Here is a 57,671-nt window from a genome sequence, read left to right as displayed (position 1 = left end):
GAAAGTCGGGTGATTTCATCTAACGCTATTTTTTCAGCCAATAAAGCTTGTTTGCTAGAAGTCGTTTTTACTTTCATTTCGAAAGAAGTTCCCAAAACGTTCTCAAATTGGGATGTGTAAACTGATGTATTTTTTTCTTTATTCTTTGTTGGAAGTTTCCAACTTGTTAATGTGATTATAATGATGGAAAAGAATAATATAAAAAATATCTTATTTTTTTGAAGAGCAGGAGTTTGCATAATGTTAATGATTATATTCTTTAGATACTAATTTAGTATAAAGGTTTAATGAAAGACTTGTTTATTATTGAATATAAATTTAGTTGATCTCGATGCTTAAAACCAAAAAAGACCTTACATTTCTGTAAAGTCTTTTTCTTGTTAAGCTCCCCCTCTTGGGCTCGAACCAAGGACCCTTTGATTAACAGTCAAATGCTCTAACCAACTGAGCTAAGGAGGAGTGTTACTTTTTCGCTTTTGCGAGCGCAAATATATATATTATTTTATACTTTGCAATATAAAATTTAAAAAATATTTAATTAAAAATAGCTTTAAAAATATCATTTCCGTTCGCAAAAAGCACTAAGGCTATAAGTATAAAGAAACCAACCATTTGCGCATATTCCATAAACTTGTCGCCAGGCTTTCTGCCCGAAACCATTTCATATAATAAAAACATCACATGGCCACCATCTAAAGCTGGAATAGGTAATAAATTTAAAACACCTAACATAATGGATAAAAAGGCTGTGATAGACCAAAAGGCTTGCCAGCTCCATGTGTCAGGAAAAATATCAAAAATAGCTTTAAAACCACCAACACCTTTATAAGCACCAGTACTTGGGCTAAAAATAAGTTTTAATTGTCCGAAATAAGAACTTATTTGTCCAGTAAGCTTGTCATAGCCTATACCAAAACTTTCACTAAACGAATATTCTTTTTTAATGACATCAAAATATCCCAGTTCGCTAAATCGTCTTGGACTGTTAGCAGGAAAAATTTCTAATTTACCATTACTATTTACTTGCAATTGTCTGGACAGAGTTTCATTGCCACGCAAAACAGTTGCAGTAATAGTTTGTCCTTTTAAAGTGCTTAAAACTGAGGAAAATTGATCGAAATATTTTATTTCATTACCATTAATAGCTGTTATAATATCTTTTTGTTTTAAATCAACATTTTTGTTTTTCGAACTATCTACAACTTCACCAACCATAAAAGGAATTCTTAGTTCAAACAAACTATGATTTTTACCGTCGGAAAATTGCCCTAAAAAGTCTTGAGGCAAATCAATTGTCTTTTGAACGCCATCTCTTTCAATGGTTACTGATTTGGCACCTATAAAATTGGATTTTATATCAGATTCATTAACAATTTTTTTATCGTCAATAGCAATAACGTTGTCTCCAGTTTTAAACCCTAAATTTATAAGTAAAGGGTTTTCAACCCAATAGCCATCTTTTATACTCGCAGCTGAAATATCTTCATCTCCATACCCAAAAGCCATAAAAACGTATATAAAATATGCCAAAATAAAATTAACCGTAACACCACCCAACATAATAATTAAACGTTGCCAAGCTGGTTTAGAACGAAATTCCCAAGGTTGTGGCGGTAATGCCATTTGCTCGGTATCCATACTTTCATCTATCATTCCCGATATTTTAACATAGCCGCCTAAAGGTAACCAGCCAATACCATAAACAGTATCGCCAATTTTCTTTTTAAACAATGAAAATTTCACATCAAAGAATAAGTAAAATTTTTCAACACGCGTTTTAAATGCCTTTGCAGGGATGAAATGACCTAATTCATGTAAAATGATCAGTAATGAAAGACTCAATAAAAATTGAGATATTTTAATAACAAACTCCATATATCTGTAATCCGATTTTTTATAATCCGCACAAAAGTAATCTTTTAAACCAACTTTAAAAAGCTAATTATTGATAGTGCTTTGTTTTAACAAGAATTTAAGCCTTTATATCATAGTTCATCTCTCAATTTCATTGTATTTTTGTATTAATTTAATGTTTATCTGTTTTAATGCTATCATTTTTTAAAGATTATAAAATTTTTGCTATTGTTTTTGGTGTTGTTTCTATGGTTATCGTTACAATCATCTATAGCAAACTGAACGTTGATAAACCCTTGCAGGTTTACCAACCATCCATGGTGAATGCTGAATTGGTTGATAGTACCATTCAAGATCAAAGAAAATATCATAAAATAGCAGATTTTTCGCTTATTAACCAAAATGGTAAAGTGGTTACTCAAGATGATTATAAAGATAAAATTTATGTGGCCGATTTCTTTTTTACTACCTGTCAAACTATTTGCCCAATAATGACGAGCAATATGGCAGATGTTCAAAAAGAAATTATGGATGATGATGAGGTGATGTTATTGTCTCACTCAGTTACTCCAGAAATAGATGATGTGGCTCAATTAAAACGTTATGCTTTAGAAAAAGGTGTTAACGATTCCAAATGGAATTTGGTGACAGGCGATAAAAAACAAATTTATGAATTGGCTAGAAAAAGCTATTTAGCTGTAAAAGGTTATGGAGATGGTGGACCCTTTGATATGATTCACACCGAAAATTTTATGCTAATCGATAAAAAAAAGCAAATAAGAGGCTTTTATGACGGCACCAAAACAGATGATATAGACCGCTTGTTAAATGATATTAAAATCTTAAAAAAAGAATATCAAAAATAGTTTTTGTCATACAATTTTTTTACCCTAAAAATTTACTTTACTTTTGCTTCTTTAAAATCAATCTAAATAAGCTTGCAAATTACATTAGCACATCTTAAAAGGGGAGAAAGAGCCATAATTACTGATGTTTCTTCAATTCATATACCTTTAAAACTTCTTGAAATGGGTTGTTTGCCGGGTAATTATGTCGAGCTTGTTCAGTTGGCACCATTCCAAGATCCTATGTATTTAAACATTAATGGAACCCATTTAGCTATTAGAAAAGAAACAGCTATTCATGTACTAATTGAAAAAATTGATATATGAGTAAGCAAATAAATGTTGCCTTAATAGGTAACCCAAATACAGGGAAAACATCTGCTTTTAATGCGTTAACAGGTTTAAACCAAAAGGTGGGTAATTACCCAGGGATTACAGTTGAGAAGAAGCAAGGCGTTTGTAAATTACCTCGTGGTGTTAAAGCCCATATTATTGATTTACCAGGAACGTATAGCTTGAATGCCTCTTCGCTTGATGAAAATGTGGTTATTGAGTTATTGCTTAACAAGAATGATAAAGATTTTCCTGATGTTGCTGTTGTAGTGAGCGATGTTGAAAATTTAAAGCGAAATCTGTTGCTCTTCACCCAAATTAAAGATTTAGAGATACCTACCATTCTTGTTATAAATATGGCGGATAGAATGCGTTATAAAGGCATTTCTTTGGACATTGATTATTTAGAGGAGCGCCTGCAAACCAAAATCGCTTTAGTTAGTACTAGAAAAAATGAAGGGATTGATCATTTAAAAGATTTAATAACCAACTATAAAGACATATCAATAACACCTTGTTTAGATACATCTGAAATAGATAAAGATTACTTTGATAATTTACGAAAAGCATTTCCTAATCAATTAATTTATAAGCTTTGGCTAGTTATTACGCAAGATGTTAATTTTGGAAAAACAGATAGAAAACAAATTGATGCTGTTGCTGATTTTAAAACTAAAAGTAAAGGCGATTTAAAACGCTTACAACAAAAAGAGATTATCAAAAGATATCAGTTTATAAATGACGTTCTTAAAAACGGACAAACGATAGATATATCTCAAGCAAAAGATTTAAGAGCAAGATTAGACAGGGTTTTAACACATAAAGTTTGGGGTTATGTGATTTTCTTTATCATTTTACTTGCTATTTTTCAAGCTATTTACGATTGGTCTAGTGTACCAATGGATTTTATTGATAATGTTTTTGCATCGTTAAGTGAATGGACAAAAGATGCTATGCCAAAAGGTGCTTTCACCAATTTATTGGCTGAAGGCATTATACCAGGTCTTGGGGGTATTGTTATTTTTATTCCACAAATAGCATTTTTGTTTTTATTCATTTCTGTGCTGGAAGAGAGTGGCTATATGAGTCGCGTAGTATTTTTAATGGATAGAATTATGCGACGATTTGGTTTAAGCGGTAAAAGTGTGGTGCCACTTATTTCTGGAACTGCCTGTGCGATCCCTGCTATTATGGCGACCAGAAATATTGAAAGTTGGAAAGAACGTTTAATTACCATTTTGGTAACACCCTTTACAACATGTTCGGCAAGGCTTCCCGTGTATTTAATTATTATTTCTTTGGTCATTCCAGAAGGGCGTATTTTCGGATTGGGTTATCAAGCATTAACACTTATGTTGTTGTATTTGTTGGGATTTGTAACCGCTATAAGTTCGGCCTATATTTTAAACAAAATATTAAAAATTAAAAACAAAACTTTTTTTGTTGTTGAGATGCCTAACTATAAGCTTCCTTTATTAAAAAATGTGGCATTAACGGTTGTTGAAAAAACAAAATCATTTGTTTTTGGAGCGGGAAAAATAATTTTGGCTATTTCTATTTTGCTTTGGGTTTTGGCCTCTTATGGTCCTGGTTCAGAATTTAAAAATGCAGAAACCATTGTTAAAAAAGAATATGCTTCACAAAATTTGAGTGAAGCAGAATTGCAAAGTAAGATTGCATCGCAAAAACTGGAATATTCATTTATTGGTTTAACGGGACGTGCTATAGAACCAGCAATAAGACCGCTAGGTTACGATTGGAAAATTGGCATAGCCATAGTTAGTAGTTTTGCAGCAAGAGAAGTCTTTGTGGGAACTTTAGCAACTATTTATAGTGTGGGTAGTGACGAAGAAGAAACCATAAAAAACAGAATGGCAGGGGAGGTTAATCCTATTCTTGGAGGACCATTGTTTACATTTGCATCAGGGGTCTCGTTATTACTTTTTTATGCATTTGCGATGCAATGTATGAGCACATTAGCCGTTGTAAAACGTGAAACAAACAGCTGGAAATGGCCTGCTTTGCAATTAATTATTATGAGTGGTTTGGCTTATGTAGTGGCCTTATTGGCATTTCAATTTTTAAAATAGTTTTAAGGAATTAAAATAATTACCCAACTATTAAACTCCTATGAATACTATCATACAAAACATATTAGTTGTTATAGCGATTGTTTTGGCACTTGCTTTCATCGTCAAAAAGTTTTTTTGGAAAACAACAAAATCTAAAAAAGCTTGTGGAGGTGATGATGGTTGTGGTTGCCATTAATTGCCAATGCTTTTTTTGGCAGCATCAACGACACTTTTAGAATTACCTATAAAAATAGCATCGTCACTTATTATAACGGGTCTGCTTAAAAATGTATAGTGTTCTAAGATATAATGTTTGTAATCGCGTTCGGTTAATTCTTGGTTTTTCAAACCCATTTCTTTGTAAAGTTTTGAACGTTTGCTAAAAAGTGCTTCATAGCTTCCGGCAAGTTCTTTCATCTCTTCAAGTTGTTTAACCGTAATATGTTCTGTTTTAATATCTTGTAAAATATAGTCTGAAGGAAGATTCAAATCCTTTAAAATTCTAACACACGTACTGCAAGTTTTTAAATAATATACCTTTTTCATTTTTTGGAAATTTAACCACAATATAAAAGAAATGATTTCATAAAAAAGTATATTTATCGAAAATTAATAAACACAAATTCATGGATTTTATATTTGAAGTTTTACCGAACACCAGAAAATATTTTAATAGCGTATTAGAAAACAACTCATTGGAAGATTTAAATAAAATACCAAAAGGGTATAATAATAATATTATTTGGAATGTTGCCCACATTATAGTAGCCCAACAAATACTAGTGTATAAATTATCTGGTTTGCCTATTATGTTAAGTGATGAGTTTGTTGAAAAATATAAAAAAGGTTCTAAACCAGAAGCTCCAGTATCACAAAAAGAGGTTGAAGAAATTAAGGCTTTGCTCTTTCCTACAGTGCAAAAAACACAAGAAGATTATGCGAATGGTGTGTTTCAAAATTATCATGAGTATACGGTTGTTACTACAGGAAATACACTTAAAAATGTGAATGATGCCCTTCAGTTTAATTTATTTCATGAGGGCTTGCACATGGGTTACATTATGTCTTTATTGCGCGCTATCAAAATTTAAATAGGCATTTACTTTTTCAAAGGGAATGGTAAATTCAATAATATCTGAAGCGTAAGGTGCAATTTCATAGGCGTTATATAGTAATATGACGCCTTCATCTATATATCCTATATTTTCAGGTAATTCAAAGCCATTGACATCAAAAGCATTGTCTTTATTTTCAAGGGTGTTTTCAAAATACTGTTTAGCAATTTCTTTAAAGCCTTCTATATTTTTAAATAAATCTATATTTTTAATGCGCTGTCCTGTTTTTGTATCATAATTTAAAAAGGAAATATTTAAGCTTCCTTGTACACCACCTGTATTGATGTAAGATGTGATAGACATGCTTATAATTTCAGGAGATTGATGCATAATTTCACCATCGATTTGGGCTTCCCAAGGCTGAGGGCTTTCAGGAAAATCTAACTTAAAAGCAGTAAATTCTTCGTTAAAAGTAATGATACTTTCTTCAATAGATTTGGATGTGATTGTTTCTGAACCTCCTGTATGCAATGCTTTTATAACTTCGTTGGTAATATCTGAATTTATAGAACTTACGATACTATTGTTATCTCCAGTCGCTGTAGGAATAATAACTTCAACAAGGGTGTTATGTTCGGTTGTAATATTAGAATCTACAAATACTAATTTTTGTTCTTCATTACAGCAAAACAAAAGAAGAAAACAAAAAGATATAAAACAAAATTTTTTGGAATTCATGATTAGAACTTAGAAAAACCAAAGGTATAACTATTGCTCTAAATATGACAGACTTACTTTGTTTTTATAAAATACCGTTTTACAATATTTTAATCGGTTTTTTTATCAGGTAGATTTACCCAATTACACACTAAAGTCAAAAAGAGTCAGGGAGAACAAATTTTATTTGTTCTCCCTGACTAGAAAAATATTTCCATTCCGATGCGTAACCAATTTTTCTGTCGTATAAACAGAACATTTTGGAAAACTACTTACACGTTAGATATACATGATAAAAGTCCCATCATCACAGGCTATTATTTTGCTCTATTTAAAAGATGATTTGTAAAATAATCTCGTTTTCGTCTTTCAAAGTAATCATCATAAACTCCAGTAAAATGATGCCCTTGACCTGGAATTACCAATAAATCAAAATCTTTATCTGCTTTAATCAATGCATTTATCAATTTATAAGTATGTGATGGGTTTACATTCTGATCGCTCTCACCTGTAACCAAGAACAGCTTTCCTTTAAAATTTGAAACCAACTCCATAGGTGTTTTAACATTAAATTTTAAATCTTCTCCAATACCTTGATAATGTTCTCCCCAATTTTTGTGATATATCGTATTATCATAATTACCGGATGAAGCCACGGCAACTTTATAAAAATCGGGATACGTACTAATTGCTGTAACTGCCATGAAAGCCCCTCCTGAATGTCCTAAAATTCCAACTCTGGAAAGGTCTATAAACGAATAGTTACGGGCTAACTGCTCCAATCCATACTTATCATCGGCCAGAGGATAATCTCTTAGATTTCCAAAACCATATGAAAAATAGTCTTTACTTCTTATCGGAGAACTTCCCCTATGCCCGAAACACACTACAATAAAACCTCTTTTAGCTAAAGCTGTATTTTGATATTTATCTAATACGGTAAAGTCTGTCCAAACAGTTTCTGTAAACGGCCCCGGGTACACCTGAGAAATAACAGGATATTTTTTATTGGGATCAAAATTGTCTGGCTTCCACATAATGCCATACAAATCTGTTTCATTATCAGCTGCTTTGATTTTGAATTGTTCTGGGAAATCCCATCCATAATCCAGTAAAGGCTGAATATTAGGTTTCATAACCGTATCAATTAATTTGCCATTGCACTCTCGGGCCACAATGAGTGGATGACTATCTATTCGAGAATAATTATCGATTATTAAATTGCCTTTCGTATTAACATACGCATGATGATTAGCATTTTCTGGAGTCAACAATTTTAGGTTGGAACCATCTAGCTTAACTTTATACAAAAAGGAATAATTGGGATTGACATTTTTATCCTTTCCATATCCTTGAAAATAAACTTCGTTTTTTTCTGAATCTACAGTTAAGATTTTGCCTGTTGTCCAAGCTCCTTTTGTTAAAGCATTGAGTAGCTTTCCTTTTTTATTATAATGGTAATAATGTCCCCAACCGGTTCTATCTGACCAAAAAAGGATGTCTTTCCCCTGATTTAAAATTTTACAATTAAATAAAACGTCATTAATATTTGGAGTGAATTTCTCTGCAATTATAACTTCAACAACGCCCTTATTATCCAAGGAACATAACTCCAATTCATCATGAGTTCTCTTTAAACGGGTAAAATAAAACAAATCGGGATTATCACTTTTAATTTCTAAAAAATCCTGATCTTTCCATTTTTCAACGTCTATTTTTCTTATGGACTTGTTTTTTACATCTCCTATAAACACTTCGTGTTTTGTTAGAATGGTATCACCTGGAATTGCTTCTTTATAGGTTCTTACAACAGGTACTTTGGTTATTGAATTGATAACTGTAAAATCTCGAACATCCTTATCGTTTTTACGAGATATTATAAACTGGTTGCCATCACCTAACCATTTAATACTAGGTAACATGTACAAACTATTTTTCTCTCCATCAAATGTTAATTGTACCTGGGTAGAATCTTTTAAGTCTTTAAGGTAGATATTGTTGTCTTTATAAATAACTTGATGTTTTTTATCTGGTGATATCCCAAATTTTACAGACTCATTAGTCTGCTCATCTTTAATAATCTGCTTCTTTTTAGGTAGGTAGGTATATTTAATTCGGTTATTACTAAAATTAACACCAATGCCTTCAGTAGTGAAAGTGGGAGTAAAAGCAACTCGAGTAGTATCTAATTTCATAGATAGCATAACAGAATCAAGTTGCGTCTTATTATACAAAGGACGCGTACCAGACCCACTATCAAATACATAATAGTTTGCCTTCTGGTTTACTTTTTTATAATTAAAATACAATATGGGCAGATCTGGATGAAAAACAGGAACTATTTCCGGCTGATCAAACTTATTAACAAGATTTTTGGCATCAAACTTCTCATAATGAGGATCATTTCCATCTAAAAAGTAACTAAAATGATTAGTTAGGTTTTTATTTTTATTGCTTAGAATTACTTTTCGCATCACTTCATAAACTGCAGATGCACGTATTTCTCTAGAATTGAAATTCATTGCAAACAAATCAAACAAAACATTCTGAGTCTCCTTAGAAAAATCGCTTACATTTTCTGATAAAAGCTTTATAACTAAGGGTTTATCTTGGTTACAAAGCGCCTTACAAACATCCATCAATATCAGCAATTCATGTTTTGAAGGAAGGTTAGGTATGGTGTTTATCTTTTTTTTGAAACCATCCAAAACCTGAATATCAACACTATCTTTTTTAAAAAATTTCTTTCTAAAAACAGCGGAGGCAATTCCCTGATAATTTTGGGCTATTCTTTTATAAACAGTGGAGTCTGGAATATGCTTTACAAATGCTGACCAATGATCTATAAGGTAATTACTATTAGGGCTATCATACAGAGAGAGATAAACACTATTTTTATTTTCACCAAATAAAAACCAATTTTCAGGTAATGTCTTTTCTTCTGGAGTTAATGAATTTAAATACGCATTTGCAATTTGAACGGCTTGAGAATTTTCCTGACGTGTAAATTTAAGTTTAATGTATTCTTCCATAAAAGCGGCAGATCTATCACCGCTCTGATACTTCGCATTCATGGAATAATAAATATTATCTGAATTAAGCCCTTTTTTAGCTTCTTCGATAAAATCAGAGGCCTTTTCTTTGGCTCCTACAAATTTATAAATCACATTCCCCGAACCATCAAGAAACAAATACGTTGGATAGGCACCCACTTCATACATAGAACCTAACTTAATCCCTTCTTCTGTCTCCATATCTATTTCAGCAGAGATAAAAGACTCGTTAACAAAATCTGCAACGGCATCCTGAGTAAAAATATTTTTACTCATAAACTTACATGGTCCGCACCATGTAGTGTAACAATCAATAAAGATATTTTTTTTAGTTTCCTGAGCTTTTTCTTTTAATTCTTCAAAAGATAAATGCTCAAATTCAATTTTTCTGTTTTGTGCAAATGCTACACAACTAAATAACAGGCAACCTAATAAAAGTGTACTAACTATTTTTGACATAAAAAAGTATTATGAAGTTTTATTGAAATATTCTTTATTGAAGCGCAATAAAATTAAGTTGCAATTGTTTTTAACTTTATCACTAACCATATCATTATTCATCAGTTTCTCTATGGAATCGCGTACTTGTAATAAATAGAGCTGTATTACTGCGGTAAAATCATTTACTTTAGTATTGATGTTATTAGCTTTGGCTAATTCAATAAGTATATTGGCCATGTTGATTTGAGTGCTCAATTGTATGTCTGTTGGCTCATTTGAAACATCAAAATTTAGAAAGACGACTCTATTTGTAAAAGAAAACAAATCATCACATGTAAATGCTTGTTTGCCATTTTTTTGCTCTGCATCAATTAGAGACAATAATACTTCTTTTTTAAACAGACGTTGTAAAATATTTCTGGACATTTCAATGTGAAACTTATCCATATTAATAGGATTATGCTTTAACAATTCTGGATTTTTAAGCCACTCCAGGCTTGCTGAAAAGACATGTTCTTCAAGACTTTTTAATGCGTCTAATTGCTTTTCTTTACTCACATAATCAACCATGATTTCATTTACACCTTTGATTACAGCACGTTCCATTTGCCCGCCAATTAATACTGCTTCTTGATTTACAAAAAATTGATATAAGGAAAAGTTTTCAGAGATGAATTCTAGAAAATCTTTAGTTAGATCTGCATCATGCTTAAAATCGTTAAGTATACCCGGGATTTTTGGATAACTATTTTTCAATTTTTGAATTCCAATTTTGCTAGCTCTTAATAAATCATTAGATATAAAAGTAGCTTGAGCCGTTGGATCTAGGATATTCTCCTCAGCATAAAAAGTAGTTTTCAATGAAGGAGGGCTTACGCGATTGCCATACAAATAAGATATGGCATCACGATCATATATAGACACTTTAGGCAACAGGTCTTTTGGTGTAATAGTCTTATTAACAAGAACATAATTAGGCATACTTGCACCCACAATTGTTGCTGATGGCCCCCATTTTTTTAACCATTCATTATCCTGCAATTGTTCGATAGAAAAGGCTGTTACTGCAGGGTAATTTTCTTTTACTCCCAATATTTGCCCCATGACACTTGCTAATTGCTGTGTCAATATATCTTTTCTTCTTTCTAAACTATAAGGATTTTTTATTATTTCATTATCATTCTCTCCACAAAGAAGTAAATATCTGGTCAAGTTTAGTTTGGCAGGTGTATCCATAAAATTAATCCGAGCAGCTATAATTTCTCCTGTAACTTGATTTTCTACGATACTATATTCCATTTCACGCTCTGAGGTTCCATTTCCCCAATAGAAATTAATTTTTTTATAGGCTTGAGTTTCATCATCCACAATTTTAAAAACATTTTTCCATCCGGCTTCTTCAAGTACTATTTCCCATTGTGCTAAAGCTTGTTTTACGCTTTCAACAAAAGGAGACGGAGTGAGTGGACTTATCCAGACTTTAATAGGAATTTCTGGAGCTACCTTTATTCCTTTTTTATACAGACGAACCTCTTTAGGTTTAGGTGTTAAATTCCATCTTTTAATATATTTTTCAACGGTTGTTTTATAGTTTTTTGTATCATACTCCATATAATCTACGGTATTAAAACCATATGCTAAATTATCTTTCTTAGGTTCATGTATATGACTAGGAACCTTTTGAATAACCATTTCAAATTCATATGCAGTAATGTAATTTGCATCTTTTCCTCCAATAGAGGGTCTGAATGAACTTTCTGTAGCATACCCTTTAAAAATAGCGGCATCATCTGTAGCTTTATATGACTCTATACCAGAACGTAATGGGTCTGGAGCATTAATAGGTCCAGGCTTGCTGAGACTAAAAAGACCTCGCGTTGCGGTTAATTCTTGGGTAAATTCAATGATAAACGATTTTTCGTTTTTGCCGGTAGCTATTATTGGATAGCTTTTATAGGCTGGAACAAGTCCGGATTTTTCAATGGACTGGATCATGCCATAATCTATACTGTCTTTAGAAAAAGTTCTGGATCTATTTTGATACAAATCAAGCTGATTCTTTCTTCCTTTTTGAAAATGATAAATACCACTTTCAGAAGAAACATAGGCTGAATTTCCATTTGTTGTTTGTGCTGAGATAAACAAATCTTCTTCTAATATTTGCTCGGGAATTTCAATGAAATAATGATTGTTGCTAGAGTATATATTGAAATAACCCTTTTCAACTTTCATTTCCTTAGGTTTGTAAAAATCATTAAAAGATTTTGGTTTATTAGCATCCTGGGCCTGTGCTAAAACGCCTTTGAAAAGAATTAGAAGTATCTGTAATAGAACTATTTTTTTACGCATGTGGTTTGTTTTTTCGTTAAAAGTGTTTAAAATTTTTGATTGCCTTGCTCCCAAATTTTTATAGAATTGAGTATTCCTAAATAATGAGCTTTAGTCAAAGAATCAGTGTTTAAAATTTTCTTTTCGGCAAAAGCTTTAACCTTGTACATTTGAGATTGCATAGTAAGCGTATTATTATAGGATGCGTTATTTGGATTGTTAATATTTATACTCAATTGAGATAAATAACTACTCTGCAATCTTTTTTCGAATTCTGAAAGTTGTTTATTTTTCTCTTTACTTAGAAATAATTTATCAAACATGAAATCTAGAAGCTCCCTACTAGTTAAAGGATTACCATTCTTGATTTCAGAATTATTAAATGATAATCCTTTAATTACTAACTGATAAACATAATTATCAAAATAGCTATATTTATCTTCTCCTAAATCAATTTTATTTAGAAAAGGATCTTTGGTCAACCATTTAGGTTCTTCTAAAGCATACTCTTTTAAAAACTCTAGCGCACGAATTTGGTCTTCATAAGAAACTGGTTTATATGCTTTTGCATAATTTTGATTCTCACTAAAAGCAGTATCTATATAATAAGCTCCTATAAAACTCAGCACATGTTTTACATACCTATGATATTGCCTTGCCAAGTATAGATACCTCCGTTTTAGTAGTGTATAATCATCCTGATTTTTTGTCCATTCCTCCAAATGAGCCATTATATATTTAACGTTTTTAATTCCAAGCCTGCCGGCATAAACGATATCATCTCCACTGTCTTCTGATTGAACTCTAGGGTCAGGTGATTTTTCTTCTAGAAAACCAATACCTCCTTTGTCCATTTCCTTTTTAACAAAGTTGTTTAGTTTTTCCACGAGCATTGAGGTTTTTACAGTGTCAGGATAATACCGATATCCCCATTCAATTGCAAACATATCATAGGTTCCAAGTTTTGGGATTAAATTTTTTTGTTCTATATGATCTTCTGGCTGTGCTATAAAATTAAATCGTTGATAATCCATAACAGAAGTGCCAAGCCCATTTTTATCTATAAAATCATTATTTCTTAAACTATCTACTGGATAAAATGAACTTCCCATGAAATTGTGGCGCAATCCTAAAGTATGTCCTACCTCATGAGTAATTACGGTGCCAAACAACTTACCCATTAAATCTTGATTTAAAGGATATTCCCTAGCCATAGGGTCAGAGGTACTGGCCATAACAAAATAACTCATTTGAATCAAATCGGTCACGGCATGAAAAATAGCAACCTGAGCACTAATGATTTCACCTGAACGGGGGTCTACAATTTCTGAACCATAGGCATTTGCAATCGGAGAAGCTTTATATGAAATAACTGAGTATCGTGCATCATCTGATGAATAATTTGGATTTTCTTCTTTTGTAGGTTCTGGCAATGCATATATGGCATTTTTAAAACCTGCTTTTTCAAAAGCCTTTTGCCAACGCGCAACCCCTTCAATCACATAGGGAACCAAATGGGCAGGCATATCTTTGTCTATATAAAAAACAATTGGTTTTTGAGGTACAACAAGCTCTCCTTTCAAATAGCGTTCTAGGTCTTCAGGTTTTGGTTCGATGCGCCAATGTTTTGCTACTTGAAATACCTCTTTTTCATTTCCTAATTGTCCAGGAATGTGGCTAGCAAAATAACCAACCCTTTCATCAAAAGGTCTTATTTTTAATGGCTTTTCTGGAAGTAAAATCCATAATGCACCTACTTCCCAAATACTATTTGAATAGGTGCTTTCATCTGGTTTAGAGGTTGTGTAAGTTCTTACTGAACGAAAACTAATATTAGTGGGATAGCTAACTACTTCTGTAGGATATGAACTTTCTTTGATATAATTTCCTAAGTCAAGTTCGGTTTTTGAACCTTGTAAAGCAAACAACTCGCTATCTCCTAAATAATAATCTGTTATATCTATCAAGTATTTATTGTCTGACATGGCAACTATTGGAAAATTCTTAATAGCTGGATTGAGCAAACTTTTATAAAACGGGGCATACATATAACTATCGTCTTCTATATGATAAACTAGAGGACTTAGTAAACTTATTACATCGTCTTTCTTCTCGAAACGAACCATATTTTCGGGCATGGAATCATCGCCATACCCAAATCTTTTATTGAATTTTCTGTCATTTTTTTGTACGCCTTTTAGAATAGTTATGGTTACAAGTATATCCCTACCTAGAGTCGTTTCTGGAATCTCGAGTAAAAAATGATTATTTCTTTCATAAACACTCATAAAACCTGAGCTTGTTTTTATTACATCACCCTCTAAATATTTAGAGATGGAAGGAATTGTATCCCTACTAGCTACGCTAAAATCTTTTGCAAACAATTGTAAGCTTAAAAACAAGCTACTAAGAAATAGTACGATTTTCATATTTATTTATTAATTATAATTTGGTATAAAACCTTTTAATCATTATTCTACTTTGAATCCAAGGTATAGGGCTAACGACTTAAAGTCTTCCCATGTTTTTTTCTCAATTATTAAATTTACAGCATCCCTTTTGTGGATCCCGATAACGAATGAGATAGTCATTGACTATCTCATTCGAAGGCAGGTATTTTTAGAAGTTAAAGCGAAATGCCCTAGCACAGTTTTAACTAATATAAGAGCAATAAAAATCCTGATGTATTTAAACTTATAGATAATTAAAATTTAATTATTATTTGTTTTTTCTTAGGGATATATGGTATTGCCGACTAGTTGCAAATCAACATTATAATTATCAATATAGAATTGGCGAACCATATTATAACGTTTTTTCAATAGTCCACTTTTATCTTTTACAGGCGAAAATATCCCTTCCCATGAAGTTTCTTTGGTATCATACTCATTAATAGTAGTTCCTTCTTTATTTAAATATGCTTCCGAATAAAGAATCATCATAGTAACAAATTGTTTCCAATCATTTTCAGGAGATGCCGAATAATAAGGCTGCAAAATGCCTATGGTCCATAATTTGGTATTCGTATTTTGGGTAGATGCTATAGAATAATTAGCTGATGCCTTAAATACCTCAGTAGGATTTAATTTGGACTGACCATACATACAATCTACAAAAACACGATTAATTCCTTTCTCAAATGCTGTTTCTTGCTCTGTTGTTAAGTTTAGAACCTCTTCTTTAGCATACGAAACACAAATATTATCGTAGTTATAATAACCTGGAACGTCTGCTCCTTTTATTTGTGCAGGCCAAGAGGAAAAATCATAATTACAGTATTGAACTTGTGAACATAATAAAATCTTTACTGGTAAAAATTTATCCAAAAACTCAGGGGAATAGTGATTAAACCAGGTTCTGTTTAGTAAATCCAATTGTGGCTTAATATAGTTTTCATCGGGTGCTATATATATAAATCCCATCTTCCCTTGACTTTCATCACTAGATGGTTCACCGTTTGTCCATTTAGAAGGCGTCCAATAGGCATCTTTGTCAGTAAAACGATACAGTAAATATGAGCCATAATCCTCGTAAAATTTTACAATATCGCTGTCAAAATCATTGTTGCCCTGAGGCACTATATAACCAGTTTCAATTCCGGAAGGCTCAATGGCACTATCATCTGTATCAGAACAAGAGGATAAAGCACAAAGACTTAAAAAAATATATAAATATGTAATTCTCATTGTATTAGTTTTTAATTATTAATAATATGATTTTACCAATCACAATACTGAAATTATCTTGGATTTTGTGATAATTCAGGATTTCTTTCCATTACATTATAAGGAATTGGCAAAGCATAAAGTAAATCACCTGGTGCAAGAGTATAATCTGTTGAATTACCATCTGCATCAATAAAAGTATGGTTAATACCTAGATTTAAACGTTTTATATCTCCCCATCTCAAACCCTCTTCTAAACATAATTCTCGTCTTCTCTCTTCCAAGCAAAAATCTAAAAGTGTTTGGCCATCTGCGATATCCACGGAGGTGTAAGTATTTGTTTCATAACGCGTTTCACGCAGCGTATTTAAGTCTTGTAGGGCGTTTGCTCTATAATCCTCCATTCCTGTTTCAAGAAACAACCTACAATATGCCTCAGCTCTATTAAGATAAACTTCTGCATTTCTAATACCTCTATCACCGTATTGATTGTTATTTAAACCTATTTTGTTACCCACAGAATTATATTTAGAACCACTATTTGTAGCTTTTGTAAAATAAGCTTCATTTCTTAAATCTTCGGTATCATATAAAGATGTTAACAAGGGGGATACGGAATATGGTGGTTTACTGTTTGTTATTGGATAGAGCGGCCAATAATTTGAAGCTCTTACCGATGAGGTACCATAAACCCATATAGGTTCATTGCTAATATCAATATCATAAATTCCTTTAGAATGGAATGTTGTTTTAAATGAAGTTAAATAAGTTAAGGATGGTTTATTTGAAATGACATCAGTACTATAGTCTATAATACTTTGTAAGTCCTCTTTACTATTTTTATAAATATAAAAGCGAGTTAACATAGCCTCAGCTGCTAAGTATCCTACTCTAAATGGACTAGGAGCCGTATAATTTTCTTTTAATAAAGTTACTGATGTTTTTAAATCTGCTTCAATTTGATCAAAGGTTGCTTTTAAGGAAGTACGCTTAGGAAAAATATCTTGAACATTCATTGATAACACTAAAGGTAAGCCTAAAGCTTCATCAGGATTTATTTGATTAACCGAATAAGGCTGACAATAAATTGAGGCAAGCTTAAAATAATAATATCCACGTAAAAACAACACCTGTCCTTTCAATGAATTAATATCTTTCTCTGAAGCCGTAATGTTTTCTAAATAGTCTAATACGACATTACAACCTTTAATTTTTTTATAATACAACTCCCATGAATTAGCATCAGTTGGGATTAGGTAGCTTCCATCAAACATTGTTTTTGTATACATATATATTTGCATACCATTTTCAAAATTGGTTTGGTAACTATCTGATGTTAATCCATTAGACACCATTTCGTCTGTTAATAGATTTAGATAAATATCACCACTAAACAAATAGGGGTATGCCTCACTATACATGACGGCAGATAGATCTTCAAGCGTTTCAGGAATAATTTCATCTTGGCTGGTCTCCTCTAGAAAATCAGAACAAGAGTTTAAAAACAAAGCAGAAACACCAAATAATACGACTATATTTAATTTTAAGAATCTCATTTTTTTTAAATTTAGAATGTAACATTTATATTAAAAGTATAGGAGCGTGTACGTGGCTGATTACCTCTTGCTACCTCTGGATCCCTTCCATGAAAATCTTTGCTTACAATTGAAAAAACATTTGAAGCACTTAATCCCATATTTAAAGATTTACATTTTAAATTTTCACAAAAACCACTAGAAAAATTATAACTCGCACTCAGCGTATTTAATCTTAAACTTGATGCGTCAACAACGCGATCAGTACTATAATTATACATTTGATACAATGGTACGTAAGTTTTAGTTTCACCAGGCAAAAGAATCGGATTAGTTGCAGCATCCTGATCTGGTAACCCTGGCAATTGAGCTGATGTATTTTCAGGTGTCCATCTGCCATTTAATTCTGATGATAAGTTTTCATATTCATTAGGCAAAATAGCCGTTGGATATGCAGATTTTAGGAATTTTTTACCTCCTAACTGAAGATAAAAGCTAGCTGACAAACTAAATTGTTTATATCTAAAGGTATTACCTAACCCACCTGTGAAATCAGGGTCACCTTTTCCAACATATTGTAAGTAAGCAGTTGGATCTTCATCTGGAAATGTTCCATCCTCTACTGATAAGTCAATTTTTGGCCGTCCAGTTTCAGGGTCTATACCATCGAATTTAAAAGCCCAAAAAGAAGATAGTGAATAGCCTTCTTTTAATAATGTTCCTTGGATAGCCGATTGCCAGCCATTATTTTGAGTTCCGACTTTGGTTACTTTATTAAAATTTTTGGCCGTATTCATTGTAACAGACCAGTTAAAATTATTAGTACGTATAGGGGTAAAACCTACTGTTAATTCATAACCTCTATTTCTTAAACTACCCCCATTTACCGGCATAACTTCTATACCATATTCAGCAGGTAAACTAAGAGGGGTGATTATATCTTTACCATTTTTTACATAGTAATCACCCGTAAAGAAGATTTTGTTTTGAAACAAGCTCATATCAAAACCTAAGTTATAGCTTGTTGTTTGTTCCCAACGCAAATCTTCATATGGTAAATTTTTAATTTTAAGAAGGTATTCTCCCGTATTTACATCATAAAGACTCGATGAAGCAGTTGTGTTTGGAATTTGAACAATCAAACTTGGGCTAAAGTTTACAGCCATATTACGCTGATATCCGAAAGTACTTCTTACGCTTAAATTATTTATCCAGTCAATATCTCTTATAAAACGCTCATTGCCAGCATTCCATCTTAGACCACCTGCCCATACAGGATTGAACTTCTCATTTGGAAATTGGCCAAAGCGATTTGAAGCATCACCCCTCACACTAAAATTTAATACATAACGATTGTCATACGCATAATTTAGGGTTAAGTAGTACCCTACAGTATTGGTTTTTCTATCCGTAATAGAATTCGAGAATTTATTACTATCGACAGTCCCTGAATATAAAGAGTTTGCAATAACAGTTGTCCCTGAAGTAATTGTAGGAGGCACCAATGCAAATGATCTTCCTCTATTGTGTATATAACCATATGCAGTTGAATTAGTCCCGTCAAATTCTAAACTATGAGATTCAACTCCAAGCAATGTAGAAAAGTAATGCACTTTATTGAAAATCTTACTGTAACTTAAATTAGCTCGTAAATTCCAGTTAACAGATTGGTTGTTATCGGTGTTAAAAACACCTCCTATAGGCAACCTAGAGCGTTTGTATAAAGGATCTCCAGAACTTACGCTAGCATATTCATACCCTCTGATTTTGGTTATTAAATTTGTTGTTTCAGTTGCATAAGAATGCCCCATGGTTGAAGAAATGTTATAACTACCTAAAATATTCAATTTCAACTCAGGTAAAAAACTATAAACAAGGTTTAAATTAGAATTGAGCACTTGAACCGTATTGGAGTTACCTGATTCATTTCTTTCATTTATATAATTATATAGATATCCATTCGATTCATCTTTATAATAAAACAAGCTTCCATCATCATTGTATGCAGGAATTACACGATTTATTTTTGTTGCATACTCATATGGTTTAACTAGATTAAAACCATTGGTTTTTGATTTACTCCCACTTAAACGAAAACTAACAGATAATTTTTTATTTAATTGGCTATTTATCCCTAAAGAGGCGTTTAATGAATTGCTATTATTGCCTATTGCGGTTCCTTGATTATCAGTATAACCTATTGATGAATAAAATCTTACTTTACTGCTACCTCCACTGAAACCAATATGGTGTGATTGACTAGAAGGATTACGGTATAAAATATTAAACCAATCAGTATTTACACTTTCCATCTTTGCAACCCTATCATTAAATTCATCATAGGATATATCTCCAAATAAATATTTATTTAATGCTCCCGCATAACCTATATCATTATTGGTGTGAGCTGCTATTAAGCCCCTCTCAAAAATTTCTCTAGAAACAGCTACTCTTTCCCTAGAGTTCATCAACTCTAACTTATCATAAGTCACCTTTTCTCCAAAATTAAAGTTTGTAGAATATGTAACCGATAAAGGCCCTTCCTTACCTTGCTTTGTATTGATAACAATAACTCCGTTTGCAGCTCTAACTCCATAAATAGCTGTTGCGGAAGCATCCTTTAATACAGTAATGTCTTGAATATCATTTGGATTCAACCAAGAGATAGAATTTCCTACGTAGTTTCTAATAAAATCAAAATTATCTTCAGTAACGCCTCCATTATTATCGAATGTTTGCGTACTAAAAGGAAGTGGGTCTTCCTGAATAATTCCGTCAACAACCCAAATAGGCTCCTGATTTCCTAAAAAAGTAGAAGTTCCACGAACTCTTGATTTTTGACGAACACCTACTTCACCAGTTTGGTTTGTAACATTTAAGCCTGCTACTTTTCCTTGCAGCATTTGCTCAACAGTACTAACCCCGTTTACATGTAAATCTTTGCGAGATATGGTCGTCACTGCACCTGCAACCCTCTGTTTTTCAATATTTTGATAACCAGTGGATACTAATTCAACTGCGTTCAGCTCTGTCACATCATCTTCAAGAACAACATCAACATTCAGCTTGTTGCTCACCAAAACCTCTTTATCTTTAAACCCAAGCGAGCTGAATACCAAAACGTTATTCGTAGATGTTATCGTGATCTTATAGTATCCGTCAACATCGGTCGACACGCCATCGTTAGTACCCTTAACCCTAACAGAAACGTAAGGAATGGGGTTTCCCTTCGTATCGGTAACAGTTCCCGACACACCTATTTGGTTTAACAACGTGTTTTCTTCGATAATTATCGTATTACCCTCTGATAACACTACATTGAATCGGGATTCGGGAATGCTCTGCGCGATGAGTTTATCTATTTTGATTGAGCCTTTAGTTAGTTTCACTTTAGGTAAATCTGCAAAAAAGCCATCAGGATACAGGAAATTATACTCGGTCTGTTCTGTAATTAACTGAAAGACCTCGTCTACGGTAATTTCACCGGATGATTCAATGCTTACTTTGGCCTGTGCATAACTAGAATCTGCATTAAACCCTAAAGCCGTGGAAAAGAATAGTAGTAAGAATGTCCTCATGACCATCAATAAGAATTGCTTCCTGGTCCTAAAAAAATGTTCAGGACTACAGACATTTAATAATTTAATTTTCATAAATTTGGATGTGTTGGTTAATATTTGCTTTAACTGATCGAATTAGAAGGGACGAAGTTTGAACCTGCGAAAATTTGAACTTCGGCTCCCTTTTTTTTATATGAATTGCTTGTTTTTTCTATCTTAAACGTACTTGTTTTTCATTGATTTCATAATTTTTTATAATACCGAAGGTCTTAATCCTATCTAGGATTTCGGTTATCTCCTGATCTTTTTGAATCCTACCTACAAATTTCACATCCTCTAACTCCGTATTCTCAAAAATCACATCCATATCGTACCAGCGGCTAAGGATCTTCATAATTTGTTTAAGATTTTTTTGCCTAAAAATAAACTCTCCGTTTACCCATCCTATTTCCTCTCTCAAATTCACCTTATGAATTGATAACGCATAGGTGTTGTCATTTAGAATAGCTTGCTGTTGTGGCTCAAGAATATACTTTTCTCTAGGTGTATTGATCTGAACTTTTCCTTCCACCAGCGTGGTAAACACATTTGTTTCCTCAGAATAAGCTTTAACATTAAACTCGGTACCCAGCACTTGTATCTCTTGCTCTTTATGAATAACTTTAAAATCCGCCCCTTGATGTTTGGCACTGGGGGAAACTTCAAAGAAGGCCTCTCCGTAAAGAAGTTCTACCACACGACTTTGAGCTTTGGGAAAATGTACCGGGTATTTCAGCTTAGACTCTGAGTTTAGCCAAACTTTAGTGCCATCGGCTAGTTTAACATGAAACTGACCACCTCGGGGCACGGTTAAATAATTATAGGCCATTTCAGTATCTGCCTCAGCAGCCTGACTATACTCTAGCCCTTCCTGGCTACTTACCGCATTTTGAGTGTGCAATGCACTCCCTTCTTGTAGGACTATCTCTTCACCTGTTTCTAAAAGTAAAATGGCATTGTTTTTTACAGGTTTGATTTCATTATTAACAACTACTGACAAACTATCGCGAGCCGGATACTTATCCAGTAAAATAGAAAGGGAAATAATTATCAAAATGGAGGCTGCTATCCCACAAATGCGAGTCCATAATTTTCGAACTTTCTTTTGCTGTTGCATTTTACGGATTTTAGAGAGAAAGTCGCTCTTTTCTTGCTCCGTATTAAAATCTTCCATAATATGGTCTATAGCATAATCAATTTGTACAAAAGATTTGAACTCTTGAGTATTAACAGGATTTTTAAGCCACTGTGACAGCTCATCTAATTCCTGCTCTGAGGCCGTCTGGTTTAAATAATTTACAATAAAATGTTTGGATTGGGACTTCATTAAAATTCTATATATGTTAAACATATTAAGATTGCCGAGTCAAATACCCCTAATGTTTTAATATTTTTTTTAATATTTGCATAATTAACATAATCTTTGAATAATTAACAGAATATTTGAATAATTAATATAATATTTTCTATAAAATGAAAGAAAAAGCTCAAATATCTTATAAAAATGAAGCTGTTTTTATAACAGCTTTACGAAAGGGTGAAGAATCTGCCTACGCATATCTCATGGATAGTTATCACCACAAGCTTTGTCTATATGCCTATAGTTTTTGTAAGGATAAAAATTTAGCCGCAGATATGGTTCAGAATGTAATGCTCCGTTTATGGAAAAAAAGAACTTCTCTTAAAATCGATTTGAGCCTACGAAGTTACCTCTACCGCTCTGTATATAATGAATTTTTAGATCAGTACAAACATCGTAAATTCATTCTCAATCTCGAGAAAGAATACATGACAGCAGTTAACACTTTGATAGAAGATGATGAGTCTAACTTACATCGATTGATTCAGCACGTCAAAAAGGAAATCGATAATTTACATCCAAGATGTAAGGAGATATTTTTATTGAGCAAATATGAGGGATTGACTAATCTGGAAATTGCTGATTATCTCAACCTTTCAGTTAAAACCGTCGAGAACCAAATGACCCGGGCTTATGCGCAACTGCGGGATAAAGTAGGTGAAAAACTTCAAAGTATTCTGTTTTTGTTGTTTGAAATGTACAAAAAGGCATAAAACAGCGTTAATGAATGAAACATCCTAAAATATCTGTTTAATTGGTTTTTAACTATACTTTTTAAAAACATAAGCATTCTTCGAATTATATTGATTTTTAAGGCATATTGAGCCAATTATATGCTTAAATATAGTTCTTTTAACAAGTGTTGGATTACTTTGAAAATTGAATTTAGATAATCCCTTCCGCATACATTTTGCTTACCTTATTAACACCCCAACCGTTCTCCGAAACGCTTCTTTTTTAAACTAATTTCGGAACACTTTCTCTCGAAAATAATACGTCCTAAATTAATGTTTACTTACTCAATTTGATGATTTTCTTGTGTGGAAAATAACTAAAATGTCCTGTTTTTATGTGTTTTATGAGTTTTAATTTAAACAATTTTAGTTGGAAAACAAAAGTCAAATATGAAAGCTCTTTGAGATTACGATAATTCTAATAAGAATTGATTCACCAAATAGTATCCATTTTACTTGATTTTATCAAATAGGGTTCATAGGGATGATTGATTGAAGGTTGAATAGGGTAAAATAAAATGAAAGACTATTCTAGAGATAAATAATTATAACTAATATTTACCATAGTAGCAAATCATTATAGTTTAAATTGTTATATGCTTGGCTAAAAATTGATGAGCCAAAAAAAGAAAACTAATCGTTTCAAGTTATATTTAATAAGGTTTTATTTTGACGCACTATCTAAAAAATAGATAAAAACTCACCTTACAAACAAATTTAAATGATTTAGTGAAGATCTCTTAAAATTAACAATTACGAATTTCATAAATAAAAAATGTAATTTTTTAAATTCAGCGTATATTTGTATATAAAAATTGTATAATCAATAAATTCAATACATTTTGTACAAATGAAAAAAATAATTAATGAGTTTTTAAATCTTGTAAAAGAGAGAAATGGTGATGAACCAGAATTTTTACAAGCTGTTGAAGAAGTTGCAGAAACTGTACTTCCCTACATTGTTGAACATGATATATATTACGGTAAAAACATTTTATTAAGAATGGTTGAGCCAGAACGTGCCATAACATTTAGAGTTTGTTGGGTTGATGATTCTGGTGAAATTCAAGTCAATAGAGGCTATCGAATTCAAATGAATTCTGCCATTGGTCCTTATAAAGGCGGATTGCGTTTTCATCCAACAGTTAATATGAGTATTTTAAAGTTCTTGGCATTTGAACAAGTGTTTAAAAACAGTTTAACCACACTGCCTATGGGGGGTGGAAAAGGAGGAAGTGATTTTGACCCGAAGGGAAAAAGTGATGGTGAAATCATGCGTTTTTGTCATGCATTTATGAGTGAGTTATTTAGACATATTGGTCCTAATACAGACGTGCCAGCCGGAGATATTGGGGTTGGAGCTAGAGAAATAGGTTTCCTTTTTGGAATGTATAAAAAATTAAAAAACGAATTTACAGGCGTATTAACCGGTAAAGGATTGTCTTGGGGAGGCTCTTTAATTAGGCCCGAAGCAACAGGTTACGGAACCGTTTATTTTGCTCAAAAAATGCTGGAAACTAAAGGGCAGGATTTTAAAGGAAAACAAGTAGTCGTTTCTGGTTCTGGAAATGTAGCTCAATTTGCAGTAGAAAAAAGTATTCAATTGGGAGCAAAAGTATTAACTATGTCTGATTCGTCAGGGTATATTTATGATTCAGAAGGCATAAACAATGAAAAGCTAGCTCACATAATGTACATTAAAAATGTAAAAAGAGGTAGAATAAGCGACTATTTAGAAACATATAAAAAGGCAAAGTTCGTAAAAGATAAAACACCATGGGAAGTAGCATGCGATATTGCATTGCCATGTGCCACACAAAACGAACTGAATGAAAGTGATGCTAAAACACTTTTAAATAATGGATGTTTATGTGTTGCCGAAGGTGCGAATATGCCCTCTACACTTGGTGCTGTTCGTGTTTTTCAAAAAGCCAAAATTTTATATGCTCCAGGGAAAGCATCTAATGCGGGTGGCGTAGCGACTTCTGGTTTAGAGATGACCCAAAATTCATTAAGATTTAATTGGACAAGAGAAGAGGTTGACCTAAAATTAAAAGAGATTATGTCCAATATCCACGATTCCTGTATTAAGTACGGTAAAAATGAAGATGATGATTATGTGGACTATGTAAAGGGCGCTAATATTGCAGGTTTTGTTAAAGTAGCTGACGCCATGCTAGCTCAAGGAATCGTATAATATTAAATTTAAAAATATTATTTGCAAAAAGCTTCCTATAAATTGGGGAGCTTTTTCGTTTATAGTATATTTTTTTGAAGCAAATTCGTTATATATAAATATATTTGATTGTATAAAAATAGCGTATGTTTATATGAAAATGGTTTGATGAAAAAAGTATTTGATAAGGATCAAAATGTGCTTACAATTAACGAGATTGCTATTTCTGAAGATGATATGGCTCAAGGGCTTCTTTTTAAGCAAATAATCTATGATGGTTCTAATAACAAATGGATTGGAACGGTAAGTTCAGGAATTCATTTAGCTTTGTTGTCAGATTTAAATACCTTCGAAACAAAAGTGGTAAAATTAAAGGTTGCTAAATGTTAATTTCTACAAATGCCATTGTGCTTTCTAAATTAAAATATAATGATAACGATCTTATTGTAAAATGCTATACACAACACCTTGGTACACTCAGCTTTTTATTAAGAGGTGTTTTAAAAAGTAAAAGAGGAGCAGTCCAAACAGCCTATTTTCAATTGCTTTCTCAATTGACCATAGTTATAGATTACAAAGCGAATCGTTCTCTACATACTATAAAAGAAGTTAAATTAAATCATTTGTATAGCAGTTTACATACCAATGTTTTAAAAAGCACGGTTGTCATGTTTTTAGCAGAAGTATTATCCAGTACATTGAAAGAAGAAGAACAAAACGACACGCTTTTCAGTTATTTGGAAACCACGCTATTATGGTTTGATTCCCATGTTGATCAAGCCAATTTTCACTTGTTTTTTTTATTAAAGTTCACAAAATATTTGGGATTCTATCCCGAAGTTCACAATTTAGAATTTGACTATTTTAATCTCCAAGACGGGAAATTTGAATTGAAACCTTCTAGCAAATATTCTATTTCGGAGGAAGATTTGTCACTTTTAAAAGCGTTGTTGGTTGCCAGTTTTGATGATTTATCTGAAATAAAGATAAGCTCAAAACAAAGACAGTCATTTTTAAATATGTTATTGCTTTATTTTGAGTTGCATTTAGGAAATTTTAAACCACCAAAGTCGTTACAAGTTTTCACCCAAGTTTTTAATTAGACACTAGTTTGATATAAAAATCAGTTTTTTTCAGACGAATACATTTTTAAACTCAAAAGATGTGTGTTTTTATAAGTTTTGTTACTCTTATTGTTATTTTTGATATTCTATGCAGCAACCAAAAAAAACATATACACTACAAGAAGCTACCAAAAAGCTCGAAGCTTATTGTGCATACCAAGAACGAAGCCATCAAGAGGTAAGGCAAAAATTGGAAACTATGAACATGATACCCGAAGCTGTCGATATGATTATTATTCATCTTTTAGAGCATAATTTTCTTAACGAAGAACGTTTTGCAAAAGCGTATGTGAGTGGTAAATTTAATATCAAGAAATGGGGAAAAAGCCGTTTAACCTATCAACTCAAGCAAAAAGGTGTCAGTAAAGCTAATATAAATCGAGCAATCGAAGCAATATCTGATAAGGAGTATATGAAAGTTTTTAATGACTTAACTGATAAAAAAGCTTTATCTATTAAAGAACCCGACAAACTAAAGAAAAAAAGAAAGTTTATAGATTATTTTTTACGCCTTGGTTGGGAATCGTATTTAGTCTATGATAGAGCCAACGAATTAATCAAGTAAATTTTAAATTAAGCAGCCTTCTTATTTTTTTTATGCGTTCTTATAATCGCTTGTTCGTTTTTCCAATCGATCCATTTTTGCCCTTTTAGGCGGCGCATGATATTATCAAAATTACGCATGATAATTAAATTGTAAACGGCTTTGCTAAAATTAATAGGATTTCTGGCTATGGCACGTAAGCTCATAGAAAATCCTGGTGTTAAATAACGCATGTAGTGCCAATAGCCTTCTGGCATATATAATACTTCACCATGATTAAGTTCCGTTTTATAACCTCGGGCATTTTTAAGCATAGGCCATTTTTCAAAATCGGGATTTGCAAAATCAATATCCTCACGAGTAATTAATGAGTGTGGAATTTTATAGAGAAATTTGTTTTGTTTTTGGTCAAACAAAATAATTTGTTTTTTCCCTTCAAAGTGAAAATGAAAAATGTTAGCCAAATCAATATCATAGTGCATAAAGGTGTATGAATCTTGTCCACCAAAAAACAACATAGGGATGCCTTTCATCAGTTTTAATCCAAAATCTGGAAACGAAAAATCTTGTTGCAATTTTGGAATTTCCTTAATAGCATTCCATAAAAAAATACGATACTTTGTAGGCTCTCGTTTTAATAAGTCTATATACTCACCCAATTTCATCTTAGCATGGGGCTCATTAAAACCATCTTTATAATCAACTGGTCTATCATCATAAAGTGGCACGGTTAGATTACCACCAACAGCTTTCATATAATCTAGATTCCATGTACTATAGGCGGGCCAATGGTCGATAAAATGCTCAATAACCACGGGTTTTTGTGGTTTAAAATAAAGCTTTAAAAAATCCTCTTTGGTAATGGTTTTTACTCGAGGAATGTCTTGTAAGTTTAATGACAAAGCTTGAAAATTTAATGAGTCAAAGTTAAGAAAACGTTATGAAATTAAAAACTGTAATTTAAGGTTTGGATTGGGAATATTTCAGTAGCTTTTTTTAATACAAGTATGGTTTAAAATAAAGAATCCGCTACTATGCGGATTCTTTATTTCTAGTTTTCTAGATTATCAGTTTTTTTTGGTTTAATGTCTTCAACATCTTTTCCCTTTAAATATTCTGGCAATTCCATTCCCGCCATATTAAACATTTCTTGTAAAGGTGGCACCGATTTATACATTCCTGAAAGAAAATTAGCTGTAGATGATTTGCCATCTGCATTGCTTCCATTTTCCCAAACAGTTACTTTGTCAATTTTTATATTCTTAATAGCCTCAGATTGCATTTTGACTAATTCTGGTAATTTATCAGCAATTAACAATAACACCGCATCTTTAGAATTATTTCCAGCAGCTTTTACAATTTGGTCTAAACCAGCGGCTTGTTTGGTTAATACTTCATATAATCCTTGTGCTTCGGCTTGAGCTTTTAATAAAATGGCATCAGCTTCCCCTTTTGCGCGTCTTCTTATACGTTCTGCTTCAGCTTCTGCATCAATCTCCACTTTTCTTTTATCAATTTCAGCAGGTACAATAATGTCTGCCATTTGAGATGAACGTTCTCTATTTGCTCTGGCTGTTTCAGCTTGTTGTTCTGCTGCATAAGATTCTTCAAGAGCTTTGGCAGATTGAACTTTTTCAGAAGCAATTGCTACACGCTCAGCTTCTGCTTCTCTCTGACGACGTAAAGAATCGGAATTTGCTACAGCAATTTTAGCTGTATTCTCGCCTTCAACAGCTTGTGCATTAGCGGCAGCAACTTGGGTTCTTTCGTCTTGTACCGCATTGGCTTCTCCAATAGAACCATCTCTGTTTTTTTCGGCAACCGATTTTCTAGCGGCATTTATAGCATGGGCAGCAGCTTCTTTTCCTAATGCTTGAATGTACCCAGATTCGTCAACGATATCCGTAATATTAACGTTGATGAGTTTTAAACCTACTTTTTTAAGTTCAGATTCTACACTTTCAGAAATATTAGTTAAAAATTTATCTCTATCAGAATTGATTTCTTCAATATCCATAGAGGCTACTACCAAACGTAATTGACCAAAAATAATTTCTTGAGCTAAATCTTGAATTTCGTTCTGACCTAAGCCTAGTAGCCTTTCAGCAGCATTTTGCATGATACCAGGTTCTGTAGAAACACCGATGGTGAAACGAGACGGTACATTAACACGGATGTTTTGCTTACTTAATGCATTCACTAAATTAACTTCTATTGAAATAGGCGTTAAATCTAAAAACTGATAATCTTGAATAACAGGAACAATAAAGGCAGCTCCACCATGAATGCATTTTGCAGATTGACCTCCGCCAACTTTACCGTAAACAACCAATATTCTGTCTGAAGGACATCGTTTATAGCGTCTTACGAGGACAATAAAAAATACGAATACAAATAGGACGGCAGCAATAATAGTTACTGGTAGTCCGAAATTAAAAGCGTCTTGTGTTATTAATAATAGCATGGTCATTTGTTAAGTTGTTCAACAATTAATATTCCGTTTTCAGTAACGTCTTTTACTTTTATAACAGAACTTGATTTTAGATTAATCTCAGAATCTGTAAGAGCTTCTAATTCTCGTAAAGCTCCTTGTATTTTTACGTGTACTTTTCCTATTGATGATCGATTTGCCCCAATGGTTAAATAAACTTCACCAACAGCTCCGATAGCATTTTTAAAAACTAATGTGCCACTATCGTTAAGTTTACGCATATAGAAAAACATAGCAGCCATAACTCCCATCATCACTAAACCACAAATAAAAGAAATAATAACTGTTGCTGGTTTTGAAAGATTAGAATCTATACAAGCAATACCGCTCCATCCAAATATAGTAAAGAATCCAACTAGGTTTTTGAAGGTTATAAACTGAAAGCCTATTCCGGTATCTGATTCTATTTCTGCATCTGTATCTAGTCCGTCATCACCACCACCAATAAAAGTGAGAATCATGATGATGACAAATATTAATGATGCAATTAAAGCTATACCCCAATAAATTCTTGGGAATATTTCTAAATTAAAAAACCATTCTGTCATAATTGAAATATTTATGAAATATAAAACCTTTTTATGATTTTACAACATTGTTTTGAAAGTAAAATCATAAAATTTACTCTTGTTTCGATGTGTTAAATATTGTTTTTTTTAATATTCAATCTATCTTAGTTTGTAACTTGATAAGTATCTAAAAATATCTATTTGTTACAAAAAGAAAAAAGATTAAATTTTAGTATAAGTAAAATTTAATCTTTTTAAAATAGTTGTATCTTAAAATAGTAATGAAAGATTGTTGTTTTAATTAAAGTTATACCTTAGTCCAAAAAGTATATTCCCTTTAGGCATGGGCACTAAATTGGTTTCGTAATATTCCGCATTAAAAATATTGCTAGCAGTGGCAGTTATTTCAAACTGTTTTATGTTTAACATTATAGAGGCATCCCATACATTATAGCTGTCGCCTGTCGTTCTTTCGGCATATTTATAAACGATATTTTGACTTATGTTTTTAAATAATTGCGTGCTTAAACGGCTGGTAAATTGGTGTTTTAATGAGTTTATGGCGTATCTGGAAAAGTTGACGTTAAGAGCTTTAACTTCATCTTCCAAAAAAGTATAACCTAAAGAAAGATTTTGGCGGAATGTGTTTATACTAAAGTAGTATGCCGTATTAATTTCTAAACCTTTAGTATTTAAATCTCTAATATTGGTAGCGTCCCATTTATCTGGGGCGTTGTCTTTTACATAATCTATTAATTTACGGGCATCTCTATTAAAAAGAGCTGCTGATACTGTAAATGTTGGCGTAAAATATTTAATCCCAATTTCTTCAGATAGAGCTTCTTCTGGTTTTAAATTTTCGTTTCCATTGGTGGTTGGATCTGTATAATATAAATCGGTATATGTAGGTATTCTATAGGTGTAACCCATGTTTCCGTAGGCTTTTAAATTATCATTCAAACGATAACCTATATCAATTCCTGGAAAGGCATGAAATTTAAAATCTGAAAAATAAGTAGCAGCTACTCCAGGAGTAATATCCAATTGATTATTGGCTAGTTTAAATTGATGTTCTACAAATAAGGTTGTCATAAAACGATTTCTATTCCCTAAATTATTACTACGTAAATATATTTTAGACATATCGATACCAAAACCCGTAACTCCAAGACTTGATGTGTAAGATGCATTCATCTCGGTGCCTATTTTATCGGTAATATGTAAGTTTCTATAAATAGATGGATCTTGACGAACAAAAACATAGTCGTCTTGATTGCGTTTCCAGTAGGCACGAGGTTTAATCTGCCATTTTTCAGAAAAAAACTGCGTTGAAAAACCTATTAAACTATTTTGGGTTTCTTCATATTGATTAATGGCCGTTGGACTGGAATAAAATCCATTGGCACCAAATTTACGTTCAGAAAAATTAGTAATCATTTCAATGGCTTGTGCTTTTTTATTGAAGATGCTTTTAATAAAATAATTACTATTATCATAATCGGTGTTATAACGATATCCATCTGATGTTAATCGACTTAAATGTACAATATGTGAAGAATTTTCAAGATTTGATGTTGCGGTTAAAGAACCATTTAGCTGATTATAAGAGCCTGTTTCTAAATTTATAGACAATCCATTTTCTGTTGTTTTTTTTGTAACAATATTAATAGCACCCGTAAAGGCATTTTGACCAAAAACCCTAGCTGCGGGGCCTTTTATAATTTCTATACGTTCTATAACCTCCATGGGTAGGGCGGCATTCATGGTATGGTGTCCTGTTTGTGCATCATCCATTTTTATTCCATCAATAAGCAATAAGGTTTGGTCGAAACTACCACCACGAATATATAAATCGGCTTGCATACCGGCGGTTCCTCTTCGTCTTATATCAATGCCAGCTTCTTGTTGTAATAAGTCGGCAAGATTGGTGGCTGCACTTTGTTTTATATTTTCAGAAGAAATGATAGTGATCGTTCTAGAGTTTTCTTTAAAGGGTAAGTTTATTCGTGAGGAAGTGACTGTAACTTCTCCTAGTGCCATCGTATCCTGTTGTATGACTTGCTCGTTTTGAGCGTTTACAATTATAGAAACTAATAGAGATATGGCTAAAACATAGTTATTTTTCATAATTAAGTATTAAGTCTATTTAGACGATACAAAATTCGTAACTTTCTGGACTAGTTAAATAGTCCAGTTTTAAAATAATGAATAGTCCGGTTGATAAGCTTTTAAAGCAAGTAATTTATTTAGAAAAATCGAATGCCACAGCTATATATATTCAAGCTGCGCAACAAATTATTAACGCTATTCAACGTGGTTATTTAACGGAAGGGACTTGGTTACCTGGTACCCGCGTTTTTAGTCAATTATTTAATATTAATAGGAATACGGTTGTCGCAATTTACGATGAACTAGCGTCGCAAGGGTGGGTAGAGATAATACCAAATAAGGGAACTTGTATTTTAGTTCCAGAGCAAAAAACGGCAGCAATTAAAGCGACTTCGCAGCGTATTGACCAAGTACATACATATTCCACAACCACAGGTTTCCCCTTTCAGCCTTCTTTTAATTTAGCATCTACTAGCGAACAGAATCAAAATAAATACAGTATAAGTGATGGACAACCAGATTTGAGATTGCATCCTACCCACCAATTTTCGAAATGGTACAGTGCTTCTATGAAGCGAAAATCATTAATTCCAAAATGGAATCAAGCAGTATTATCTTCTTATTCTGCTTTCGAAATTCAATTATGTAATTATTTAAATGCCACGCGTGGATTTCATATCAAGTCTCATAACTTAATGAGTACAAGAAGTACAGAAATGAGTTTGTATATTGTGTCTCAAGTATTATTACAGCCTAACGATATAGTGTTGGTTGGACATTTAAGTAACTATGCTGCCAATATGATTTTTCAACAAGCAGGAGCTATTATTAAAACCATCCCAATAGACGACGATGGTATAGATGTAGACTATATTAGAAAGCATTTTATAAAATATTCCATTCGCTGTATGTATGTGTGTGCACATAGGCATTACCCAACCACCAGAACGCTTAGTGCCGAACGACGCTTACAATTAATGCAACTCGCTAAAGACTATCAATTTGCCATTATTGAAGACGACTACGATTACGATTTTCAGTTTGATGGCTCTGCCATGCTACCTATGGCGAGTTCCGATGCCCATGGCATTATTATCTATTTAGGGAAATTAGGGCAATCCTTGTTTCCAAGTTTTCAAACAGGGTTTGTGATTGCCCCCGAGAATTTAATCTCAGAAGCAAAAAACTATTTAAAAATATTAGATAGGCAAGGGGACTTAATTCAAGAACAAATGTTGTCTGAGCTTATTTATGAAGGGGAAATACATCGATTAATCAAGAAAAACATCATAATTTATAAGCAGCGACGGGACTTTTTATGCGAATGTCTTTCGAAAAATTTTAAGGCACACCTGATTTGGGAAAAACCTTCGGGAGGTTTGGCATTATGGATACGCTTTGATCCAAAAATATCGTTGATTAAGTTAGCGGAGCACGCTTATAAAAATGATTTATTTCTCCCAAAAACAATTCTTTACCAAGACAAAAACACCTGTTCTATCCGTTTCGGTTTTGGAGATTTAAATGAAGAAGAAATTGAGGTTATTGTAAAGAAATTAAGAATGGCTTATGATTTGGTTCTAAATGGTTAATTCTATTTTTATTTTAAGTAGTTAAAGATTAGTGTCATCTTTTCTCATTAAAAAATGTATTTTTGGAAGAATCAAAAGTCTAATTTCTATTGCTTATGAAAACTTCTTTTTTAATCTTGTTGTTTTTTATCTCCTTTATTGGTTTTTCACAAAATAATTATATTGTAAAAACAGATGATGGCAGACGTGTTTTATTAAAGGCCGATTATACTTGGGAATATATAGATGCTGAGACTTCTGTGGGAAGTAAGAATGTTATGAGCGAGACATTAAAGCCTTCTGAAAGTAATGCGTGTAATTTAAGTCAAGATTTTGTAGAGCCAGCGTTGGATAATAATATTCAAGCCCAGTTAAAAAGAGGACGTGCAACAATAGATGACATAAAAAAGAAAGTGGCTAAAGACAATAAATGTGAAGTTGGAGATATCATATTATTATCGGTTTCGGAAGAAAAATCTAAAGGATTATACAATTTTTGTGCTAATGGTAAAAAGGTTTCTTATAAGCGCACAGGTCATTCCATTGTGAAGAGCGGACAGCTACTTCCTTTTTAAAAAACTTCTTTAGCTATCTTATTCCATTTTAAAGGTTGTTTCTCGTATATTTACTTGTATGTATGCCTTAGTAGATTGTAACAATTTTTATGCGTCTTGCGAACGCGTTTTTAATCCTAATTTACGCCATAAACCCATTGCTATTTTAAGTAATAATGATGGATGTGTTATTTCGCGAAGTGATGAAGCCAAAAAGCTAGAACTGCCTATGGGCGCCCCTATTTTTAAATGGGAAGCCTTCTGCAAAGAAAAAAACATACATATACTCTCCTCAAATTATCCATTATATGGAGATATGAGTAGTCGTGTGATGAAAATTTTAGAACAATTTACACCAGATGTTGAAATCTATAGCATAGACGAAGCTTTTTTGGGATTTAAAGGTTTTAAAAATTATGATTTTGATGAATATGGACATCAAATAAGGCAACGTATTTTAAAATGGACAGGCATACCAACTTGTGTGGGCATTGCGCCAACAAAGGCGTTAAGTAAAGTTGCCAATAAAATTGCTAGAAAATTTCCAGAACAAACAAAAGGCGTTTATGTAATTGATACGGAGGAAAAGCGAATTAAAGCCTTAAAATGGACTAAAATCGAAAACGTTTGGGGTATTGGTTGGGGGTTGCAAAAACGGTTGAAAGCAAAAAATTGTAAAACGGCCTTCGATTTTATTCAACTTTCCGATGATTGGGTTCGTAAAACATTTTCAATTACAGAATGGAAACTTAAAAAAGATTTAGAAGGCATTTCTGAAATAAAACTCGATGAGGTTAAAAATAAGCATGCCATTGCCACTACCAGAAGTTTTGAATATACCTTTTCAGATATGGACAATATTAAAGAACGCATATCTACATTTGCAACCAGTTGTGCAGAAAAACTTAGAAAACAAAAGTCTAGCTGCCATGTTATTTATGTGACCTTGAGTAGTGATAGGCATAAAAAAGATGTACAACAACATAGAGCAAGTAAAATAATAAGCTTACCTTATCCAACAGATTCCAGTTTAATAATTAGTCAACAAGCAGTTCAGGCAGTGACAACAATTTTTAAAGAAGGTATTAAATATAAGCGGACAGGGGTGATTGTTATGGGCTTGGTGCCTACTAATAATTATCAAATAGATTTATTTGAAAGCGAAAACCCAAAACATAAACCATTAATGCATGCCATTGATGGTTTAAATGAAAAGTATGCAGATTATAAGGTTAAGCTAGGAAATCAAGATTTAAATCGAACTTGGAAAATGCGTCAAGAACGCTTATCGCCAAGATATACAACCAATATTAATGATATTATTAAAGTGAAATGATATTACGAAACTCCCAACCATTAACATTTTTTACTCCAGATGAAACCAATAATTTAGGAGCTTTTTTCTTTGATACGGGTATTTCTGCAGGATTTCCTTCACCAGCCGAAGATTTTAAAGAACAACGGTTGTCTTTAGATAAAGAGCTTATTAGAAACAAGGAGGCAACATTTTTTGCACGAGTAAGTGGGCAGTCAATGATTGGGGCAGGATTGGATGATAACGATTTGTTGGTTATAGATAGAAGTTTAGAACCAGCAAACAATAAAATTGCCGTATGCTTTTTAGATGGAGAATTTACCGTAAAACGATTAAAAGTCGATAAAGATGAGGTTTGGTTACAACCAGAAAATCCCAACTATCCTATTATAAAAATAACAAAAGACAATGATTTTATTATTTGGGGCATTGTTACCAATGTGATTAAAAAAGTGTATTGAATTTTTAAAAAATCAACGTTTAAGGTATGTCAGAAATAAATCGAACACCTACACAAAAAAACAACGCATTTGTTCCCATTAGTGTCATTGCTGGATTATTTTTTATTTTCGGATTTGTAACCTGGATTAATGGAGCATTAATTCCATTTATGAAAACAATAAATGAGTTAACAGATGCTCAATCTTATTTAGTAGCATCGGCATCTTATATTTCATTTGTAGTTATGGCGCTTCCAGCGTCTTATATCATTAATAAAATAGGTTTCAGAAAAAGTATGTCTTTAGGTCTAATAATTATGGCGTTAGGAGCTTTAATTTTTATCCCAGCAGCTGAAGCTAGAACCTATTGGGTATTTTTAACAGGTATTTTTGTTCAAGGTGCTGGTATGACATTGTTACAAACCGCCTCAAACCCATATATTACTATTTTAGGACCTATTGAAAGCGCAGCAAAGCGTATTGCTATTATGGGGATAGCAAACAAAGTGGCAGGCGCATTAGGGTCGGTTATTTTTGGAGCGTTATTATTATCTGGCATCGATAAAATTAAAGAACAGCTTGATGTTGTAGATAATGCTGAAAAAGGACGTTTATTGGACACCATGGCAGACAGCGTGGTAACTCCTTATTTAGTTATGGCTACGGTGCTATTTGTTCTGGGGGTTTTAATAAGAAAAGCTCCTTTACCACATGTTGAAGAATCACCCATAGAAGAACCAAAAGCAGGAGAAATTGGAAAAACCAGTATTTTTCAGTTTCCGCATTTATGGTTAGGCGTTTTGGCTTTGTTTTTATATGTGGGTGTTGAAGTGATTGCTGGCGACACCATAATATCTTATGGTATTGCTTTAGATATTCCTGTTGAACAAGCTAAGTTTTTTACTTTATTTACGTTAATGGCTATGGTGTTAACTTATGCTTTGGGTGTATTTTTAATTCCTAAATATATAAGTCAAGCATTTGCATTAAAGGTTAGTGCTATTTTAGGAATTATTTTTTCGTTTTGTATTGTTTTTGCAGAGGGTATTACATCCGTTCTATTTGTTGCGGCTTTAGGGATTGCAAATGCTTTAGTGTGGCCAGCAATTTGGCCTTTAGCTTTAAATGGCTTAGGAAAGTTTACTAAAACGGCATCAGCATTACTTATTATGGCAATATCTGGCGGTGCTGTCATACCTCCATTATATGGAGTTTTAGTAGATAATAAGAAAGATAACTTACTTATTGAAGGGATTAATGAAGTTTCAGCGGCGGCAGAAGCGGCGTCCTTTGGGTATTGGATTCTTTTACCATGTTATCTTATTATTTTATATTATGCATTTTATGGGCATAAGGTTGGTTTAAAAAATTAATTCAAAGTATATAAGTATAAAAAAAGGGAAGCATTTGCTTCCCTTTTTTTATTATAATGACATAAAGATTAATCTACTAGAATAATAACTTTATTATCTTTCATTTCAACGGTACCTGACTTAATCTTAAGGGTTAACACTTTTTTGTCATCAAAATGAGGAACAACTTCTGCATGAAGATGGTCAAACTCTAAATGACTTTGGGAATGTGTTTTAATTTTAATGATACCCTCTTTTAAAAGAGATACAATAGCAGCGTGATCTTTTAACATTTCAAACGCACCATTAACCCCAGGGACAACCACAGAATCGACTTCTGAACTAAATAAGGTTGCTTCTGGTGATACAATTTCTAAATACATATTTTATAGTTGTTTGTTCGTAGTGTATGGTTGTTGGAAAACGAATAATCAACAACGAATACCTATTAACCAATTACGCTTCTGCAAGCATTTTTTCTCCAGCTTCAATCGCTTCTTCAATAGTACCTTTCAGGTTAAACGCTGCTTCAGGTAAGTGATCTAATTCACCATCCATAATCATGTTAAAACCTTTAATAGTTTCTTTAATATCAACCAATACCCCAGGAATCCCTGTAAATTGCTCAGCAACATGGAAAGGTTGAGACAAGAAACGTTGTACACGTCTTGCTCTTGATACAGCTAATTTATCTTCTTCTGAAAGTTCCTCCATACCAAGGATAGCAATAATATCTTGCAATTCTTTGTAACGTTGTAACAACTCTTTTACGCGTTGCGCACAAGCATAATGATCTTTCCCTAAAATGTCAGCAGTTAAAATTCTAGAGGTAGAATCTAATGGATCTACAGCAGGATAAATACCTAACTCAGCAATTTTACGAGATAATACCGTAGTGGCATCTAAGTGAGCAAATGTTGTTGCAGGTGCAGGATCTGTTAAATCATCTGCAGGTACATAAACCGCTTGTACAGATGTAATAGAACCTCTTTTAGTGGAAGTAATACGCTCTTGCATCGCACCCATCTCAGTTGCTAATGTTGGTTGGTAACCTACCGCAGAAGGCATACGTCCTAATAATGCAGATACCTCTGAACCAGCTTGTGTAAAACGGAAGATGTTATCTACGAAGAAAAGTACGTCTTTTCCTTGAGCTTCTCCAGCACCATCACGGAAATATTCAGCAATAGTTAAACCAGATAATGCCACACGAGCACGAGCTCCAGGAGGTTCATTCATTTGTCCGAATACGAAAGTTGCTTTAGATTCTTTCATTTTAGATTTATCTACTTTAGATAAATCCCATCCGCCATCTTCCATAGAGTGCATAAAATCATCACCATAACGAATAATTCCAGATTCTAACATCTCTCTTAAAAGGTCATTTCCTTCACGGGTTCTTTCTCCAACGCCAGCAAATACTGAAAGTCCACCATGTCCTTTTGCTATATTGTTAATCAACTCTTGAATCAATACTGTTTTACCTACACCTGCACCACCAAACAAACCAATTTTACCACCTTTTGCATAAGGCTCAATCAAATCGATTACTTTAATACCTGTAAATAAAACTTCAGTAGAAGTTGATAAATCTTCAAATTTCGGTGCTTGACGGTGAATAGGCAACCCAGCTTTTCCAGCTTTAGGCAAATCTCCAAGACCATCAATAGCGTCTCCAATTACGTTAAATAAACGGCCATAAACGTCATCGCCAATTGGCATTTGTATGGGAGCTCCTGTTGCAACTACTTCAGTACCTCTACTTAAACCGTCTGATGAATCCATCGCGATGGTACGCACAGTATCTTCGCCAATATGAGATTGAACTTCTAATACTAATAAAGTACCATCAGGTCTTTTAATTTCTAATGAATCATAGATTTTTGGAAGGGTAGATCCTGCCTCGAATGCGACATCTATTACTGGACCAACGATTTGTGCAACTTTACCTGTAACTTTAGACATTACTTATATGTTTAATATTATGCGATTTAATTGTATGAAAACGCATTTTGTTTTCGCGTGCAAAGATATATTTTTTAATTTAAAAGTAAAGTCGTTTTTAAGTTTTTTGTAATAAAAAAACACCTCTAAAAAAGAGGCGTTTCTTCAGTATAAATTAAAATATAATTATTGTAATGTAGGTGAATAATTTGTTGGGTAATCACCAGCTTTTGCAACATTTCCTGAAGCTATGAAATTTGAACCAAATTTTGCATCAATGGCTTCTAAAAATTTATTTGCTAAATAAGCATAGCCTCTAGCAGTTAGATGTACGCCATCTAAACCGATTGCTCCACCAGTTACTAAATTTGTTTTAAGTATGTAGTTATCAAAAACAACGCCATTAGCCGTTGCTTGTTGAAGAATACTATTTAAGTCTACTAAAGCAATATTCGGATTTGAGTTTGCAACCGATGCAATTGTGGTGTTATAGGCATCGGTAGCATTTTTAATTTCTAATTGTTCTTCCGGAGTTAAAACCCATTTATCAGCTAAAGGTATCGCAACACCATTTACAGTTTGAGGATTATTAGGTACAGCTAATGTACCTATAAATGACGATGCGGGTAATACTAATAAATCCTCAGCAGTCGCTTGTCTCATATTCACTAATGCTGGATTTAAGCCTGTTAAATCGGTTAAATCTTCATCCATAATTACAACGGCATTGTTTGCGCCGGCAGTGAAAGTTATGGTTCTTTTTGCTATTTCTGCATTAGCATCAGCTTGACTTATTAAATTATTGCCTACCAAATAGGTAAATGCCTGAACAATTCCTACGTTATAGGCTCCATAAGCAGAAGCGCTATTTAAAAATCCTGCAGTTGTTGCATCTAATGGAATTGGGTTGTAAGGAACGGTTGTAAAATGAGGCAAGTCTTTTACGTAAGGAACATTGGTTACCACACCTTTTGCGCCTCCTGATGTTAAGGTAGTAACTAAATACCCAAAAGTAGCATCAAAGCCTACGCCAATAGCACCAGCGCTTGGTGTAATGGTGTTAGTGCCATCTCCACCAGATAACGCATACCCTAAAACATCGTTTCCTCCAATTTCTGATAATGTGAAAAATGTTGGATTCTGTGCCATAGCATCTCCTAACATTGTAGCTGAAGAGCTAGAGGCCATTCTAACAAAATAAGGATTGGCGGTTTTAGTGGCTAAATTTGCAATATTGCCATACCCATTAAATAGTAAATGGTAACTTTTAGCCCCAGGTACTCCCATATTGTTAAAAGGCCCCGTTGGCTTATTTAAAGCAATATCTGTGCTAACGGTTACAGGACCGATTACAGATTCCAAAGGAACTGGGCCTGCACCTCCAAAAACCAATCTTGGATCAAATCCAGGAATTCTAGTTCCTCCAGCTGCTAAGCCACCGTAATTATCACTTGTTAAGGGTTGAACAAAACTACCACCTCCAATTTTGGCAAATTCTTGGGACAATATGTTTGGAAATGAGTTTTCTTGAGAAGCTTTAAATAAGGCATTATCTGTAAAACCAGCTGTGAAAGAAGCTCCAATAGCTACATAATTTGAAAAATCAGCAGTACCCGATGTAAGTTCAGGTAATTCAGCAACAGGGTCTATTCTGTCTATATCATCAATGTCATTACAAGCTGAAAAACCAATCAAGATTATTAACAGCCATATATATTTTGTGTTCATTATTTTAGTTTTCATTTTATAAGTTGTTAATTGTCCAAGATATATAATACATCGAACCTATATAACCTGTGCCATAAGCAGTGGTATATTCTTTGCCAGTAAGATTGGTGGCACCTGCTTTAAATATAGATTTTAAGCTAGGCACTAATAGGTTGATTTGTGCATCTACAACATGATATTCTGGCACCACACCATCACCAAATGTTGCCTCCCAATAGTAATCATCACTGAATCTATAAGAGATATTAAATCCGAAATTTTTAAATAGTTCTGTATTTCCAAATGAGGCTTTAAATTTATGTTCAGGGGTATTAAAATTGGTAACAAAACTTGGGTATTTAGCCTGATCGAAATCAAGTTTAGCATAAGTATAACTTCCGCTTAAATCGAAATTTCCAAATATTTTAGTAGATAATCCTATAGAAGCGCCATAAGATTTTACATCAGCTTCAGCATTTGTATAGGTGCCATAAATTTGATAATCCCCATTGGATATGGCTGCAACCGATAAAGAATTATCTCCTACCGTACCATAATAAGGAGAAATGACTCTTCCTTGAGATATAAAATCTTTGTATTTATTATAGTAGGCACTAAAGTCGATAACTAGGTTGCTAAATTTGCCTCGATAACCTACTTCAGCTGAAGTAACTTGTTCTGGTTTTACAATATCTGGGTTTGCAACTTCTAAAACCGCAGGATTCCCTGTGGCTGCAGCTGCTAAAGCAGAACTTGCTGTATAGGAATTAATATATCCAGCACGTCCTGTTTGGGTTATAGTTGCAGGTTGTCCCAATAATTGTCCGGAAGCACTTACGTTATAAGTTCTAGAATAACGGTCTAAATTATCTGGTGCTGAACCTACTAAAACATAGGCTCCGGTATCTAACCCTATAAATAAATCTTGTGTTGTTGGATTTCTAAACCCTGTTTGGACTGAAGCCCTAATATTATGATTCTTATTTACAGTTAAACCAGCAGATATCCTAGGAGATAAGAATCCATCAAAAAATTCCGATTTATCATATCTTATAGAGCCTGTAAGTTTTAATTCTAAGGCATCATTTAATTCTAAATCTTTTTGAATTTGAGTATAGATTCCAAATTCTGAATAATCAATCGTTCCATTTTTGTCTGTATAAATTGTTCCAGAGGAGTTTAAGCTATATTTTCTATAAGAACCTCCAACTTGTATATCGGCAATATCGGTTAAATGACTAAAGTTATAATTACCATCTGCATGATAGTACTTTGAAGCATCTTGAAATTTTGAACCTGTTAATATATCAGGGTCGTTTATACTTTTATTGAATGCTGCTTTAAATTCTGGAGTGCCAGGTTCAAAACGTCCATTTTCTGCTGCCGCTCTTGCAGCTGCATGTGCTTGTGCATCTGTTGCACCACCTAAAGTAGCACCTACATAGGTGTTAATATAATCTCCAAACCATTGTTGATCACTTTTCCAAGCTCTATTGATTTGTATGGCTGTAGCCACCATATCATAAGAGTCTCCCGCTTTATCATTAACGACATAACCTCTTAAAAAGAAGTTATTGTTTTTTATTTCAATTTTATGTTGTTCTTGGAAAAATCCATCTATATAATATCTGTTAGTTCCTTGGTAAATAGTAGATCCTGTACCTACTTTACCAACATAGGATACCTCGAAATCATTTTCAAAAGGTCTGTAATATAAGCCCCAATCGGCTTTCACACTTTCTGCATTATAATCGGTTAAGTCACTTTCGTTATAACCTGTTCTACTTACAGATACGTTGGGTACAATACCCAGTCCGCCCGCTGCTGCTCTAATATTAGTAGAGACGATATCTCCGTAAACGTTGACACCGTCGTAATTGATATTATTTGCTCTAGTGCCGCCAACCATATTTTTATCTACTTCACTATTAGCAGCCCAATCAGTTCCTTGTAAATATCCAAAATTCACTTTTCCAGCAAATTTATTGCTGAATTTATGTGCAGCTCGAAAACTTATGTCTGTGTAGGGGTTATCTCCTGCTGCTTTTTGTGATGTCATGCCTCTCTTAACGGACATACTAATGCCATGATAATCGAAAGGATTTTTACTTTGCATAAATAAAATACCATTAAAAGCATTAGCTCCGTACAAAGCAGACGAAGCGCCAGGTAACAATTCTACACTTAAAACATCGGTTTCGGTCATACCAACTAAATTTCCTATAGGAAAATTTAAGGCAGGCGTAGAGTTATCCATGCCATCAACCAATTGCATAAAACGGTTGTTGGCAAATGTTGCAAAACCACGGGTATTCACAGATTTAAATGTTAAACTGTTGGTGTTTACATCGACACCTTTAAGATTTTCCAAACCATCATAAAAATCGACTGAGGCTGTGCTTTTAATCTCTTTTAGCCCTATACGCTCCACAGTAACCGGAGATTCAAAAATGCGTTCAGGGGTTCTTGAAGCAGATATGACGACCTCGTCAAGGGATGTACCTTCTTTAAGTATAAAATTAACAGTTTGGTTATTTGAGGTTATTCGTTCTATAACTGTTTCAAAACCTACGCTACTTGCCTGCAAATCAAAAGGTGGAATTTGGTTAACAGTTAATGTAAATTTACCATCAAAATCTGTGGTTATTCCAGTAGAGGTTCCAATCACAATGATATTTGCTCCAGGAATAGGTTGACTGCTGTCATCGATAACTGTTCCTGAAATTATTGTTTGTGAGTACGACAATCCAAAGAAAAGTAAAGACAAAATTGATAAAAATGTTTTCATTTATTTAGTTTGGTTTTATTTATATTAAAGTAAGAAATTATCTTACACTCTAGTGACAAAAATATAAAAAAAATTATGCACGCATAATATTTTTATAGAAAAAACAGGTTTTTAATTGTTTTATTGTCAAAATATAGTAAAATAAATGATAAAATCCCATAAAATTTGAGTTAAAATTACGGGATTTTTAAAATTAGTATTTAAAGGGTTTTATTCTACTGTAACAGATTTTGCCAGATTACGAGGTTGGTCTACATTTTTACCGAGCATAACTGCAATATAATAAGATAATAATTGAAGTGGAATGGTAGTTAATAATGGCGATAACGATTCTAAAGTATCAGGTACTTCAATAATATGGTCTGCTAGTTCTCTAACGGTAATATCGCCTTCTGTAACAACGCCTATAATTTTACCTTTGCGAGATTTTATTTCTTGAATATTGCTTACAACTTTATCATAATGTCCAGTTTTTGTAGCTATAACGACTATGGGCATATTTTCATCTATTAGCGCAATAGGACCATGCTTCATTTCGGCAGCAGGATAACCCTCTGCATGAATATATGAAATTTCTTTTAATTTTAGAGCACCTTCTAGAGCTACTGGAAAATTATAGCCTCTACCTAAATATAAGAAATTAGAAACATTTTTATATATATCGGCTATTTCTTTTATATGTGCATCAGCTTGTAAAGCTTTTTCGACTTTTTTAGGAATCATTTCCAATTCTAATAAGTAGTGACGAAAATCAGAGCTAGAAATAGTGCCTTTAGCTCTTGCCAAACGCAATGCTATAAGTGTTAATACAGTAATTTGAGTAGTAAAAGCTTTGGTTGAAGCCACGCCAATTTCAGGACCGGCATGGGTATAAGCCCCTGCATCTGTTTCTCTGGCTATTGAAGAACCTACGACATTGCATACTCCAAACACAAAAGCCCCTCTAGATTTTGCTAGCTTAATCGCGGCCAATGTGTCCGCGGTTTCCCCAGATTGTGAGATAGCTATAACAATATCTTTTTCAGTAATTACTGGGTTACGGTATCTAAACTCAGAAGCATATTCCACTTCAACAGGAATTCTAGCTAAATCTTCAAAAATATATTCTGCTACTAATCCAGCATGCCATGATGTCCCACAGGCTACTATAATAATACGATTGGCATTAAGGAATTTTTTCATATTGTCTTCAACACCAGCCATTTTTATTATAGCTTCTTCTCTTAATAGTCTACCTCTATAAGTATCGTTTATGGCTTTAGGCTGTTCGTATATTTCCTTTAGCATGAAGTGATCGAAACCACTTTTTTCTATTTGCTCTAAATTTATTTGAAGCTGTTGAACGTAGGGATCGACTAATGAATCATCTTTAATTTTTCTAATTTTTATGTCTTTACCTTTTTTAATAATAGCCATTTCTTCATCTTCTAGATAAATGGCATTTTTAGTATATTCTATAAAAGGAGAAGCATCGCTAGCAATGAAAAATTCATTATCTCCGATACCTATAGCTAATGGACTTCCTAAACGAGCGATGATGATTTCTTCAGGGCTATTTTTATCAACAACAGCTATAGCATAAGCTCCTACGACTTGATTGAGAGCAATTTGAACAGCTTTTCCAATTTTTAAACCTTCTTTCTTTTTAACGTCTTCTATTAAATTGATTAAAACCTCAGTATCTGTATCTGATTTAAAGGAGTAGCCACGAGAAATAAGCTCTTTTTTAAGAGAATCATAATTTTCAATAATTCCATTATGGATGATAGCTAAATTACCAGAATTTGAAGTGTGTGGGTGAGAATTAACATCATTAGGCACTCCATGAGTGGCCCATCTGGTATGACCTATACCTAAATTCCCATTTTTTGAAATTTGTTTTTCAACACAATTTTCAAGGTCTGCAACTTTGCCTTTTGTTTTTGAAATATTTAGATTAGTACCATCAAATAGAGCAATTCCAGCACTATCATAACCTCGATATTCTAATCGTTTAAGACCTTCAATAATAATTGGGTATGCCTCTCTATGTCCAAGATATCCAACAATTCCACACATAATTAGTTTGGATTATAAATTAAAAATAAATCACTAACTGAAATTAAAACAGAATCCCATTTTAATAACTTTATAATTACAAAAGAACTAAAAAATTTTTGACTCAGTTCAAAGCTAAATAGTTATTTAGGCTCAGTAAAAAATAGTTCTAATTTCATTTTTTTATTTTCAGGAACACTTGCATTAGTGCCATATAAAATGGTCCCTCTAGGAGTTATAATCGAAGCAGAAGGAACACTAGTTACTGTATCTCCACTATTTAAAATTTCAGAGTTATTTGTAAGATTTACATTTGATGATAAAACCAGCCCAATTTTTGTATTGGTTGAGTCTCTAATTAAAATGTTATTTAAATGTTGGGTCAGTCGGATTTTATATTTTAATGAATCAGGCTCTCTCTGTCCCAAACTTACTATTTTAGAGCCTAATGGGTTAGTTGTATTTAAAGTAGGATCATAATAATCTAAATAATCAACTGTTGGTATATTATTTTTAACATCATAAGCATAAATTCTATCATACTTATGATCCGTAGAGTTTATCATTGTTTGATCTTCATAAATAACCAATCGGGCTTCATTAATCAATTGTTTTAAAATATAATTGCCCGAACTGTCTTTTTTATATCCGCCATTTCCGTCTGAAACTCTATATGTTTCTTTAAAACAATCAAGGGCAGACATATCTAAGTTACCATCTCCATCGCAATCCACCATGCCGCCAAATAAATCCACCACAGCCATAGAACCTTCAATACCTTTTAAATAAAGCTTTTCATCCCCTATTGTTTTATTTCCATTAGTTAATGGACGTGTATAGGTGTTTATAAAGGTATTTAATCTATTAATATTTATGGTGCTAGTACTAGCTAAGTTTAAAATGTAAGTGTTTTGGGTTCTTTCTCCAGATGTAGAAGCATCAAAAGAGTAGTAAATAGTTATAGCAGAACTACTAGAAGCCATGTTTAGTAAAACTAAATTACCAGTCCCATTATTGGCTTCTGCTTTGAAATATAAACCTCTAAAATAGTTTTTGAAATTGTTTTCATTGCTTAATTCTGGCTGACCTTCTTTGTCTAATATTGCTGTGGTCCAAAAATCTTTATCCATTTTAAATCTTAAAGCAGGAGGAGATTTCACCCTAGTTTTTTTGCCCTCACTATCAAAAGTAACAGTAACTATCCTCTTATTGCTTGGTGTATAAATAGTGTCTTTTAATAATTCTCCTTTATAAGAATCAAAATTTATAATACCATTTTGGGTAATAGCAAAATTCTCAGTATTATTTATGGAGCCATCTGCTTTAGAATAATAGTTTTGTCTAGAATTTGTTGAAGAATTAGGGTTAAAATCTCTTAAAAAGTAATTATTTTTATAGAGTGATAAATGAACGGGCTCACTTCCATATAGCGAATCTTTAATGGTATAGGTGGAGTCTATAATAATAGCTTTGCTGTAATAAGGAATGGATAATACAACAGAATCTATCACAGGGTTTTTACCAAAATTGGGGCTAAACCCATTTGACGGTGGTGAGACTTGAGTAATAATGCTCGCTGTAGTTTGTCCGTAAACAGGGTCATTAAAAACGCCTAATAAATTTGAGGACAAATTATTAATCTGTAAAGAATCAAGTTTTTTATTATAAGCTATAATGGGTAAGTTTACTTTACCCGTATTAAAATTAACATTGCCTTCTCCTAAAACATCACTTTTAACCGTGCTAAAATCATTGTCGCAAGCAATAAAAAAGATTGCTAAAAATAGACTAACAACAATAAAATTAAGGGCTTTAAATATCTTTTCCATATAATTATATAAGTAATGTTTGGTTAGCTTAAAACTTCAGTGTTAAAAAATTTTGTATAAGCTTCACCAAAATCATCTCTATTTTTGTATTCTAAAACAGGTTTATTTGAGTCTTTCATGTAGGTTGTTAAATCTTTAGGGATTTCTTCAGAACCAACAATTAAAGCATCTGAATAATCAATGGCAATTTTCATTAAATTAACATAAGATGGTTCTTCTAAAACTTTAATCGAATCTTCATTAAGATTGTCAAATTTAACTTTATTAAACATATCATTACTTAACGTATTGTTAAAACTTTGATTGTATACAGAAGTAACAATTTTACTTTCGTTAAACAACGGTTCGTCTTTGTAATATTCCTTTAGGTAAATAGGAAGTAAGGCGGCTAACCAACCATGTACATGAATAACATCTGGAGACCAATTTAATTTTTTAACAGTCTCAATAACACCTTTTGCAAAGAAAATAGCACGCTCATCATTATCGGGAAACAACACTCCGTTTTCATCTGTTAGTGTGGCTTTTCTTTTAAAATACTCGTCATTATCAATAAAATAAACCTGGATACGTTCTTTTGGAATAGAAGCCACTTTTATAATAAGAGGCATATCCAAATCATTAATCACTAAATTTATCCCAGAAAGTCTAATAACTTCGTGTAGTTGATGTCTTCTTTCATTAATATTTCCGTATCTGGGCATGAAAATCCTGATTTGACCACCCTGTTGATTCACCAATCTTGGTGCTTCAAAAGACATTGAAGAAATTTCAGTCTCTGGTAAATAAGGCACTACTTCAGATGATACATATAATATCCTCTTATCTTTCATATATTTGCTTTTGCCGTTTTTTGATGATTTTATGAAACTATTGATAGGCTTTTCTTAACATAAAATCGTTTCACAAATGTTCTGATTTTGAAAATTCAAAATAAAAAACACGCAAAAGTACAAAAATTTATGCAGATTGATTGTAAAATCTTAAGTTTGCCAGCGTTAATTTTATAATAAAAGGTGAAAGTTTTTTCAGAAAAGAAGGAGATCAATACTCTTGTAGATGCTTATAAAGCAGAACGGCAAACTATTGGCTTTGTTCCAACTATGGGGGCATTGCATAAAGGACATTTGGCATTAATAGAAAAAGCAATTCAAGATAATGATGCTGTGATAGTAAGTATTTTTGTAAACCCAACACAGTTTAATAATGCCGAAGATCTTGAAAAATATCCAAGAACTTTAGATGAAGACATCATGCTTTTAGAAACACTTTCTAAAGACATTTTAGTTTATGCACCTACTGTTGACGATATCTATGAAGGTAAAACCACATCTGAGCATTTTGATTTTGATGGCTTAGAATTTGAAATGGAAGGGAAATTTCGTCATGGCCATTTTGATGGTGTGGCTACCGTTGTAAAGCGTTTTTTTGAAATTATAAAGCCTGATAATGCCTATTTTGGAGAAAAAGATTTTCAGCAATTACAAATTATTAAAAAGCTCGCTGAAAAATATGATATACCTGTGAATATAATTGGGTGTAAAATACATCGCGAAACTAGTGGACTTGCAATGAGTTCAAGAAATACACGACTAAAACCTGAGTATATAAAAGTAGCGCCAGTCATTTACAAAAGATTAAAAACTGCCAAAACATTTTTTGGCACAAAAAGTGCTAATTGGGTAACTAAATGGGTGGAGAATCAGTTTAAAAATAATGAATTGTTAAAATTAGAATATTTTACGATTGCTGAAGTTGATACTTTAAAACCATTAAAACGGAAATCTAAAAACAAAACATATAGAGCATTTATAGCGGTATATGCAGATGATATTAGGCTTATTGACAATATCGCATTAAATTAATTATCTTTGCCACATGCAAATTCAAGTAGTAAAATCTAAGATTCACAGGGTGAAATGTACAGGTGCAGAACTCAATTACATTGGTAGTGTTACCATTGATGAAGACTTGATGGATGCAGCCAATATCATTCAAGGTGAAAAAGTTCAAATTGTGAATAATGACAATGGGGAACGTCTAGAAACCTATGTCATTCCCGGACCAAGAAATACGGGCGAAATTACATTAAATGGTGCAGCTGCTAGGAAAGTATCAGTAGGAGACACCTTAATTTTAATTACTTATGCTTTTATGGATATTGAAGAAGCCAAAGTATTTAAGCCTTCGTTGGTGTTTCCAGATGAAGCCACGAACTTATTAAAATAGATTTTTTTTGAATCCAAAAATACTGAAAGCGCTAAAAATCATACTCCCATTATTATTGGGAGTTTTTTTGGTTTGGTATTCACTTCATAAAGTGTCTTTTAGCCAATTACTTGTTTTTTTTAAGAAAGCAGATTACAGCTGGATAATTTTGGGAATGTTTTTTGGATTTCTTAGCCATTTGTCAAGAGCTTATCGCTGGTTATTTATGCTAGAACCCATGGGTTATAAAATAAGATTTGGAAATAGTGTGATGGCTATTTTTTCAGCTTATTTAATTAATTATACCATACCAAGAGCGGGAGAAATAGCAAGAGCAACAATACTAACAAATTATGAAGAAGTTCCTTTTCAAAAAGGATTTGGAACCATAGTTGCAGAGCGTATGGCCGATTTAATAATGATGTTTTCGGTAGTATTTATAACCTTGTTTTTACAGTTCGATTTTATTTATGGATTTTTAATTGAAAAATTCAATCTACCCAAAATCGCAATAGGATTTGTCCTATTGGCCTTTTTAATTTTTATGTTTTTTAAATTCATTAAGAATAGTAATTCAAGAATAGCCTTAAAAATTAAAACGTTTGTTAGTGGTTTAATTGAAGGGATATTTAGCATTTTCAAAATGAAAAAAAAATGGGCGTTTATTTTTCATACACTATTTATTTGGGTTATGTACATACTTATGTTTTACGTGACATCTTTTGCTTTTGAGGATTTAGGGAATTTGCCAATAGGAGCTGTTTTTGTGGGCTTTATTGCGGGAAGCTTTAGCATTGCAGCTACTAATGGTGGTATTGGTTCATATCCGTTGGTTATTTATGCCGCATTATCAATTTTTAATATTCCAGAAGAACCTAGCATTGCTTTTGGATGGATTATGTGGTCTGCACAAACAATAATGATTATTATTTTTGGAGCAATATCTTTAATGTGTTTACCCATTTATAATAGAAAAAACAATCTTGAAACTCGTTAAAATCCTTGTTAGATTTCGTTTTTTTATCTTCTTGAAAAGTTAGGGCTTATTTCTTACCTTGCCATATCTTAAACCTCAAATTTTTTAAAATGAAAAAATCGATTGTTTGTCTGTTACTTATAATATGTTCCATTAGTTTTGCTAACGCACAGGTTATTTATAAAACTTTGGAGTCTTCAAAATTGGGGAAAACAAGGGAATTAAAAATACAATTGCCTAGAGGTTACAATAATGATAAAGATAAAAGTTACCCATTGTTTGTTGTTCTTGACGGCGATTATTTATTTGAGGCTGTAGCAGGAAATGTTGATTATTATACCTACTGGGAAGATATGCCAGATGCTATAGTTGTTGGGATTAATCAATTTGACTCTCGATATGATGACTGCATGTACTCTGCCCAAAACTCATTACCAATAGAAACGGGAGCAGCTTTTTTTGAATTTATTGGGGCAGAACTTATGCCATTTATTGAAACTACTTATAGAACAGGGAAGTTTAAAGTGGCTATTGGTCATGGAGAAACTGCTAATTTTATAAATTATTATTTACTTAAAGATCAACCACTTTTTCAAGCATACATAGCTATAAGTCCAGAATTGGCTCCAAAAATGATAAATTATCTTCCGGAACGTTTGTCTAAAATGCAAACTAAAGTTTTCTATTATTTAGCGACAACCAATAACGATTCAGATTCTATAAAATCAATGGCTGGAGCTTTGAATATGGATGTTAGTGCCTTAGACAATAAAAACTTATTATATAAATACGACACTTTTGAAAACCCGACTCACTATTCGGTTCCTACGCACGCATTACCAAACGCTTTAGAAAGTGTTTTCCATGTGTATCAACCTATTAGTAAAAAGGAATATCAAGAAGTCATACTGAAGTTAGATTCATCTCCTGTTGCATATCTTCAAGAAAAATATCAAATGATTAATGATTTGTTTGGTATAGAAAAACAAATTCTTGTAAATGATTTTAAAGCGATCTCTGCGGCTATTGAAAAAACAAGAAAGTTCGAATATTATGAAGAGTTAAGTAAAATGGCAAGAAAAGATTATCCAAAAACGCTTTTAGGGAGTTATTATATAGCCCGTTTTTATGAAGAAACCGGTGACCCCAAAAAAGCTATGAAAACCTATCAATCTGCCTATATACTTGATGAAATTGGGGATATCACTAAGGATTTAATGCTAGAAAAAGCCGATGCTATTAAAGCCGATTTTGGTTATTAATTCGGTTATTTAAAAATTAGACTATTAAAAATAAAATGGCTAAACTAAAAACCACTTTTTTTTGTCAGAGTTGCGGCAATCAATATTCAAAATGGCAAGGACAGTGTACAGCATGTAAAGAATGGAACACTATTGTTGAAGAAATTATACAAACACCGGAAAAAAGTGATTGGAAATCAACTACTTCAGCAGTAAAAAAAGCAGCAGTACCATTGAAAATTAAGGATATTGATGCGACAAATGAAACCAGATTAAATACTTTTGATGGTGAGTTTAACCGTGTGTTAGGTGGCGGCATTGTTCCCGGCTCATTAACATTGCTAGGTGGAGAGCCAGGAATAGGAAAAAGTACTTTATTACTTCAAATCTCATTGAAATTACCATACAAAACCTTATATGTGTCTGGTGAAGAAAGCCAGAAACAAATAAAAATGCGAGCCGAACGCATCAATCCAAATCATAATAATTGTTATATTTTAACGGAAACTAAAACTCAAAATATTTTCAAACAAATTGAAGTATTAGAGCCGGATATTGTGATTATTGATTCCATCCAAACATTACATAGTGATTATATTGAATCATCTTCTGGTAGTATTTCGCAAATTAAAGAATGCACAGCCGAGCTTATTAAGTTTGCGAAAGAAACATCTACTCCAGTCATTTTAATAGGTCACATTACAAAAGATGGCAATATTGCTGGACCAAAAATTTTAGAGCATATGGTAGATACGGTGTTGCAGTTTGAAGGTGATAGAAATTATGTGTTTAGAATTTTAAGAGCCCATAAAAATAGGTTTGGTTCCACAAATGAACTTGGTATTTACGAAATGCAAGGTTCTGGATTGCGTGAAGTGTCTAATCCATCAGAAATTTTGATTTCTAAAAAAGACGAAGAATTATCAGGGAATGCCATTGCGGCAACTTTAGAAGGTATGCGCCCGTTGATGATTGAAGTCCAGGCACTTGTTAGTACAGCTGTCTATGGTACACCACAGCGTAGTGCAACTGGTTTTAATGCGAAGCGTTTAAATATGCTTTTAGCAGTGCTAGAAAAGCGAGCGGGATTTCGTTTAGGGGCTAAAGATGTTTTTTTGAACATTACAGGAGGTATCACAGTTGATGATCCAGCTATCGATTTAGCTGTAGTTGCGGCCATTTTATCATCAAATGAAGATGTGGCTCTCCAAAAAGATATTTGTTTTGCTGCCGAGGTTGGATTGTCTGGTGAAATTCGTCCAATTCAAAGAGTTGAGCAACGTATTCTAGAAGCTGAAAAATTAGGATTTTCAACAATGTATGTTTCTAAATACAACAAAATATCACTTAAAAATACCTCTATTAAAATTCAACTTATCTCTAAAATTGAGGATTTGGTGGGGGTTTTGGTTTAAAAAATATTTAGGCTCTGATATGTTTGTATTTAGTTAATTGAAAATCATTTTTTTATTTATATCAATGGAAAGCCAAAATAATTGTTTTGGCTTTTTTAATTACATTTGTAATATGAGAAAACATCCTTTATATCTGATATTTATTATTGTTTTGGTTGCATGTGGGCCAAAAGTGGCTAAAAGCCCTGAAAGTGTTATAAAAGAAACTGAAATATATTCGCAAAAGGTAGATACGGATAAAGGTATTAAAACCGAAGTAACAGAAGGCGCCCTTACAGATAATGAAGGTTTTAAAGATATTGGAAAGTTTAAGTACACCGTGTCTTTTAATAATGACACAAATGAATTATTAAAAATTAATAATATAGAAACCACAGATAAAACCATTATTGAAAACTATTATTTTAAAAACAATAAACTTACCTATTTTGAATCTTCTTCTGAAAATTCAAAACCGAAAAAAATATATCTATCCAACGGTAAAATAGTTTCTACAGAAAGTTTAAGCCCAGATGAACAAAAGCTTTTTATGGCTAAAGCAAAACGCTTTCAAAAAGTATTTAAGGAAACCCATTAAATCTAGAGCGTTAATGGTTTTTTAACTTTATTAAAGTTACTATTTTAACAAAATTCCTTATTTTCGCGCATTGAAAAGAAAATGGATATAATGAACGCGAAATTTCCTGAATATAAAGGACTTGACTTACCAAAAGTTGCAGAGGATATTCTCAACTATTGGCAAGAAAATAACATCTTTGAAAAAAGTATATCAACCAGAGAAAACAACGAATCGTTTGTGTTTTTTGAAGGGCCACCTTCAGCAAACGGATTACCTGGTGTACACCACGTTTTAGCACGTGCCATTAAAGATATTTTTCCTCGTTACAAAACGATGAAAGGCTACCAAGTGAAGCGTAAAGCTGGTTGGGATACGCATGGTTTACCTATTGAGTTGGGTGTTGAAAAAGAACTTGGCATCACTAAAGAAGATATTGGAAAAACCATTTCTGTTGAAGATTATAATGCAGCTTGCCGCAAAGCAGTCATGCGCTACACCGATGTTTGGAACGACCTAACTCAAAAAATGGGCTATTGGGTAGATATGGACCATCCTTACATTACCTACGAGCCTAAATACATGGAAAGTGTTTGGTGGTTATTGAAAGAAATTTATAAAAAGAATTTATTATATAAAGGTTATACGATTCAGCCATACTCACCAAAGGCGGGAACAGGGTTGAGTTCGCATGAGTTAAATCAACCAGGAACGTATCAAGATGTTACCGATACGACGGTTGTTGCTCAATTTAAAGCAAATGCAGATTCATTACCCGATTTTTTACAAAATGAAGGGGATATTTATTTTTTAGCTTGGACGACAACACCTTGGACCTTGCCAAGTAATACGGCTTTAACCGTAGGGCCTAAAATTGAATATGTATTAGTAGAAACATATAACCAGTATACATTCAAACCTATGAATGTAATTTTGGCTAAAAAATTAGTCAACTATCAATTTTCAGGAAAGTTCAATTTAGTTGAAACAAAAGCGGAATTATTAGGTTATAAGGAAGATGATAAAAAGATTCCATTTTATGTTGTAAAAGAATTTATTGGTAAAGATTTAGTTGGAATTACCTATGAACAATTATTACCATACGTACTTCCAAACGACAATCCTGAAAATGCTTTTAGAGTGATTGCTGGAGATTTTGTAACGACAGAAGATGGTACAGGAATTGTTCACACTGCACCAACATTTGGAGCCGATGATGCCTTGGTTGCAAAACAAGCAACACCAGAAGTGCCGCCTATGTTGGTAAAAGACGAAAATGGCAACTTAGTGCCTTTAGTGGATTTACAAGGTAAGTTTAGACCAGAAGTGTTGGATTATGCGGGCAAATATGTAAAGAACGAATATTACAATGATGGCGAAGCACCAGAACGTTCGGTAGATGTGGAAATTGCCATTAAATTAAAAGAAGAAAATAAAGCCTTTAAGGTTGAAAAATATAAACATAGTTATCCAAACTGTTGGCGTACCGATAAACCGATTCTGTATTATCCTTTAGATTCTTGGTTTATTAAAGTGACTGATATTAAAGACCGTATGGTTGAATTGAACGAAACCATTAACTGGAAGCCTAAAGCTACAGGAACGGGTCGTTTTGGTAATTGGTTAGCAAATGCAAACGATTGGAATTTATCGCGTTCAAGGTATTGGGGTATTCCATTGCCAATTTGGAGAACTGAAGATGGTAAAGAAGAAATTTGTATTGGCTCGGTTGAAGAATTAAAAGCTGAAATGCAGAAAGCAGTTTCAGCCGGGGTACTTTCTAAAGATATATTTGCTGATTTTGAAGTTGGCAATAATTCCGAAGAAAATTATACAAAAATAGATTTGCATAAAAACATTGTTGATGACATTGTTTTAGTTTCAGCAAACGGAAAACCGATGAAACGCGAAAGCGATTTGATTGACGTATGGTTCGATTCGGGTTCTATGCCTTATGCTCAATGGCATTATCCGTTTGAAAATAAAGAATTGATTGATAAAGGCACATCATATCCTGCCGACTTTATCGCTGAAGGTGTCGATCAAACACGCGGTTGGTTTTATACCCTTCATGCCATAGCAACGATGGTTTTTGATTCTGTAGCCTATAAAAACGTGATGTCTAACGGCTTGGTGTTGGATAAAAATGGACAAAAGATGTCCAAACGTCTTGGTAATGCCGTAGACCCTTTTGAAATCCTATCGACTTACGGAGCAGATGCGACGCGTTGGTACATGATTTCCAATGCCAATCCTTGGGATAATTTAAAGTTTGATTTAGAAGGTATTGAAGAAGTGAAACGTAAGTTTTTCGGAACACTTTATAATACCTATTCGTTCTTTCAATTGTATGCCAATTTGGACAATTTCACTTATGCGGAAGCTGATATTCCCTTAAACGAACGCCCAGAAATAGACCGTTGGATACTTTCAGAATTACATACATTGATTAAGAAAGTTGACGAGTTTTATGCGGAATATGAGCCAACCAAGGCGGCAAGAGCCATTTCAGATTTCACTCAAGATTATTTGAGTAATTGGTATGTGCGTTTAAGTAGAAGACGTTTCTGGAAAGGTGATTACCAACCAGATAAAATTTCGGCTTACCAAACGCTTTACACGTGTATGGAAACCATTGCTAAGTTAGGAGCACCCATTGCGCCTTTCTTTATGGATAGATTGTATTTGGATTTGAATTCTGTAACCAAAAAAGAGGTTTTTGAAAGTATCCATTTAGCGGAATTTCCAAAATTTAATGAAGCTGTTATTGATAAGAGTTTAGAGCGTAAAATGGAAAACGCACAAACAATATCGTCTTTAGTATTATCATTACGAGCCAAAGAAAAAATAAAAGTGCGTCAGCCACTTCAAAAAATCATGATTCCTGTGACAAGTAAACAGCAAAAGGAGGAGATTTTGGCAGTTTCAAACTTAATAAAACACGAAGTAAATATTAAAGATATTGAACTCTTAGAAGAGGCTTCAGCTATACTTGTAAAACAAATAAAACCTAATTTTAAAACCCTTGGCCCTCGTTTTGGGAAGGACATGAAAGCCATCGCAAGTGAAGTAATTAACTTTACGTCAGAAGATATTAACAAAATGGAACAAAATGGGGTTTTGGATATTGTTATTAATGGAAAAAATATAACTTTAGCCATTGATGATGTGGAGATTACATCTCAAGATATTGA

Annotated in this window: 44 protein-coding genes and 1 tRNA gene (2 of these 45 running past the window's edge); 22 read left to right on the top strand and 23 right to left on the bottom strand. The window is 33.0% G+C overall.

The window, feature by feature from the left end; translation table 11 throughout:
• From DKT72_RS06020 to rseP, 3 genes are all read right to left on the bottom strand, one after another.
• Positions 1-239 carry the 5' portion of a DUF2271 domain-containing protein gene (locus DKT72_RS06020; RefSeq protein ID WP_111307823.1) on the bottom strand. The gene continues 1,294 nt to the left of window position 1, outside the view, so the window shows 239 of its 1,533 coding nt (coding positions 1-239); the start codon lies at positions 237-239; its stop codon lies beyond the left edge, outside the window.
• A 146-nt stretch (positions 240-385) separates the two neighbouring features.
• Positions 386-459, bottom strand: a tRNA-Asn gene (locus tag DKT72_RS06015).
• Between the two features lie 75 nt (positions 460-534).
• Complete coding sequence (gene rseP, locus DKT72_RS06010; RefSeq protein ID WP_111307822.1) at positions 535-1,875, bottom strand: RIP metalloprotease RseP; 1,341 nt, start codon at positions 1,873-1,875, stop codon at positions 535-537.
• A 170-nt stretch (positions 1,876-2,045) separates the two neighbouring features.
• Between rseP and DKT72_RS06005 the strand changes: the two genes are divergently transcribed.
• From DKT72_RS06005 to DKT72_RS05990, 4 genes are all read left to right on the top strand, one after another.
• Positions 2,046-2,720, top strand: a complete 675-nt coding sequence (locus DKT72_RS06005; protein WP_111307821.1) for an SCO family protein — start codon at positions 2,046-2,048, stop codon at positions 2,718-2,720.
• Between the two features lie 72 nt (positions 2,721-2,792).
• Positions 2,793-3,026, top strand: a complete 234-nt coding sequence (locus DKT72_RS06000) for a FeoA family protein (RefSeq protein WP_111307820.1) — start codon at positions 2,793-2,795, stop codon at positions 3,024-3,026.
• Positions 3,023-5,122 (top strand): ferrous iron transport protein B, encoded by a 2,100-nt coding sequence (gene feoB, locus DKT72_RS05995; RefSeq protein WP_111307819.1) that lies wholly within the window; start codon positions 3,023-3,025, stop codon positions 5,120-5,122. The genes DKT72_RS06000 and feoB overlap by 4 nt, the downstream gene beginning before the upstream one ends.
• Before the next feature lie 40 nt (positions 5,123-5,162).
• Complete coding sequence (locus tag DKT72_RS05990; RefSeq protein ID WP_111307818.1) at positions 5,163-5,300, top strand: FeoB-associated Cys-rich membrane protein; 138 nt, start codon at positions 5,163-5,165, stop codon at positions 5,298-5,300.
• On the opposite strand, the gene DKT72_RS05985 is transcribed toward DKT72_RS05990, so the two are convergent.
• The gene (locus DKT72_RS05985) at positions 5,297-5,650 is read right to left on the bottom strand and encodes an arsenate reductase family protein (RefSeq protein ID WP_111307817.1); all 354 of its coding nucleotides are present in this window, start codon (positions 5,648-5,650) and stop codon (positions 5,297-5,299) included. The two genes, DKT72_RS05990 and DKT72_RS05985, sit on opposite strands and share 4 nt — an antisense overlap.
• An 80-nt stretch (positions 5,651-5,730) precedes the next feature.
• Here DKT72_RS05985 and DKT72_RS05980 point away from each other — a divergent pair, with 80 nt between their 5' ends.
• Positions 5,731-6,195: a DinB family protein gene (locus tag DKT72_RS05980; protein WP_111307816.1), complete on the top strand. Its 465-nt coding sequence runs from the start codon at positions 5,731-5,733 to the stop codon at positions 6,193-6,195.
• Here DKT72_RS05980 and DKT72_RS05975 read toward each other — a convergent pair.
• The 8 genes from DKT72_RS05975 to DKT72_RS05940 all read right to left on the bottom strand — a co-directional run bounded on the left by DKT72_RS05975 (position 6,172) and on the right by DKT72_RS05940 (position 22,824).
• The gene (locus tag DKT72_RS05975; protein ID WP_111307815.1) at positions 6,172-6,897 is read right to left on the bottom strand and encodes a DUF3298 and DUF4163 domain-containing protein; all 726 of its coding nucleotides are present in this window, start codon (positions 6,895-6,897) and stop codon (positions 6,172-6,174) included. The two genes, DKT72_RS05980 and DKT72_RS05975, sit on opposite strands and share 24 nt — an antisense overlap.
• A 296-nt stretch (positions 6,898-7,193) precedes the next feature.
• Positions 7,194-10,388 carry a prolyl oligopeptidase family serine peptidase gene (locus DKT72_RS05970; RefSeq protein ID WP_111307814.1) on the bottom strand — a complete coding sequence of 1,065 codons (3,195 nt, stop codon included), beginning with the start codon at positions 10,386-10,388 and terminating at the stop codon, positions 7,194-7,196.
• A gap of 9 nt (positions 10,389-10,397) precedes the next feature.
• On the bottom strand, positions 10,398-12,719 hold the full coding sequence (locus tag DKT72_RS05965) for a DUF5117 and DUF5118 domain-containing protein (protein ID WP_162623249.1): 2,322 nt from the start codon (positions 12,717-12,719) through the stop codon (positions 10,398-10,400).
• 26 nt (positions 12,720-12,745) lie between these two features.
• The gene (locus tag DKT72_RS05960; RefSeq protein WP_111307812.1) at positions 12,746-15,127 is read right to left on the bottom strand and encodes a zinc-dependent metalloprotease; all 2,382 of its coding nucleotides are present in this window, start codon (positions 15,125-15,127) and stop codon (positions 12,746-12,748) included.
• A 303-nt stretch (positions 15,128-15,430) separates the two neighbouring features.
• Positions 15,431-16,384: a putative zinc-binding metallopeptidase gene (locus DKT72_RS05955; protein WP_111307811.1), complete on the bottom strand. Its 954-nt coding sequence runs from the start codon at positions 16,382-16,384 to the stop codon at positions 15,431-15,433.
• Between the two features lie 53 nt (positions 16,385-16,437).
• Positions 16,438-17,919, bottom strand: a complete 1,482-nt coding sequence (locus DKT72_RS05950; protein WP_111307810.1) for a RagB/SusD family nutrient uptake outer membrane protein — start codon at positions 17,917-17,919, stop codon at positions 16,438-16,440.
• A gap of 11 nt (positions 17,920-17,930) precedes the next feature.
• Entirely contained in the window at positions 17,931-21,476 is a 3,546-nt protein-coding gene (locus DKT72_RS05945; RefSeq protein ID WP_220628088.1) for a SusC/RagA family TonB-linked outer membrane protein, read from the bottom strand.
• Positions 21,477-21,669: 193 nt separating this feature from the next.
• The gene (locus tag DKT72_RS05940) at positions 21,670-22,824 is read right to left on the bottom strand and encodes a FecR family protein (RefSeq protein WP_162623248.1); all 1,155 of its coding nucleotides are present in this window, start codon (positions 22,822-22,824) and stop codon (positions 21,670-21,672) included.
• Between the two features lie 146 nt (positions 22,825-22,970).
• Between DKT72_RS05940 and DKT72_RS05935 the strand changes: the two genes are divergently transcribed.
• The 5 genes from DKT72_RS05935 to DKT72_RS05915 all read left to right on the top strand — a co-directional run bounded on the left by DKT72_RS05935 (position 22,971) and on the right by DKT72_RS05915 (position 27,456).
• On the top strand, positions 22,971-23,570 hold the full coding sequence (locus DKT72_RS05935) for an RNA polymerase sigma factor (RefSeq protein ID WP_111307807.1): 600 nt from the start codon (positions 22,971-22,973) through the stop codon (positions 23,568-23,570).
• An 871-nt stretch (positions 23,571-24,441) separates the two neighbouring features.
• A complete protein-coding gene (gene gdhA / locus DKT72_RS05930; protein ID WP_111307806.1) occupies positions 24,442-25,788 on the top strand; it encodes an NADP-specific glutamate dehydrogenase in 1,347 nt (448 codons plus the stop codon).
• Between the two features lie 147 nt (positions 25,789-25,935).
• Positions 25,936-26,157, top strand: a complete 222-nt coding sequence (locus tag DKT72_RS05925; protein ID WP_111307805.1) for a hypothetical protein — start codon at positions 25,936-25,938, stop codon at positions 26,155-26,157.
• Positions 26,151-26,870 carry a DNA repair protein RecO gene (gene recO, locus DKT72_RS05920; RefSeq protein WP_111307804.1) on the top strand — a complete coding sequence of 240 codons (720 nt, stop codon included), beginning with the start codon at positions 26,151-26,153 and terminating at the stop codon, positions 26,868-26,870. The genes DKT72_RS05925 and recO overlap by 7 nt, the downstream gene beginning before the upstream one ends.
• Positions 26,871-26,979: 109 nt before the next feature.
• On the top strand, positions 26,980-27,456 hold the full coding sequence (locus DKT72_RS05915) for a regulatory protein RecX (protein ID WP_111307803.1): 477 nt from the start codon (positions 26,980-26,982) through the stop codon (positions 27,454-27,456).
• Between the two features lie 8 nt (positions 27,457-27,464).
• Here DKT72_RS05915 and DKT72_RS05910 read toward each other — a convergent pair whose 3' ends face one another.
• The 4 genes from DKT72_RS05910 to DKT72_RS05895 form a co-directional block, all read right to left on the bottom strand.
• The gene (locus tag DKT72_RS05910) at positions 27,465-28,337 is read right to left on the bottom strand and encodes a cupin-like domain-containing protein (RefSeq protein ID WP_111307802.1); all 873 of its coding nucleotides are present in this window, start codon (positions 28,335-28,337) and stop codon (positions 27,465-27,467) included.
• Between the two features lie 149 nt (positions 28,338-28,486).
• Positions 28,487-29,899: a flotillin family protein gene (locus DKT72_RS05905; RefSeq protein WP_111307866.1), complete on the bottom strand. Its 1,413-nt coding sequence runs from the start codon at positions 29,897-29,899 to the stop codon at positions 28,487-28,489.
• 2 nt (positions 29,900-29,901) lie between these two features.
• Positions 29,902-30,474, bottom strand: coding sequence for a hypothetical protein (locus DKT72_RS05900; protein WP_111307801.1), 573 nt, complete (start codon positions 30,472-30,474; stop codon positions 29,902-29,904).
• A 258-nt stretch (positions 30,475-30,732) separates the two neighbouring features.
• Positions 30,733-32,562: a TonB-dependent receptor plug domain-containing protein gene (locus tag DKT72_RS05895; RefSeq protein WP_111307800.1), complete on the bottom strand. Its 1,830-nt coding sequence runs from the start codon at positions 32,560-32,562 to the stop codon at positions 30,733-30,735.
• 77 nt (positions 32,563-32,639) lie between these two features.
• Between DKT72_RS05895 and DKT72_RS05890 the strand changes: the two genes are divergently transcribed.
• The 5 genes from DKT72_RS05890 (at position 32,640) to DKT72_RS05870 (ending at position 37,797) form a co-directional block, all read left to right on the top strand.
• The gene (locus DKT72_RS05890; protein ID WP_220628087.1) at positions 32,640-34,136 is read left to right on the top strand and encodes an aminotransferase-like domain-containing protein; all 1,497 of its coding nucleotides are present in this window, start codon (positions 32,640-32,642) and stop codon (positions 34,134-34,136) included.
• 95 nt (positions 34,137-34,231) lie between these two features.
• A complete protein-coding gene (locus tag DKT72_RS05885; protein ID WP_111307798.1) occupies positions 34,232-34,690 on the top strand; it encodes a DUF3157 family protein in 459 nt (152 codons plus the stop codon).
• 58 nt (positions 34,691-34,748) lie between these two features.
• The gene (locus DKT72_RS05880; RefSeq protein WP_111307797.1) at positions 34,749-36,005 is read left to right on the top strand and encodes a Y-family DNA polymerase; all 1,257 of its coding nucleotides are present in this window, start codon (positions 34,749-34,751) and stop codon (positions 36,003-36,005) included.
• Positions 36,002-36,445 carry a LexA family protein gene (locus tag DKT72_RS05875; protein WP_111307796.1) on the top strand — a complete coding sequence of 148 codons (444 nt, stop codon included), beginning with the start codon at positions 36,002-36,004 and terminating at the stop codon, positions 36,443-36,445. Before DKT72_RS05880 ends, DKT72_RS05875 begins: the two co-directional genes overlap by 4 nt.
• A gap of 26 nt (positions 36,446-36,471) precedes the next feature.
• Positions 36,472-37,797 carry a sugar MFS transporter gene (locus DKT72_RS05870; RefSeq protein ID WP_111307795.1) on the top strand — a complete coding sequence of 442 codons (1,326 nt, stop codon included), beginning with the start codon at positions 36,472-36,474 and terminating at the stop codon, positions 37,795-37,797.
• 68 nt (positions 37,798-37,865) lie between these two features.
• Here DKT72_RS05870 and DKT72_RS05865 read toward each other — a convergent pair whose 3' ends face one another.
• From DKT72_RS05865 to DKT72_RS05835, 7 genes are all read right to left on the bottom strand, one after another.
• The gene (locus tag DKT72_RS05865) at positions 37,866-38,159 is read right to left on the bottom strand and encodes a F0F1 ATP synthase subunit delta/epsilon (RefSeq protein ID WP_111307794.1); all 294 of its coding nucleotides are present in this window, start codon (positions 38,157-38,159) and stop codon (positions 37,866-37,868) included.
• Positions 38,160-38,232: 73 nt separating this feature from the next.
• Positions 38,233-39,741: a F0F1 ATP synthase subunit beta gene (gene atpD / locus DKT72_RS05860; RefSeq protein WP_111307793.1), complete on the bottom strand. Its 1,509-nt coding sequence runs from the start codon at positions 39,739-39,741 to the stop codon at positions 38,233-38,235.
• Between the two features lie 165 nt (positions 39,742-39,906).
• A complete protein-coding gene (locus DKT72_RS05855; protein WP_235841624.1) occupies positions 39,907-41,463 on the bottom strand; it encodes an SGNH/GDSL hydrolase family protein in 1,557 nt (518 codons plus the stop codon).
• A gap of 1 nt (position 41,464) precedes the next feature.
• Positions 41,465-44,215 (bottom strand): TonB-dependent receptor, encoded by a 2,751-nt coding sequence (locus DKT72_RS05850; protein ID WP_111307792.1) that lies wholly within the window; start codon positions 44,213-44,215, stop codon positions 41,465-41,467.
• Between the two features lie 210 nt (positions 44,216-44,425).
• Complete coding sequence (glmS, locus tag DKT72_RS05845) at positions 44,426-46,273, bottom strand: glutamine--fructose-6-phosphate transaminase (isomerizing) (protein ID WP_111307791.1); 1,848 nt, start codon at positions 46,271-46,273, stop codon at positions 44,426-44,428.
• A 122-nt stretch (positions 46,274-46,395) separates the two neighbouring features.
• The gene (gene bamH / locus DKT72_RS05840; RefSeq protein ID WP_111307790.1) at positions 46,396-48,081 is read right to left on the bottom strand and encodes a BamH family beta-barrel-assembly machinery protein; all 1,686 of its coding nucleotides are present in this window, start codon (positions 48,079-48,081) and stop codon (positions 46,396-46,398) included.
• Between the two features lie 23 nt (positions 48,082-48,104).
• The gene (locus DKT72_RS05835) at positions 48,105-48,914 is read right to left on the bottom strand and encodes a glycogen/starch synthase (RefSeq protein WP_111307789.1); all 810 of its coding nucleotides are present in this window, start codon (positions 48,912-48,914) and stop codon (positions 48,105-48,107) included.
• 183 nt (positions 48,915-49,097) lie between these two features.
• On the opposite strand from DKT72_RS05835, the gene panC reads away from it, so the two are divergent.
• The 7 genes from panC to ileS form a co-directional block, all read left to right on the top strand.
• Positions 49,098-49,946 (top strand): pantoate--beta-alanine ligase, encoded by an 849-nt coding sequence (gene panC / locus DKT72_RS05830; RefSeq protein ID WP_111307788.1) that lies wholly within the window; start codon positions 49,098-49,100, stop codon positions 49,944-49,946.
• Positions 49,947-49,959: 13 nt separating this feature from the next.
• Complete coding sequence (gene panD / locus DKT72_RS05825) at positions 49,960-50,310, top strand: aspartate 1-decarboxylase (protein WP_111307787.1); 351 nt, start codon at positions 49,960-49,962, stop codon at positions 50,308-50,310.
• 7 nt (positions 50,311-50,317) lie between these two features.
• A complete protein-coding gene (locus tag DKT72_RS05820; protein WP_111307786.1) occupies positions 50,318-51,286 on the top strand; it encodes a lysylphosphatidylglycerol synthase transmembrane domain-containing protein in 969 nt (322 codons plus the stop codon).
• A gap of 89 nt (positions 51,287-51,375) precedes the next feature.
• Positions 51,376-52,527, top strand: a complete 1,152-nt coding sequence (locus DKT72_RS05815) for an alpha/beta hydrolase (RefSeq protein ID WP_111307785.1) — start codon at positions 51,376-51,378, stop codon at positions 52,525-52,527.
• Positions 52,528-52,562: 35 nt separating this feature from the next.
• The gene (radA, locus tag DKT72_RS05810; protein WP_111307784.1) at positions 52,563-53,921 is read left to right on the top strand and encodes a DNA repair protein RadA; all 1,359 of its coding nucleotides are present in this window, start codon (positions 52,563-52,565) and stop codon (positions 53,919-53,921) included.
• A 112-nt stretch (positions 53,922-54,033) separates the two neighbouring features.
• The gene (locus tag DKT72_RS05805; protein ID WP_162623247.1) at positions 54,034-54,498 is read left to right on the top strand and encodes a hypothetical protein; all 465 of its coding nucleotides are present in this window, start codon (positions 54,034-54,036) and stop codon (positions 54,496-54,498) included.
• A 90-nt stretch (positions 54,499-54,588) separates the two neighbouring features.
• Positions 54,589-57,671 carry the 5' portion of an isoleucine--tRNA ligase gene (gene ileS, locus DKT72_RS05800; RefSeq protein ID WP_111307864.1) on the top strand. 322 nt of this gene lie beyond the right edge of the window, so 3,083 of the gene's 3,405 nt are visible here — the first part of the coding sequence; its start codon is at positions 54,589-54,591; its stop codon lies beyond the right edge, outside the window.

Origin of the sequence: Confluentibacter sediminis (assembly GCF_003258355.1) — a bacterium.
Taxonomy (GTDB): domain Bacteria; phylum Bacteroidota; class Bacteroidia; order Flavobacteriales; family Flavobacteriaceae; genus Confluentibacter; species Confluentibacter sediminis.
The sequence above is the reverse complement of the archived record's forward strand: the minus strand, read 5'-3'. Positions and strand labels throughout refer to the sequence as shown.

What these genes read in the sequence shown, in the direction of transcription:
- DKT72_RS05835 (WP_111307789.1), bottom strand. Translation starts at nt 48,914, where the DNA reads ATGAAAGATAAGAGGATATTATATGTATCATCTGAAGTAGTGCCTTAT.
- feoB (WP_111307819.1), top strand. Translation starts at nt 3,023, where the DNA reads ATGAGTAAGCAAATAAATGTTGCCTTAATAGGTAACCCAAATACAGGG.
- rseP (WP_111307822.1), bottom strand. Translation starts at nt 1,875, where the DNA reads ATGGAGTTTGTTATTAAAATATCTCAATTTTTATTGAGTCTTTCATTA.
- DKT72_RS05900 (WP_111307801.1), bottom strand. Translation starts at nt 30,474, where the DNA reads ATGACAGAATGGTTTTTTAATTTAGAAATATTCCCAAGAATTTATTGG.
- DKT72_RS05915 (WP_111307803.1), top strand. Translation starts at nt 26,980, where the DNA reads ATGCAGCAACCAAAAAAAACATATACACTACAAGAAGCTACCAAAAAG.
- DKT72_RS05985 (WP_111307817.1), bottom strand. Translation starts at nt 5,650, where the DNA reads ATGAAAAAGGTATATTATTTAAAAACTTGCAGTACGTGTGTTAGAATT.
- DKT72_RS05980 (WP_111307816.1), top strand. Translation starts at nt 5,731, where the DNA reads ATGGATTTTATATTTGAAGTTTTACCGAACACCAGAAAATATTTTAAT.
- DKT72_RS05935 (WP_111307807.1), top strand. Translation starts at nt 22,971, where the DNA reads ATGAAAGAAAAAGCTCAAATATCTTATAAAAATGAAGCTGTTTTTATA.
- recO (WP_111307804.1), top strand. Translation starts at nt 26,151, where the DNA reads ATGTTAATTTCTACAAATGCCATTGTGCTTTCTAAATTAAAATATAAT.
- DKT72_RS05990 (WP_111307818.1), top strand. Translation starts at nt 5,163, where the DNA reads ATGAATACTATCATACAAAACATATTAGTTGTTATAGCGATTGTTTTG.
- DKT72_RS05960 (WP_111307812.1), bottom strand. Translation starts at nt 15,127, where the DNA reads ATGAAAATCGTACTATTTCTTAGTAGCTTGTTTTTAAGCTTACAATTG.
- DKT72_RS05815 (WP_111307785.1), top strand. Translation starts at nt 51,376, where the DNA reads ATGAAAAAATCGATTGTTTGTCTGTTACTTATAATATGTTCCATTAGT.
- DKT72_RS05905 (WP_111307866.1), bottom strand. Translation starts at nt 29,899, where the DNA reads ATGCTATTATTAATAACACAAGACGCTTTTAATTTCGGACTACCAGTA.
- DKT72_RS05875 (WP_111307796.1), top strand. Translation starts at nt 36,002, where the DNA reads ATGATATTACGAAACTCCCAACCATTAACATTTTTTACTCCAGATGAA.
- DKT72_RS05805 (WP_162623247.1), top strand. Translation starts at nt 54,034, where the DNA reads ATGAGAAAACATCCTTTATATCTGATATTTATTATTGTTTTGGTTGCA.
- DKT72_RS05895 (WP_111307800.1), bottom strand. Translation starts at nt 32,562, where the DNA reads ATGAAAAATAACTATGTTTTAGCCATATCTCTATTAGTTTCTATAATT.
- DKT72_RS05850 (WP_111307792.1), bottom strand. Translation starts at nt 44,215, where the DNA reads ATGAAAACATTTTTATCAATTTTGTCTTTACTTTTCTTTGGATTGTCG.
- DKT72_RS05870 (WP_111307795.1), top strand. Translation starts at nt 36,472, where the DNA reads ATGTCAGAAATAAATCGAACACCTACACAAAAAAACAACGCATTTGTT.
- DKT72_RS05880 (WP_111307797.1), top strand. Translation starts at nt 34,749, where the DNA reads ATGTATGCCTTAGTAGATTGTAACAATTTTTATGCGTCTTGCGAACGC.
- DKT72_RS05945 (WP_220628088.1), bottom strand. Translation starts at nt 21,476, where the DNA reads ATGAGGACATTCTTACTACTATTCTTTTCCACGGCTTTAGGGTTTAAT.
- DKT72_RS05885 (WP_111307798.1), top strand. Translation starts at nt 34,232, where the DNA reads ATGAAAACTTCTTTTTTAATCTTGTTGTTTTTTATCTCCTTTATTGGT.
- DKT72_RS05955 (WP_111307811.1), bottom strand. Translation starts at nt 16,384, where the DNA reads ATGAGAATTACATATTTATATATTTTTTTAAGTCTTTGTGCTTTATCC.
- DKT72_RS05975 (WP_111307815.1), bottom strand. Translation starts at nt 6,897, where the DNA reads ATGAATTCCAAAAAATTTTGTTTTATATCTTTTTGTTTTCTTCTTTTG.
- DKT72_RS05865 (WP_111307794.1), bottom strand. Translation starts at nt 38,159, where the DNA reads ATGTATTTAGAAATTGTATCACCAGAAGCAACCTTATTTAGTTCAGAA.
- DKT72_RS05950 (WP_111307810.1), bottom strand. Translation starts at nt 17,919, where the DNA reads ATGAGATTCTTAAAATTAAATATAGTCGTATTATTTGGTGTTTCTGCT.
- radA (WP_111307784.1), top strand. Translation starts at nt 52,563, where the DNA reads ATGGCTAAACTAAAAACCACTTTTTTTTGTCAGAGTTGCGGCAATCAA.
- DKT72_RS05925 (WP_111307805.1), top strand. Translation starts at nt 25,936, where the DNA reads ATGAAAAAAGTATTTGATAAGGATCAAAATGTGCTTACAATTAACGAG.
- DKT72_RS05855 (WP_235841624.1), bottom strand. Translation starts at nt 41,463, where the DNA reads ATGAAAACTAAAATAATGAACACAAAATATATATGGCTGTTAATAATC.
- panD (WP_111307787.1), top strand. Translation starts at nt 49,960, where the DNA reads ATGCAAATTCAAGTAGTAAAATCTAAGATTCACAGGGTGAAATGTACA.
- DKT72_RS05970 (WP_111307814.1), bottom strand. Translation starts at nt 10,388, where the DNA reads ATGTCAAAAATAGTTAGTACACTTTTATTAGGTTGCCTGTTATTTAGT.
- DKT72_RS05965 (WP_162623249.1), bottom strand. Translation starts at nt 12,719, where the DNA reads ATGCGTAAAAAAATAGTTCTATTACAGATACTTCTAATTCTTTTCAAA.
- DKT72_RS05890 (WP_220628087.1), top strand. Translation starts at nt 32,640, where the DNA reads ATGAATAGTCCGGTTGATAAGCTTTTAAAGCAAGTAATTTATTTAGAA.
- atpD (WP_111307793.1), bottom strand. Translation starts at nt 39,741, where the DNA reads ATGTCTAAAGTTACAGGTAAAGTTGCACAAATCGTTGGTCCAGTAATA.
- glmS (WP_111307791.1), bottom strand. Translation starts at nt 46,273, where the DNA reads ATGTGTGGAATTGTTGGATATCTTGGACATAGAGAGGCATACCCAATT.
- bamH (WP_111307790.1), bottom strand. Translation starts at nt 48,081, where the DNA reads ATGGAAAAGATATTTAAAGCCCTTAATTTTATTGTTGTTAGTCTATTT.
- gdhA (WP_111307806.1), top strand. Translation starts at nt 24,442, where the DNA reads ATGAAAAAAATAATTAATGAGTTTTTAAATCTTGTAAAAGAGAGAAAT.
- DKT72_RS05940 (WP_162623248.1), bottom strand. Translation starts at nt 22,824, where the DNA reads ATGAAGTCCCAATCCAAACATTTTATTGTAAATTATTTAAACCAGACG.
- DKT72_RS06005 (WP_111307821.1), top strand. Translation starts at nt 2,046, where the DNA reads ATGCTATCATTTTTTAAAGATTATAAAATTTTTGCTATTGTTTTTGGT.